The sequence below is a fragment of the Phaeobacter sp. 11ANDIMAR09 genome (assembly GCF_001294455.1).
GTDB lineage: Bacteria > Pseudomonadota > Alphaproteobacteria > Rhodobacterales > Rhodobacteraceae > Pseudophaeobacter.
Genome location: NZ_LIKT01000011.1, coordinates 57282 through 114417 on the forward strand (window position 1 = coordinate 57282; position 57136 = coordinate 114417).

A 57136-nucleotide genomic window follows, 5' to 3' on the forward strand; every position below is an offset into this window, starting at 1 on the left:
TACCAAGACACTCCCACCCTGCCTTTCACCCCCGGACTAGAGGTCTCTGGCGAGGTGATCGCATGTGGATCATCCGTCCAAGGGGTGGCCCCGGGAGACCGTGTTGCGGTGTTCAGCGGCCAGGGTGGTTTGGCCGAGGAGGGGGTCTTTGACGCCAGCCGTGTTGTGCCCATACCCGACAGTATGAGTTTTGAAGATGCCGCCGCCTTGCAGATCGCCTATGGCACCAGCCATGTCGCCCTGGATCACTGTGCGCGCCTGCAGCCGGGAGAGACGCTATTGGTCACCGGCGCGGCGGGGGGCGTCGGGTTGACGGCGGTGGAAATAGGCAAGCTGATGGGAGCTCGGGTGATTGCCCATGCACGCGGAGCGGGAAAGTTGGAGGTAGCGCGGGAAGCGGGTGCCGACCACCTGATTGATGCAGAGGCGGACCTGCGTCGCGAAGTGAAAGCCCTGGGCGGTGCCGATGTGGTTTATGATGCTGTGGGCGGCGACGTCTGGACGGCCGCGTTTCGCTCCACCAACCCCGGAGGGCGCCTGCTGCCCATCGGGTTTGCCAGCGGAGAGGTGCCTCAGATCCCGGCCAATCACCTGCTGGTCAAGAACCTGACAGTGATCGGCTTCTATATCGGTGGCTATATGAAGTCCCATCCCGAGGTCATCCAGCGCTCGCTGAAAACCCTGATGGAGTGGCATGGCAGCGGCCGCATCACGCCCCATATCAGCCATTGCTTACCCTTAAAGCAGGTGGCAGAGGGCATGGAGCTGCTGCGCAGTCGGGCCTCAACAGGCAAGGTGGTGATCACGCCCTGATCTCCCTCGCCCCCCCGGGTTACCTTTATCCAACCCAAACCAAACCTGCGCAGAACGTCAAAGGGGCAGCACCATGCTGCCCCTTTTGATTTCGCTCTACCACTAACCTTCACCGCCTGCTGCCATAGCAATGAGAGCCGCCGTCAGAACAGATTAGCCGGCGACGCGCAGTGGCGCGGGACGCAGAGCCGCATAACCCTGTCGAATGATCCGGGCCAGGTCTTCGACAAAACTGGCCCGCACGCTGTCCGCCCCATAGAGATTGATGTGCTGTTTCGGCAGATCGGGCAGCAGGCCGCCATGGTCGATGGCCTCCTGATGATCGGGAATTGTTCCCTCCAGCAGGACACCAACCGCCAGATCGGCGCTGATGGTGGCCTCAACTGTGCGATCAGATTCGCTGTCCACTGCCATATCCCACTCGCGCCCTGCCTGATCCAGCTTGGCGGTGGCGACAGGGCGAAAGATGCAGGCCCGGCAGAACCCCAGGCGCAGCGGGCTTTGCCGCCAAGCCGAGCCATTGGGCGCGCCGACCCAACGCAGAGGCATCTCGTGGATGGTCTCGCCGCCTTCGCCCGCGCCGCTTTCAGTGGTGAGGATCAGATCATAGGTGCCCTTGGCAAACCCTGCTTTGAGATCGCGGGTATTGGAGGTCACCAGATTGACATTCACCCGCGGGAAACTGGCATTGAAACGCTGCAACACCTGCGGGATGACCGGGTAGACCACATCATGGGGCACCCCCAGAACCACCTCGCCTTCAAAGGCCTGATCCGTCAGGCGCCCGATCACCTCGTCATTCAGGGCAACCATACGCCGAGCATAGCCCAGCAACTGCTCGCCCGAGGGCGTCAGTGCGATGGTGCGCCCCGAACGATCCAGCAAAGCCAGCCCTAATAGCTCCTCCAGCCGCTTGAGCTGCATCGAGACCGCAGACTGGGTCAGATGCAAAAAACCGGCAGCCCGCGTGACGCCGCCATAGTCCGCCACAGCCACAAAAGACCGCAGTGTGGTGATATCCAGATTACGTGCCATCACGACTCCTGATGTGTTTCATCAATAACATTCGTTTTCAAAATAGATCATAAGACTGCATATACATCAACAGAAATGATGAAGACCCGAAGAAGTATCAAAATTTAATGAAAGGAAAAGACCGTGTCCTATACCTCCAACACCTGCCACGCGCCTCGCGCCATCTCCTGCACCGCGCCTCGCACTCGTTTCAGCCTGTTGTCTTTTGTGACCCAGCGGCTGGAGCTACTGCGCCAACGTCGCCAGCTGAAGACCCTTGATACCCGCACGCTGGAAGACATCGGCATCAGCCGCCGCGATGCCCTGCACGAGGCACATCGCTCGATCTGGGATGCCCCCGAGAGCTGGAAAGACTAACAGATTGCAGCGTAAGTCCGCGCCGGAAAGCGCCCAAGGACTGGCCTGCTCTCAGGTCAATAAATACCGCTTTGCTCGGCTTCAATGTGAGCAACCCGCGAGACCTCCTGAAAGACCTGCCCCGAATTGAGGCAGGTCTTTTTACGTTTTTAACGGCTTTCTACGCATCAAGACTTGAACGACTGGCCAAGAAAACCGATATTTAGCGAGAATGCCGCCAAGATCGACATGATGATCCGGTGTGGCAAGGGAGTTTTTGGAACGGAGACCATGATATATGGCACAGTTTGATACAATGAGATCCGCTGCAGGCGCGCGCGCCGCAGAGATCGACGCAGGGCTGCGCGCCCATATGAACAAAGTCTACGGCACCATGTCCGTCGGCCTGCTAATCACAGCCCTGGCCGCCTGGGCCATCGCCAACCTGTCGATCACCTCTTCCCCCACCGAGTATCAGATCGGCACAGACCGTTTTCTGACCGACCTGGGCTATACGCTCTATGTGTCGCCGGTAAAATATGTGCTGATGTTCGCACCTCTGGCCTTTATCTTCTTTGGCTGGGGCGCTTTGATGAGCCGCGGCAGCGCCGCAGCAGTCCAGCTGGGCTTCCTGGTGTTTGCAGCCGTGATGGGCGTGTCCATGGGCACGGTCTTCATGATCTACACCCCCTATTCGATCACCCAGACCTTCCTGGTGACCGCGATTGCCTTTGCCGGCCTGTCGCTCTGGGGCTACACCACCAAGCGTGATCTGAGCGGCATGGGCACCTTCTTGATGATGGGCGTGATCGGTCTGCTGGTTGCCATGGTCGTCAACATGTTCCTGCAATCCGGCGTCATGATGATGGCGATCTCTGCCATTGGTGTGCTGATCTTTGCCGGCCTCACAGCCTTCTATACCCAGGACATCAAGGCCACCTATGTTGCCATGGCCACCCAGGGCAATCAGGAATGGCTCGACAAGGCCGCTTTTGACGGCGCTCTCAGCCTCTACATCAGCTTCCTGAATATGTTCCAGTTCCTCCTTATGTTCATGGGTCAGCAAGAATAAGCAACAGCTGACAAACCAAGACATTAAGCGAGGGGCGGATCACACAGATCCGCCCCTCTTTGTTTGTTCCGATCATTTCTTCACAGTATTGAGACACAGGACGTCACATGAAAATTCTGGACCTTCCGCCAAGCGAGGCCGCCCGCCTTATCCCGCTGCTGCAGGATCTGCAGGATCTGCATGCTCTGCATGTGGAACACCAGCCCGCCCGCTACCCTGCTGCCCCCACAGAGGCTGAACTGGAGCGCTGGCTGCAGGGCTGGCTTCAACAGGAGACTGTGACCGCTCTTGTTGCTGAAAGCCCGAAAGGGGCGCTTCTGGGCTATGTGATCTTTGAGATCGAACACCGGCCACCGCTCCCAGTCCGCTTTGAGGAAAGCCGGGTGATGGTGCACCATATTGCCACCGTTTCGGCTTTTCGCCGTATGGGCGTTGGCCTAGCCCTTCTGCATGCCGTCAAGCAGCGCGCCGAGGCAGCCGGCATCAAGGTCATTGCCACCACCTATGCGCCCTTCAACAGCGCCTCCAAGGCCCTGTTCCAGAGCATCGGGCTGGAACCAGTCACGATTTTTGCGGAATGGCGGGCATAGAGCACAAACAAACACTGGCCCAGCACCTGCTGGGCCCGAACCTCCGCCCCGCAGCATCTGGCTAGTTGCAGGACAATCCCGTCGCCAGCGCCAGGGTCGAACCATTCCTGCTGCCAACCACCTGGACCTGTCCAACAGGCCGACAGCCTGACTCCTCGGCGACCAGGCCGCGAAAGGCATTGGGCTCCAGTTCAGGCAGGCTGGCAACGACGCTCCGCTTTGGCACGCTCAGCACCGCCAACCCCATGCGATCCGCCCGCATCAGGGACAGAGACAAGGACCGCCCCAGAACCTGCACCACCCGTGTCTGGCTTCCGGGCGCAACCACATCAAAACCCTGCGGCGCGGGCGCGGCAATCGTCAGGACCCCAGGCTGGGACATCCCCCCCTCAAGCGCCGACGCCAGAACGGGTTGGGGCAGTTGCACAATAGGCTCCGCTATCGGCGCCGGTCCCGGGCCTGCCGCGACAACAAGGGCGGCACCAAAAATCAAACTCTTCACCATCACAACACCTGCTTCTCACCAATCCACATTGGAAAGATAAAGGCAGATTGGGGCAGAATGAGGTCTTATGAATTTGATAATATTGCGCTTTTTTTGATCATTCCTATCAAATTGTTCCGATCATCGCAAAATCGAGGTTTGCACTCACCGAGTGCTGCGCCAGAATGGCACAGCCCAGTGGCGGCCCTGCTGCCGGGTCGCGCTGACAGATCTCAGCCAAGCCGCAGAAACGCAAAAGGGCCACGCAATGCGTGACCCTTGAAACCTTGTCAGAACAAGGAAGGCTTACTTGATTTTGCCTTCTTTGTACTCGACGTGCTTACGCACAACCGGGTCATACTTACGGATAACCATTTTTTCGGTCATGGTGCGTGCGTTCTTTTTGGTCACGTAGAAGTGGCCGGTGCCCGCGGTCGAGTTCAGGCGGATCTTGATTGTGGTAGGCTTCGCCATGGTGCTTCTCCTGCGTCCGAAAAGGCAGGGGCCTCTCGGTAAATTCCTATACGAGCGTGGCTTGTACCCTGCCCAGCTCCCGAGTCAATAGGATTCCCACCGCTTTACCCCGGAATTCGTCCACCAAATCGGCTTTCACTCGCCGCATGGGGTGATTCCTATGATTCAGGTCCCAACAGGCTGCAAGAGCAACCGGTCAGGAAAATGCGCAGAAGGCCTGTAAGCCGGATTTTGTCCCAGAGCTTGCGCTCCTTGGACGACCATTCCTCTGCGGCACATATTGCTATGTGCCTCTAGCTGCCAACCCGGTCCCTCTCGGCTAAAGCAAGCCTAGCAGCGGTTTCGGCTGTCGCCGACCTGCCTGCGCGGGGACCCTATTTGGCATTGCTCCCGGTGGGGCTTGCCTTGCCACCCCTGTTGCCAGCGGCGCGGTGGGCTCTTACCCCACCGTTTCACCCTTACCATGTCACACTAGGTGCCCTGGGGCGCCCGCGACATGGCGGTTTGTTTCTGTGGCGCTATCCGTCGGGTCACCCCGCCCGGGCGTTACCCGGCACCGTTGCTTTAGGGAGTCCGGACTTTCCTCGCAAAGAGCCTGAGCCCCCGCGCGGCCGTCCAGCCTTCTGCGCCCTGCCCGACTATGCCTCCTTGCAACGCGCGTCAAGGCGCTAGCCGCCTAGGGGTTCTGCCCCTCTTGGCCCCTGGCCAATTCACCCTGGGATATTTGGGGCCAAATGAAATAGGGAGCGGCTTTCATTTGGCCAAAAATATCCCGGAGCGCGAGGCAGAGCCTCGCTTAAAGCCAGATATCAGACTGCGCCAAGGGCGCCAGATCCTCAGCCGTCAGAGGTCCTTTTGCCCAGGGTCGATACCTGAGACGCAGAACTGACAAGAGCGTCGCATCATCTACAGAAGCAGTATAGCCTAGATCGCGCGCATACCGGCGAAACAGTTCCTCAAGCGCACTCCCCGGATCAACAAGGTTTGCAGCAGGTCCTGTCGGTCCGGCGCGCGCCAAGCCAAGACATGCAAGCCTTGCCCAGTCAAAACGGGCGCCAGGATCACTCTTGCGCCCTGGCGCCATATCTGAATGCGCGATAACACCCTCGGGTGGAATGGACCAACGTTTCAAAATCTGGCCCAGCAATACTTCCAGCACTGCCATTTGCGCCTCGGAAAACGGGTGCCCCCCGGTATTGTCCAGCTCGATCCCAATTGAGCGCGAGTTGATATCCTCCAACCCAGCCCATTCTCCGGCCCCCGCGTGCCAGGCCCGCTGGCTTTCGGCCACCATCTGCCAAAGCCGCCCATCGCGGCCAATCAAATAATGCGCGGAGACCTCCGCCTCGGCGTCGCAAAGGCGGGTGAGTGCCGCTTCAGCGTTTGCCATAGCAGTATAATGCAGAACAACCAGACTAGGGCGCAGGCCGTCGCGCCGCGCGCCCTGATTGGGGCTCGGATGCCAGATAGGCTCGAAAGCCGCCAGTGGCTCAGCTGCAGGCCCTCGCTGGGTCATTAGGAGTTGCCGCGCAGCGCCAATCGATAGGGACTGGGATCCCAGCCGCAGGCATAGCCATCCCCATCAGGATCAAGCGCCTGCCGGTCCCGCTTGGGCCCACCGGCCTGGAGAAAGGCAATCTGCGCCTGGTCCGAGGAGTGAAAACCGGCACAGTTGCGGGCCGAACGGGACCGCAGATTGATACCCGCCCGGCTGTAGAGCTTGGTGCCCACCGGATGCGAGGTGCTGAGCGCATATTTGACGATATTGGGATCCCGGCTGCCTGTCTGACTTGGCAAGGCGGTGGGAGCAACCTGCTGATACTGCGAGCGCTGCCTCGCCAGACGCTCTGCATCGCTCTCAATGGTTTGGCGCGCACTCACCGCATCAAAACTGTTTTCATCCGAGATGCCGGGGTTGCCAATCAGATTGGGGGCCGGGTTTGATGGGCTGGCCTCAAGTGGGGCCTGTCCGGAATTGCTGCTTGCGGCCCTTAGGGCTGCCTGGGTTTCAGCCGCAATATCAGCAGCAGAACTGCCCGTTCCATAGCTTGAGGCTGAACTGCTGCTGCCCGGGCTGCGCGGAGCCCGCGGCAAGGGCTCATCGCTCACGGGCAGGCTTTCGCTGGAGATCCGTACCGGCGGCACCAGAGGATCGCCATTGATCGTCGTGCCGACGGCGGGTGGCGGGGCAAAGGGGTCGCCATCCAGGCCAACCCCTGCCGCGCTATCCGGCACCGGAGGGCTGCATGCTGCGAGAGAAAAGACACTGCCCAGGGCAGCAAGTGTAGCAACGACACGCATGAGATCTACCTGTTTATCTGCTCTTCTTTGAGGAGATCCTTACCACCATTTCCCTGGCTTTGCCACAAATCCCGTGGATTGCTCCAGGGCATAGGCGGTGTTCAGCAGATCACCCTCTTCCCAGGGACGACCAATCAGCTGCAAGCCAAGCGGCAGGCCTTGGCTATCAAGTCCAGCAGGCAGGGCGATCCCGGGCAGTCCAGCCAAGTTTACGGTGACAGTAAAGACATCCAGCAGATACATTGCAACAGGATCTGCATCCGACATCTCGCCCAGGCCAAAGGCTGCCGAAGGCGTTGCCGGTGTCAGGATGGCATCAACGCCTGCGGCAAAGACGTTTTCAAAGTCTTTCTTGATCAGGCTGCGCACCCGGCGGGCACGGTTGTAGTAGGCGTCGTAGAAGCCCGCGGAGAGCACATAGGTGCCGACCATCACCCGACGCTTGACCTCGTCACCAAAGCCCTGGGCCCGGGTTTTTTCATACATTTCGGTGATGCCATCGCCCGCTTCCAGCGTGGCGCGGTTGCCGTAGCGCACACCGTCATAGCGCGCCAGGTTCGACGAGGCCTCAGCCGGAGCAATCACGTAGTAGGCCGGCAAAGCATATTTTGTATGGGGCAGCGAGATATCGACGATCTCGGCACCCGCAGCTTTCAGCATCGCGGTCCCTTCGGCCCAGAGCTTTTCGATCTCGGCGGGCATGCCCTCCATGTGGTATTCCTTGGGGATACCGATCTTCTTGCCGCGAATATCGCCCGTCAGCATGGCCTCAAAATTTGGCACCGCCAGATCGGCGCTGGTGCTGTCCTTGGGATCATGGCCCGACATGGCCTCCAGCATGATGGCGGCATCGCGCACCGATTTGGTCATCGGACCGGCCTGATCCAGCGAGGAGGCAAAGGCAACAACGCCCCAGCGCGAGCAGCGCCCATAGGTGGGCTTGATGCCAACCGTGCCGGTAAAGGCGGCAGGCTGGCGGATCGAGCCACCAGTATCGGTGCCGGTGGCCGCCAGACAGAGATCTGCCGCCACAGCCGCAGCCGAACCACCGGAGGAGCCGCCCGGGGTCAGCGGGGTGGCTTCGGTGCTGCGCCGCCAGGGGCTGACGGCATTGCCATAGGTCGAGGTCTCGTTCGAGGAGCCCATGGCAAATTCATCCATGTTCAGCTTGCCCAGCATCACCGCGCCATTGTCGGCCAGCTGCTGTGAAACGGTGGATTCATACTCCGGCACAAAACCGTCCAGGATCTTGGAGGCGGCCTGGCTGGCCACGCCTTTGGTACAGAAAAGATCCTTGATCCCCACGGGAAGACCGCACATCGCGGGCGCCTCCCCATGCTTCAGGCGCGCATCCGCAGCTGCGGCGCGCTCCAGCGCAATTTCGGGTGTCTTGTGGACAAAGGCGTTCAGGGCATCGGCCTTGTCGATGGCTGTCAGGCAGGCCTGGGTCAGTTCCACCGAGGTGGTTTCGCCTTTGCGCAGCGCGTCGCGGGCCTCAGACAGGCCAAGTTTGTTCAGATCGCTCATGTCTTATTCCACCACTTTGGGGACAGCAAAGAAGCCCTCGCGGGCGTCCGGTGCATTGGCCAGGACCTTGTCCTGCTGGCCGCCATCATTGACCTCATCGACCCGGCGCTTGAGCCGCTGCGGTGTCACGGAAGTCATTGGCTCAACCCCTTCGACATCCACTTCATTCAGCTGCTCGATGAAGTCCAGGATCGTGTTGAATTCGGCGGCCAGGGCTGGCAGCGCATCGTCTTCAACCTTGATCCGGGCCAGTTTGGCCACTTTGGCGGCGGTGTTTTGGTCAATCGACATGGAAACCCTCATCTCGTGTTCAATCTGGCATTTACCGGGGTGGCGGCTCAGCTGCAAGCCTGTGCTGGCGGACTGCGGCAGGTTTCTCTGGTTCAGTCGGCAATTTCTGCTGGATTTTGGGCGGTTTCCTCGGCGTCATCGTTTCCCTGCCTGCCACCGCGCTGAACACTGGCAAAATGAACAGACGCTGATAGTCTGCGTTCAGGACCGTGACATTTCGACAGGGAGATTATGTGATGAAGATCATTTGGCTGGGCCATGGCAGCTTTCGTATAGAAACTGCAGGACAGGTGCTGCTGATCGATCCCTGGCTCAGCGGCAACCCCGCGCTGGCCGAAAGCCAGTACGAAGCGGCGCTGGCCGGGGCGACGCATATTATTCTCACCCATACCCATTTTGACCATGTGGTGGATGTCCTGCCCCTGGCCAAAACGCGCAAGCTGCCCGTTGTGGGGCAATATGATCTGATGGGCTATTGGGGCGAGAGCGAAGGCATCACCACCATCGGGTTCAACAAGGGCGGCACGGTGGATCTGGGCGGGCCAAAACTGGCCATGGTTCCGGCCTCGCATAGCTCAACCTTCACCACCGAAGAGGGGCTGCGCGCCAGCGGATCCGAGGTCGGCTATATGCTGATGAGCGAAGGCAAGACGCTCTATATTTCAGGCGATACCGGGGTGATGGCGGATATGGAGTGGATGGGCGACTATTATCAGCCTGAGATCGGCATCCTGAGCGCTGGCGGCCATTTCACCATGGACATGAAGCAGACCGCCTATGCCGCCAAACGCTACTTCAATTTCAAGACCCTGATCCCCTGCCATTACGCCACCTTCCCGATCCTGGAGCAAAGCGCCGCCCATCTGGTACAAGCCCTGCCAGATGTCGAAGTAATCGAGCCACAGGTCATGACCGCAATTGAGGTTTGAGGCCGGGAGAATTGAAGCCAGATCCTCCCGCCCATCTCGCTTGCTTTTTCAAAGCACCATCGCCGGTTGGGCCCAGCGCGCTTTGTGCCTGAAAGGCACAAAGCGCGCGAGTCGCTTCGGGCAAAGCCCGAAGCGAAACCGCTCTGGCCAGGGCCCTCGCTAGAGAATGAGTGGCGATGCCTTTAGGCAGATGTTGGCACCACAAAATGCCGCCGACGTTCAGCGGCCTTTCCCCGACAGCAACACCCAACCGCATGATCATTGATCAACCCCATGGCCTGCATGAAGGCAAAAGCCGTGGTGGGGCCGACAAATTTCCACCCCCGTTTCTTCAAGGCCTTAGACAGCGCAATGGATTCGGCGCTGGTGGTCTGCGTCTGAGGTTCAGGCTGCCCCTCGGGGTCCGGCTCAAAGCTCCAGAAAAACGCAGCCAGCGAGCCAAACTCCACCACCAATTCCTGAGCCCGACGAGCATTGTTTATGGTGGCTTCGATCTTGCCCCGATGGCGGATGATACCGGCGTCTTGCAACAATCGCTGCACGTCCCCTTCGTCAAAGGTCGCCAGCCTATTCCAGTCAAAGCCGCAAAAGGCGGCCCGAAAATTCTCGCGTTTGGCCAGAATGGTGCGCCAGCTCAACCCCGATTGGAAACTCTCCAGGCAAAGCTTTTCAAACAGGCGAATATCCTCGCCAACGGGATAGCCCCATTCCTCGTCATGATAGGCATCAAACTCCGGCGCCGAAGCACTCCAGGCACAGCGTGCCTTCCCATCCGCCCCGGCCAAGATCTTAGACATCGCGCCCTCCAAAACCACAATTCAACCGGATCCGCCTATTGCTAGCCCGGACCAGAATTCGGAACATTAAGTGAACAATTGCAATCGTGCAACCGAGCATCATTCTCCTCACCTCATCCCCTCTGCCACTGCAGCAATAGGTGCAGCAGCTCTTGATCCTGTTCCACATCCTTCCAGACCCGCGACAGGGCTGTCTTGATCGCCGCCCATTGGCACAGCTGCATCGGCGAACACCCCAAGGCGCCGGACCATTGTTCAAGCCTCCGGTTGATCACCTCCGCTGTCAAAATCTCAGCCCTGCAGCCACGGGGATGGCGAAACGCATTGGCCAACTCAAAACCCGGTGGACCCAATACCCCCTTTGCATCAATAACTTGCCAACCGTCCTTTGCCTGCAGCACATTGTCAAAATGCAGGTCCCCATGCAGCGCGACCTGGTGCGAGACCTGCCCAAGCAAGCTCCGAGCCAAAAGCTGCGCCTCTTGGAGATCAGGATCCTCAAACTTCGGCTGCACAAGTGCGGAGAACAGCGCAGTCAACGGTGCCAGCCCCTCACATTTCATCTCGCGGGCCAAGAGTTTTTGCGCGATATCGGCTAAGGCCTGATCTGCCAAGCAAAGATGCCCTGCGCGCGCAAAATTCCCCAATGAACTGCCATCGCACCAGGCCATGAGAATGGCATCCCTGCTGCGGTCGAGAATCGGAACCGCCAGATCACCGGCACGTTGCAAATAGGTGCCTCCTGAGGTTTCGTTCCCCATATGACCGCTGGAGTAGTGCTTTAAGGCGGCCTCCTGTCCGGAGCCCAATCTGACCCGCCAAACCGTGGCGATGACGCTTTGGGCCACACAGCCCCCCTCAACAACATCAAAGCGATGGCGCAATCGATGGGGTAACCCGAGAGGATCTAGCGACGCGATGCAAAGAACTCCTGCAGGATCTGGGCACAGGCGCTTTCGTTGATGCCCTCATAAACCTCGGGCGCATGATGGGCCTGGGGGTGTGAAAAAACACAGGCGCCATGGGCCACCCCGCCGGATTTGGGATCAGAGGCTCCATAATAAACCCGCCGGATACGGGCCGCCGCGATCGCAGCGGCACACATGGCGCAGGGTTCCAGCGTCACATAGAGATCAAAGCCTTGCAATCGCTCTGTCTTACCAGCCGCGCAGGCCTGGCGCAGCACCAACACCTCGGCATGGGCAGTGGGATCGGACAGCTCGCGGGTGCGGTTGCCCGCGCGGGCAACGATCCCCCCCTTGGGATCCACCAATACCGCCCCCACTGGCACCTCGCCCCGCGCCGCCGCGGCTTGCGCCTCCGCCAGAGCGGCATCCATATGCGATTTGAACATGGCGGCTTTGTCCTCCTCCCCCCTACCTGCCTCGGAATGGGAGCTTTCGCAAGCCACAGGAATGCTCTATGTCCCGAGACCATGAGCAAAGCACCCGGATCCCCCAAAGGCAAAGCCCCCGCACGGGCCAAAGCCTCCGCCAAATCAGCCGCCAAACCGGCTCCCGTCGCGCAAAACAAAGGTGACAGCGCCCCCACCGGGGACCGCATCGCCAAGGTGTTGTCGCGGGCTGGCGTTGCTTCGCGCCGCGAAGCCGAGCGCATGATCGCCGAAGGCCGCGTCAAGGTGAATGGCACCCTGATCGACAGCCCGGCGCTGAATGTAACCAGTGCAGATCGCATCATCGTTGATGGCAAGCCCCTGCCCCAGGCCGAGGCCCCCCGGCTGTGGCTTTACAACAAACCAACGGGCCTGGTGACATCCAACAGCGATGAAAAGGGACGTCGTACCATCTTTGACGAACTGCCCGAAGATCTGCCCCGGGTGATGACTGTTGGCCGGCTTGACCTGAACTCCGAAGGCCTGCTGCTGCTGACCAATGATGGCGGCATCAAAAGACGTCTCGAGCTGCCTTCGACCGGCTGGTTGCGCCGCTACCGTGTGCGCATCAATGGCCGCCCCAGGGACGAAGACTTTGAACCGCTGCGCAAAGGTATGGTGATTGACGGTGAACGCTTTCAACCCATGACCGTGGCGCTGGATCGTCAGCAGGGCGCCAATGCCTGGCTGACCATAGGGCTGCGCGAAGGCAAGAACCGCGAAATCCGCCGGGCTCTGGAAGACATTGGCTTTAACGTCAATCGCCTGCTGCGCCTCTCCTATGGGCCTTTCCAGCTGGGCTCGCTAAAGCTTGGTGAAGTGGAAGAGCTGCGCCCGAAAGTGGTACGGGATCAATTGGGACTTGAACCTGAAGATATGGAAGAGGCGCCAGCTGCCCGCCCCACACGCGGCCGCCCCGGCGCCAAGCCGGGTCAAAAGCCTGGTGCCAGGCCCGGATCCCAAACAGGTGGCAAGACCTTTGGCAAGCCTGCGGGAAAACCGACAGGCAGACCAACGGAGAATCCAACTGGCAGACCAACTGGCAAGCCCGGGGGCAGGCCAAGTGGCAAGCCCGGGGCTCGATCTGGCGGCTATGGTGACAAACCCAGCGGCCCAGGTAGCAACACCCGCAGGGACAAACCCGCATCCCGCGGCGATAGCTCAAAATCGCGCCCTGGCGGCAAAAATCCCCGCCGCTGAGGCGGTTCTGCCAGACTTCCCCCTAGCAAGTGCCCTTCGCATCCCTTAGTTTCTTGGTAACTTAAGAGAACTTTCCTTTGCGAGGGGACCCCGCGTGCAGAAAATTGCCTTTGTCGCTTTGTTACTCCTGATGTTCGGTCTCAGCACCGGCTTGATCCTGGGAGGCTAAAGACATGGCAAAACAGTTTGGTGGCAAATTCAGCCCGCGCAGCAAATCCGGCCCAACAGCATCAAACCTGGGCTCAGATGGCGCCGCCGATGCCTCGGCCTCCCGCCGCGCCCATCCGGCCAGCCGAAATGCCAAGGTCGACCCTGTCGGGGTGCGCTCAAACCTGATGTTTGTGCCCGGCGGGCTGTTGCTTTTGCTCTCCGTCACGGATGAACCAGGCAGCATGGCACTGGGAATGATCGCCGCCGGAATATGGACAGCAGGTGCCTATATGTTGCGCGAGGGCCTGCGGGCCACCGTTGCCTTTGAAGAACGCCGCGTGGCGCGCAAACCCGCACTGCCCCGCAAGATCCTTGCGGCTCTGTTGGTTGGCATTGGCGCCTCGCTTGCGGCCCTCAAGGGAGAGCCCAACATTCTGACGGCCCTGCTCTACGGGGCCGCGACCTGTGGTCTGCATCTAGCGGCCTTTGGGCTTGACCCTCTCAAGGACAAGGGCACCGAAGGCATTGACGACTTCCAGCAAAACCGGGTGGCCCGCGCTGTAGAGGAAGCTGAATTTAGCCTGGATGCTATGACCGATGCCGCGATGCGGGCCCGCGATCGTATCGTCGAAGAGCGGGTCGAACAGTTTCAGGCCGTGGCCCGCGAACTGTTTCGAACCGTCGAAGAAGACCCCCGCGACCTGACAGCCGCCCGCAAATACCTGACGGTCTATTTGCAGGGAGCCAAGGATGCGACAGTGAAATTTGCCGATATCTACAGCCGCAGCGGAGATGCCGCTGCAAAGGCAGATTATCTCTCCTTACTGACTGATCTGGAAGACAATTTTGCGGCCCGGACCCGCAAGCTTCTGCTTGAAGATCGCAGCGACCTCACGGTTGAAATTGATGTGCTGCGCGACCGGCTGCAGCGTGAAGGCGTCCATCTGGATCGCAGCTAACCCATTTGCCTCATTTGCAAGGAACTTTACATGTCTGAGACCATCCAAAAACAAGCCGCTGAAGCCGAGGCCCAGGTCATGGCAGTCGCTGCAAATACCCTGCCCGAACCCGTTGCAGAAGTGCAGCCGCTGGAGACCGCCACGCCGGAGGTCAGTGCCGCCATCACCAGCCGCATTGGTGAGATCGACATGGGTGACAGCAATTCGATCATCCGCTTTGGCTCTGGTGCGCAGGCCGAACTGCAGACCATCAGCCAAGCGATGCTGACAGATGTGCGCAACAAGGATGTCGGTCCAGCCGGTGACAGCCTGCGCGGCATCGTCACCACCATTCGCGGCTTTTCCGTCTCGGAACTTGACGTTCGGCGCAAACCCACCTTCTGGGAGCGCCTGCTGGGCCGGGCCGCGCCTTTTGCCAAATTCACCGCCCGGTTTGAAACCATCCAGAGCCAGATCGACAAGATCACTGATGATCTGCTGGGCCATGAGCACACCCTGCTGAAAGACATCAAATCGCTGGATTTGCTCTATGAAAAGACCCTGAACTTCTATGATGAGTTGGCGCTGTATATCGCCGCCGGCGAGGCCAAACTGGCCCATCTGGACGCCAATGACATCCCGGCGCTGGACGCCGCCGTTGCCGCCGCCCCTGAGGCGGATCAGGTGATCAAAGCACAGGAGCTGCGGGACCTGCGCGCTGCGCGCGACGATCTGGAGCGCCGGGTGCATGATCTCAAGCTTACCCGCCAGGTGACCATGCAGTCCCTGCCCTCGATCCGTTTGGTGCAGGAAAACGACAAGAGCCTGGTGACCAAGATTAACTCGACCCTGGTCAATACCGTGCCGCTCTGGGAGACGCAGCTGGCCCAGGCCGTAACCATCCAGCGCTCGGCCGAGGCCGCAAAGGCGGTGAGTGCTGCCAATGATCTCACCAATGAGCTGTTGACTTCGAATGCCGCCAATCTGCGTCAGAGCAACAAGATGATCCGGGAAGAAATGGAGCGCGGCGTCTTTGATATCGAGGCGGTAAAACAGGCCAATGCCGATTTGATCGGCACCATTCAGGAAAGCCTGCAGATCGCCGATGAAGGCAAGGCCCGCCGCGCCGCTGCCGAGGAAGAGCTGAAAAAGATGGAAGGCGAGCTGCGCGACACCCTGGCCTCGGCCAAGGCCCGCAAAGACGGGGTTGGCGACAATGCCGGCACCGCCGTTCCCGGCTGAATGATGCGCCGGGGTGTAGGGGCAGTATTGCGAGCCGCAAGGCTCCTGGTGGTGGCCTCCCTTGCCGGGAGCGCCCTGACCGCTTGCCTGCCCAGCAGCCCCGGCACCTCTTTGATGCCCGAACAGCGGCCGCAGATCCTGCCGGCCGCCTATCATCCGCCATCGGCTGAGAGCGCCGAGCTGCGCAATTATTACCGGGTATTGCAACAGGATTTGCTCACCCGCGGCCTGCTGCGCACCGATGGTGGCGGGCCGGAAACCCCCTATGATGCCAAAGATCTGGCCGAAAACTTTGAAGCCATCGCCTTTTACAATGAATATGCCGGGCGCAGTGGATCTGGGGCAACGGGCGGTTTGAGTCGCTGGTCTGGTCCGGTAAAACTGGTCGCGGATTTTGGCCCCTCGGTGCCGGAAAGCCAGCGGCTGCGTGACCAGGGTGTGCTGAACGCCTATGCGGCACGCCTGTCACGCCTCACTGGCCACACAATTGCCACGGCGCCCAAGCGGGGCAATTTTCACGTCATTTTTGCAAGCGCAGATGACCGCGCCTATGTGGCCGAAAAAGTGCGTGATCTTTTGCCCAACCTCAGCGCCAATGATCTACAGCTTTTTGTTAACCCGCCCCGTACGCATTATTGTTTTGTGCTGGCGGGCGGCCCACAGAATGCGCCCTTTGATTATATTCGCGGCGTAGCCCTGATCCGGGCCGAGCATCCGGACCTGGTGCGCGACAGCTGCGTCCATGAAGAGGTGGCTCAGGGGTTGGGTCTGTTGAACGACACCCCGCGCGCGCGGCCATCAATCTTTAACGACGATGACGAATTTGCCTATCTGACCAGCCATGACGAATTGCTGCTCAAGATGCTCTACGATCCGAGGTTGCGCACCGGTATGAGCGCTGAAGAAGCCCGCCCCCTCATCCATATCCTCGCCCGCGAGGCAATGGGGCAGCCGCTGTAGCCGCGCCAGCCCTCAATCAACTGATTCAGACGAGAAGAAAAAGGACCAGAAACATGGGAATATTTGACTTTCTCAAAGGCGAATTCATCGATGTCATTCACTGGACCGATGACACCCGCGACACCATGGTCTGGCGGTTCGAACGCGAAGCCCATGAGATCAAATACGGTGCCAAACTGACTGTGCGCGAAGGTCAGGCGGCGGTCTTTGTGCACGAAGGGCAGCTGGCGGATGTCTTTACGCCCGGGCTGTACATGCTCGAAACCAACAACATGCCGGTAATGACAACGCTGCAACATTGGGACCACGGCTTTCAATCGCCCTTTAAAAGCGAGATCTATTTTGTAAACACCACCCGGTTCAACAATCTGAAATGGGGCACCAAGAACCCCATCATCTGCCGGGATCCGGAATTCGGGCCAGTGCGTTTGCGCGCCTTTGGCAGCTATACAATCCGGGTCGTGGATGCAGCGCGCTTTCTGACCGAAATCGTCGGCACTGATGGTGAATTCACCATGGATGAGATTTCCTTCCAGATCCGCAATATCATTGTGCAGGAGTTTTCCCGCGCGGTGGCGGGATCCGGCATCCCGGTGCTGGATATGGCGGCCAATACCTCCGATCTGGGCAAGTTGATTGCCACTGAAATCGCCCCGACCCTGGCCGAATACGGGCTGGCTATCCCCGAGCTCTACATCGAGAATATCTCGCTGCCCCCGGCCGTTGAGCAGGCTATGGACAAGCGCACCCAGATGGGCATCGTGGGGGATCTGGGACGTTACACCCAGTTTGCCGCTGCCGAGGCCATGGGCGCTGCGGCGCAGACCCCCAACAGTGGTATGGGGGCCGGTATCGGAATGGGCATGGGCATGGCCATGGCCCAGCAGATGGGACAGCACCTGCAGCCCCAGGCAGCGGGGCAGGCCTCTGGTCCATGGGGTGCCCGCCCCGCTGCAGGCGCAGCCGCACCGCAGGCGGCACCGGCGCAGGCCGCCCCCGTCGCCCCCCCACCGCCACCGGTGGAACATGTCTGGCACACTGCCGAAAACGGCACCACCTCTGGCCCCTATTCCAAAGCCCGCATGGGGCGAATGGCACAGGAGGGCAGCCTGACCCGCGACACCCATGTCTGGACCCCCGGTCAGGACGGCTGGATGCGCGCAGGCGATGTCGCCGAGCTGGCGCAGCTGTTCACTATTTTGCCGCCACCACCGCCGCCACCAGCCCCCTAGAAACACATATTAGCCAAGGGCGGGCACAGATTTCCTGCTCCCCCTTGGCTTTATGCGCTTATTGAAAAACGAAGGGAAATCAGACCTGTGCTTGCCAATCTGCAAGGGCTGCTTCTAGTTCCCGGCTCGAGGTCGTGTAGGCGCTGCCCTCCAGAGCAGCGATCGCCATCGTCGGATTGCCATCGGCAATCTGCTGGGCCACTAGCCCCGCCGCTGTGTGAAAATCGCTGTGCAGCGTTTTGACTGAATTGAGAAAACTGCGGTTTCGCTCGTTCGGAATGACTCCCGCCAGCCACTTGCCAAAACGACATCGATCGTCGCGACATATGTCCTGCACTGGCAAGTCGGTTTCATTGTTCAACGCAGCAGTCTGCAGCCGGTGCTTCCAAGCCGCATGGGCGCGGATTGCTTCTGAGATTTCGTCGCGGAAAGCATCGTCGGACATTGGGGTCACTCCAGGTGTCGTGGCGTCAAGCAGAATGCACTGAGAAACATAACAGATCGTTCTCTCCCTGTCGAAACACCGACACGCATGCTCAAAACACCGCAAAAACTGGCGCAGCTATCCGCTTGCGGGGTTTCTCGTTTAAAGCCGACGAAACACTGAGGACATCCGCAAAAGCGGCTGTTATAAGCCTTTTAAACGTCTCAGCTAGATTTTGGAGCTCCTGTGACTGACACGCCTCCTCCTCTCGGACCCCTGTCTCAAACACCGCCTGATGCCCCGCAGGAGACCAAGCGGTTTCCCTGCGAGCAATGTGGCGCAGATTATCGCTTTGATCCCAAAGCAGGGACATTGACCTGCAGCCACTGCGGCCACATCCAGGTGTTGCAGGAGGAGGTGGATCTGGGCAGCCCTCTGCGCGAGCTGGACTTCAAGGCCGCACTCGCACAGCAGTTGCCTGAGGCCGAGATGGAAATCACCCGGGTCACAAGCTGCCCCAATTGTGCCGCTCAGGTCGAATTCTCTCCTGAAGTCCACGCCTTGGAATGCCCCTTTTGCGCGACACCGGTGGTGGCGGACACCGGAGAGAGCCGCCATATCAAACCCAAGGGTGTGATCCCCTTTCAACTGGAAGAACGGGCCGCACATGAGGCAATGAGTGACTGGCTTGGCGCATTGTGGTTTGCCCCAAATGGCCTGCAGGCCTATGCTCGCAAAGGCCGTGCGATGGAGGGGATCTATGTTCCCTTCTGGACCTATGACGCCGATAGCAAAAGCCGCTACTCCGGGCAGCGCGGCACCACCTATTATGTCACGGAAACGGTGATGGTGGACGGCAAGACCGAACAGCGACAGGTTGCCAAAATCCGCTGGACTCCTGTGTCCGGGCGGGTGCGCCGCTTCTTTGATGATGTTTTGGTTTTGGCCTCCAAAAGCCTGCCCAAGCGCTATACTGATGCGCTGGAACCCTGGGACCTGTCAGCACTGGCGCCCTATCAGCCGCAGTTTCTTGCCGGGTTTCGGGCCGAAGCCTATGCCGTCGATCTGGAAGAGGGCTTTCGCGAGGCACAGGTGCATATGGACCGAGTGATTGAACGGGATGTACGGTTTGACATCGGCGGTGACCGCCAGCGTATTGCTCAGATCGACACGCAGCTGTCTGACATCACCTTTAAACATGTGCTGCTGCCGGTCTGGCTTGCCGCCTATAAGTATCGTGGCAAGACTTATCGTTTCGTGGTCAATGGCCAGAGCGGCCGCGTGCAGGGTGAGCGTCCCTATTCCGCATGGAAGATCGCCGCTGCGGTGGCGCTGGGGCTCGCGGCCGTCGGGCTGGCAGCTTATTTCGGAAGCCAAGGCTAGGGGCCAATCAAAGGCCCGTGGCATCTGCGCCGACTTGTGGGGCCTGGCCGCTGACCAGCTCTTGACCTTTTCCTCTGCCACTCTGCGCAGACCTACATTGTAAAAACTGGGCGCTATTCATCCAAGCCCAGGACCGTACAGGATCCTTTAGACATGACTGTTCCACATCCCCCCTCTCTGGCTGATCTGCAGGCCCTGTTCACCTCCCGCCACAGCTGCCGCGCCTTTCTACCTGAGCAGCTGCCCCGGAAGGTCATCGAGGACATTCTGACCTGTGCGCAACGTGTCCCGTCCTGGTGCAATGCCCAGCCCTGGAAGCTGACCATCACCAGCGGCGCCGAGACAGAGCGCCTGCGCCAGGCGCTAAGGCAGGCCGCCCAAGCCGGGGGCCATAGCCCCGACCTCGCTTTTCCAAGCCGCTATGAAAACGAATACCAAACACGGCGCCGCAAATGCGGCTGGGCGCTGTATCAGGCCGTTGGGGTGCAAAAGGGCGACCGCGCTGCCTCTCAGGCTCAGATGATGGAGAACTTTTCGCTGTTTGGAGCCCCCCATTGTGCGATCCTATCCACACCGGCAACACTTGGGGGATATGGGGCAATGGATTGCGGCGGCTTTGTTGCAGGCTTTACATTGGCCGCCCAGGCCGCCGGGGTAGCAACAATTCCGCAGGCTGCGGTGGCCTCCTATGCGCCTTTGCTGCACGAGCTGCTGGAGATCCCCGAGGATCGGACCATCCTCTGCGCCCTCTCCTTTGGGTATGGCGACCCTGATCATGCCGCCAATCAGTTTCGAACCAGCCGGGCTACCTTGCCCGAATTCACCGAGTGGCGCGACTAGGCCCACGACCATCCCGCGCAGCCCAAACTGCGTCGACACAATAAAAAGTCATCCCCATGCGCGCCGTCATTCAACGTGTATCCGAAGCCTCCGTGACCGTGGACCAACAGATCATCGGCCAGATCCAGGCCGGGCTGCTGGTGTTGGTCTGCGCCATGCGCGGCGACGACAAGGATCAGGCGGATTACCTGGTCAAAAAGATCGCCAAGCTGCGCATCTTTCAAGATGAGACGGGCAAGATGAACCGGTCTGTCCACGATATTGCAGGATCGGTTCTGGTGATCAGCCAATTCACCCTGGCTGCCGAAACCCATCGTGGCAACCGGCCTGGATTTTCAACTGCTGCGCCACCGGCCGAGGGGGAGGCCCTCTACACCTATTTCGCCGATCAGCTTGCGGCTCAGGGGGTTCCGGTTGCACGCGGCAGCTTTGGCGCCGACATGAAGGTCAGATTGCTCAACGATGGTCCTGTCACCATATGGATGGACAGCACCGAGCGCTGACTCTCTGCTTTTCCCGGGTCGTTTGCCCGCAACACTGGCCCATTTTCCCTCTGTTTTGCGCGCGGCGTTTCCCCCGGTTTTTCGCCGGGCAAATCGCTATGTCGCAAACGGACCATAGCGCGCTGCTCGATCGAATAACGACCAGAGATTCTTTTCATTTTTGTGACAAATCCCGCTCACCGTGGGCTTTCAGAAGCAAAAAACACCTGCGTAACGTCACAAGTCACAAAAACTTATCCGATAGGAAAAATAGGGGCAAAATGGCGGTTTACCTCACAAATGCGGCATGACACCTTGAGAAGGCGACACCAATTAGATTTCGAGGCTTTGCAGAAGTTTCGTCAAACGAGGCGTGTCGTTATTAAAGCTTGCGAGGTCGCAACAAATGCGCAAATCTTGGTGCATCATACAAGAATAAGCCGCAGAAATCGCAGGTCGCGATTGCAAGCTGCAGGAACTAAAACTGGGAGACATCGATGAACGATCACCTTCATTATCTGGCGCGCCATGCCGTTGCCGGCAAATTGAGCCGCCGCGATTTCATGGCGAAAGCCGCTGCACTGGGCTTTTCTGCCGCAGCCGCCGGCACCCTGCTGACCACTGAAGCCCGCGCGGCTGGCCCGCAAAAAGGCGGCACCATGCGCATTGGCCTGCAAGGCGGTAGCACCACCGATAGCCTCGATCCGGCGCTGTCCACCAATCAGGTCACTCTGATGCTGGTTCGCCTGTGGGGCGAACCTCTGGTTGAGCTGAACGACGAAGGCGGCCTGGACGGCAAAGTTGCTGAAAGCTACGAAGCCTCGGCAGACGCCAAAATCTGGACCTTCAAGGTTCGCAAGGGCATCACCTTCTCCAACGGTCAATCCGTGACCGCAGAAGACGTGGCCAAGACGCTTGAGCGTCACTCGGGTGAAGACACCAAATCCGGTGCTCTGGGCATCATGCGTGGCATCAAGAACATTTCCACCGAGGGTGACAATGTCATCGTCGAGCTGGACACGCCAAACGCTGACCTTCCCTATCTGATGGCGGACTACCACCTGGTGATCCAGCCAGGCGGTGGCATGGATGACCCCTCTGCTGCAATTGGTACCGGCCCCTATATCCTGAAGGATGTGGACATGGGTGTGCGCATTGTCGCTGAAAAGAACCCCAACTACTGGGGCGACATCGGCCATGCCGAAACCATCGAAATGATCGTGATCAACGATAACACTGCCCGCGTTGCCGCGCTGCAGTCGGGCCAGGTAGACATGATCGACCGGGTGCCCCCACGCACCGCCAAATTGGTTGCCCGTGCGCCCAACATCAACGTGCATTCCACATCCGGACCTGGTCACTATGTGTTCATCATGCACTGCGACACCGCCCCCTTTAACAACAAGGACCTGCGTCTGGCGCTGAAATACGGCATCAATCGTCAGGAAATGGTCGACAAGGTTCTGAACGGCTTTGGGTCGGTCGGCAACGACAGCCCGATCAACTCGTCCTATCCGATGTTCACCGCGGTCGAGCAGCGTGAGTTTGATCCAGAGAAGGCAATGCATCATCTGAAGGCCTCTGGCCATGAAGGTGAAGTCCTGCTGCGCACCTCGGATAACTCCTTCCCAGGCGCACCAGATGCTGCAGCTTTGTTCCAGCAGTCCTGTGCCACTGCCGGTATCAACCTGAACGTTAAGCGTGAGCCAAATGATGGCTACTGGTCCGAAGTCTGGAACACCCAGCCCTTCTGCACCAGCTACTGGGGTGGTCGTCCAACCCAGGACCAGATGTTCACCACGGCCTATCTCTCCTCGGCTGACTGGAACGACACCCGGTTCAAAAACGAGCAGTTCGACCAGTTGCTGCTGGCAGCCCGTGCCGAGCTGGACACAGCCAAGCGGACCCAGATGTATGCAGACATGGGTGAGATCCAGCGCGACGAAGGCGGCTTGATCTGCCCAATGTTCAACGACTTTGTTGATGCAACATCTGACCGTCTGGATGGCTGGGTCGAGAATGCAAAAGGCTTTGCACTCATGAACAGCTACTCACCTCTCAAGATGTGGGTGAAGGCATAAGATGCCTCTCATTATCAAACTGTTGGCCCAGCGCATTGCGCTGGGCCTCATCCTGCTTCTCCTCGTCTCCGGGCTGATCTTTGCCGGAACGATGATCCTGCCGGGTGATGTCGCGCAGTCGATTCTGGGCCAATCGGCCACTCCTGAAGCGTTGGAAAACCTACGCGCCGAACTGGGGCTGAACGATCCTCCGCTGCAGCGCTATATTCAATGGCTCGGCGGTGCGATGACCGGCGATCTGGGTACCGCTTTGACAAGTGGCGCCGATATCACAGCAAGCATAGCCAAACGTCTGTCCAACACCCTTTTCCTGGCCTTCTGGGCTGCGATCATTGCGGTGCCACTGGCGATCTTCCTCGGCCTTTTGGCCGTGCGGTTCAAAGACCGCTGGCCGGATAAGGCGATCTCGGCTGTGACTCTGGCTTCTATCTCTATTCCCGAATTCCTCATTGGCTATGTGCTGATGTATCTCATCGCAGTCAAACTGCGCTGGTTCCCCTCGGTGGCGATGATCAATGACAGCATGTCCTTGGGCGACAAGTTGAGCGCCATTGCTCTGCCCGTCACTGTGCTGACCCTGGTGGTTCTGGCGCATATGATGCGCATGACCCGTGCGGCGATCTTGAACGTGATGCAATCGGCCTATATCGAGACGGCCGAACTGAAAGGCCTCAATGGCTTTCAGGTGATCTTTCGTCACGCCTTCCCCAATGCCATTGCCCCCATCGTCAACGTGGTGATGCTGAACCTCGCCTATCTGGTGGTTGGCGTTGTCGTGATCGAAGTGGTCTTTGTTTACCCTGGCATGGGGCAGTATCTGGTCGACCACGTGTCCAAACGTGATGTGCCGGTGGTGCAGGCCTGTGGTCTGATCTTTGCCGCAGTCTATATCGGTCTCAACATGGTGGCTGATGTTGTCGCCATCCTGTCGAACCCCCGTCTGAGGCATCCAAAATGAAGAATATCCCTATCTCCGCTATGATCGGGTTGTTCTTCACGGCCCTCTATTTTATCGCAGCCATCTTTGCGCCGCTGCTTGCCCCCTATGGCATGGCCGAAGTGGTTGGTGATGTCTGGGAACCCTCCTCTGCAGAATTCCTGCTGGGCACCGACAATATCGGTCGTGATCTGCTCAGCCGGATGATCTACGGCGGACGGACCACGATTTTCATCGCCACGGCGGCGACCATCCTGTCTTTCACCCTCGGCTCGGTGCTCGGCTTTTTTGCCGCCGTGGCCGGTGGCTGGGTGGATCAGATGCTGTCGCGTTTTGTCGATCTGGTGATGTCGATCCCAACCCTGATCTTTGCCCTGGTTGTGTTGTCGGTCATGCCTGTCACCGTGCCGGTGCTGATCCTGGTCATGGGTTTGCTGGATTCAACCCGTGTCTACCGCCTGGCCCGTGCCGTCGCGGTGGATATCGAAGTCATGGACTATGTCGAAGCGGCACGTCTGCGCGGCGAAAAAACCGCCTGGATCATCTTTCGTGAGATCCTGCCAAACGCCCTGTCGCCTTTGGTGGCAGAAATGGGCCTGCGGTTCATCTTTATGGTTCTCTTTGTCTCCACCCTGTCCTTCCTCGGCCTTGGCATCCAGCCACCGGAAGCGGACTGGGGCGGTATCGTGAAAGAAAACAAAGACGGTATCGTCTACGGCATTCCCGCCGCACTGGCCCCTGCCTTTGCAATTGCCACGCTGGCCATCTCGGTCAACCTGGTGGCGGACTGGGTGTTGAACCGGACCACATCGCTGAAAGGAGGCCGCGGATGAGCGAACCTTTGCTAAAAGTACGCGGCCTAAAAATCGGTGCAACCGTCTATCCCCCGGGTGAAAAGCCCCATGACATTGACATCGTGCACGGGGTGGATTTCGACGTCCAAAAGGGCAAGGTGCTGGGCCTCATCGGGGAATCCGGTGCTGGCAAATCGACCATTGGCCTCGCCTCCATGGCCTATGGCCGGGGCGGCGTCAAAATCACTGGCGGTGAAGTTTGGGTCAATGGCCGAGACATCATGCAGTCCGGTATCGGCGATATCCGCAAGCTGCGCGGCGGTGAGGTGACCTATGTGTCGCAATCGGCTGCCGCCTCTTTCAACCCTGCCAAAAAGATCATTGATCAGGTGGTAGAGGCCGCGGTTGAACAGAAAAAGTTCAGCCGCAAAGAGGCCGAAGAGCGCGCGCGCGTCTTGTTTGACAAGCTGGGCCTGCCTGATCCGCAGAACATCGGCGATCGCTTTCCGCACCAGGTTTCAGGCGGTCAGCTGCAGCGTTGCATGACAGCGCTGGCGCTCTGCCCTGAGCCCGATCTTGTGGTCTTTGACGAGCCCACAACGGCGCTGGATGTGACCACCCAGATTGACGTTCTGATGGCAATAAAGGAAGCCATCCGGGAAACCGGCGTTGCTGCGCTTTATATCACCCATGATCTGGCCGTTGTGGCCCAGGTCAGCGACGATATCATGGTGCTGCGTCACGGTAACATGGTGGAATATGGCTCGGTTGATCAGATCATCAACAGCCCGCAGGAAGAGTACACCCAGGCGCTTGTCTCCGTGCGCTCGATTGAGCACGAAGAAAAGCAACCCAATGGCGATCCGGTGCTGAGTGTGCGCAATATCACTGCGCGCTACAAAGGCACCCAGTTCGACGTCTTGCACAATGTGAATGTCGATCTCTACCCCGGTCAAACCCTGGCCGTGGTGGGGGAATCTGGCTCGGGGAAATCCACCCTTGCTCGTGTCATCACCGGCCTTTTGCCACCGCGCGAAGGTGAGATCGAATTTGCCGGACGCACCCTCTCGTCCGATTTGGCGGGGCGCTCACGTGAAGATCTGCGTGAGCTGCAGATGATCTACCAGATGGCGGATGTGGCGATGAACCCACGTCAGACCGTGGGCACCATCATTGGTCGCCCGTTGGAGTTCTATTTCGACATGAAGGGCGAAGAGAAGCGCAAGCGGATCATCGAGCTGCTGGACGAGATCGAACTGGGCGAAGAGTTCATCGATCGCTACCCGGCGGAACTGTCGGGGGGGCAAAAACAGCGTGTCTGTATCGCCCGTGCCCTGGCCGCCAAGCCCAAGATGATCATCTGCGACGAGGTCACCTCGGCGCTGGATCCACTGGTGGCTGACGGCATCCTCAAACTGCTGCTGGAGCTGCAAAAGATCGAGGATGTGGCCTATCTCTTCATCACCCATGATCTGGCGACCGTAAAAGCCATCTCTGACAACATCGCCGTGATGTATCAGGGCAAGGTTCAGCGTTATGGCGGCAAGTCACAGGTACTGTCACCGCCCTTTGATGATTACACCGACCTTTTGCTCAGCTCGGTGCCCGAGATGCGCCTAGGCTGGCTGGAAGACGTGATTGCCAACCGAAAAATGGAGAGTGCCGGGAACTGATTTCCCGCCTTTCGACAGAAACGACCCTCCAGGCCCGTGCATTTCGCGCGGGCCTGCGTCGTTTTGGGGCTATACATTCCGTTTTTGGCATGTTTTAATATTCCGCAATTGGAATGTTACATCATCTAGGGAATCCGCCGATGTCGAAATCCACCGTTTCCGCTGCAGACCAGAGCTATTCTCCGCTCTACTTCTTGGCCTCCCTCGGGGCCGGAGGTCTGGCTGTCACTTTCTTTATGTATCTGATGTTCTGGGTCCCCCACCCCGGTCGTCCTGTGCCCGTTTTTGAGGACCTGATGGCAGTGCTGGCCAGTGGCAGCACCCCATTGAAAGCGGCCGTGGTGATCGCCATGGTTGGGATCGCGATCTTTGTCTTTCTGAACGTAAAGATGCTGATCTGGAATTTTGCCGCCCTGTCGCGCTTCAAGACCACTCCAGCCTATGAGAAGCTGCGCCAGACCAATGGAGAAACCACCCTGCTCGCCGCACCTCTGGCCACGGCCATGACCATCAATGGTGGTTTTATCGTCGGCCTGGTCTTTGTGCCCCAGCTCTGGAGCGTGGTTGAATATCTCTTCCCCGCCGCCATGGTCGCCTTTGTGCTGGTGGGCATCTGGGCCTTCCGCCTGATTGGTCACTTCCTGGGGCGAGTGCTGGCCGAGGGGGGCGCCTTTGATATGACCGCGCATAACTCCTTTGCCCAGCTTCTGCCCGCCTTTGCCCTGTCAATGGTCGCCGTAGGCCTGTCGGCCCCGGCCGCAATGAGCGGCAATACCATTGTCGTTGGCATTGGGCTGGTTTTGTCGACCTTCTTTGGTGTGACCGCCATGCTCTATGCGGCCTATGCCTCTGTCACAGCCTTCTCTTCCATGTTGATGCATGGCACAGCGCGTGAGGCAGGCCCGACCCTGTTGGTCATGGTGCCGCTGCTGACCGTGCTGGGCATCATGATGTTGCGACAGGATCACGGGCTTCACACCGCCTTTGAGGTACATGGCGCCCCCGCCGAAACCCTGATCCTGCTGGCGCGGATCCTAACAATCCAGATTGTCTTTTTGCTGCTGGGTCTTTTGGTCATGGCACGTCAGAAGTACTTCTCTGACTTCGTTTTTGGCAGCCAGCTGTCCCCCGGTTCCTATGCGCTGGTCTGCCCCGGTGTGGCCCTGTCGGTGATGCTGCATTTCTTCATCAACAAAGGCCTGGTTGGTGCGCAGATCGTTGACAAGTTCAGCCTCGCCTTCTGGGTGCTCACCGCCCTGGCATTGATGTTCCAAGCAGCCATGATCGCGCTCGTGCTACGCCTCAACCGCCAGCATTTCAAAGCATCGGTCCCAAGAACCACTGCTGTTCCTGCCGAATGATCCCGGCGCTGACCTAAAGGAAACTGCAAAAAATGACGGATGGCGACATCGCCATCCGTTTTTTGAATGGCAATTCAAGTTTTTGTCGCAATGATGGTCCAAACAGCCCCGTAGAATAAAGGATTCGGGTCATGGACAAGAAACTGCTTCTCATCATTCTGGATGGGGTTCCCTATCGGAATTTTCGCCGGTTGTTCGGCAATCTTGAAGGCTGGGTCGACAGCGGCGATGCCCGCGTCTGGAAGCTGCGCGCAGTGCTGCCCTCGATTTCGGCCAGCTGCTATGCCTCTATCCACACCGGCGTCGCGCCTGCGGAGCATGGCTGCACCGGCAATGGCAATGTCTTTAAGCTGAGCCACAAGGATGTGTTTTCCCAGGTGCGCGAAGGCGGGGGTACAACCGGGGCTGTGGCCCATAGCTTCTGGTCGCAGTTCTTCAATCGCCACCCTTTCGACTATGTGCGCGACGTTGAATATGACGAGCCCGAGAGCAAAACCATCAACCACGGCCGGTTCCATTCGATGACCGGCTATGGCCAGGCCAATCAGATGACCCCCTCGGATGTGGATCTCTTTGGCACCTTGACCAACCTTTGCCTGCGCTTTGGGCTGGACTACGGGATGCTGCATACCTGCACGCTCGACAGCATGGGGCATCGTTTCTTCCATGACTGCCAGGAGATGGATCACGCCTGTTTTGTTATGGACGAGATGCTGGCCCCCTTCATCCCGCGCTGGCGGCAGCTGGGCTATGAGGTGATCGTCACCGCCGACCATGGTCAGGATGAGCGTGGCCATCACGGTGGGCGTGGCGCTTTGCAGCAAGAGACCGCTCTCTACTATTTTGGCGATGCCGAGGGGCCAGCCCAGGACGACGTGATTGACCAGTTGCAGCTGGCACCCACCATTCTGACCCGTTTGGGGGCTCCCATCGCTGAAACCATGAAAGCGAAATCTTTCCTAAAGTAAGGTGCAAAAACTCCCGGCATCTGAGCGTCCTCGCATGATAGAATGCCGGGGACGCTATTCATTTGATACGGGAGTTTTTATGCGCTTCAGCCCAATTGCCCTCGCCCTTGTTGCCCTGCCGCTCATGTCCGTAGCAGTCCAGGCCGACGAACGCTGCAATGACCTTTGGTTCACCCGCAACGCCATCATTGACCAGGCCGGCTATTGCTTTGGCTCCAACCTGGGAAAGGCGCTGTTTGACAATAGCGATTGTCAGGGCAAATCGGTGACGCTCAACCCCGAAGCCCAGCAACAGGTGGCGCAGATCCAGGAGATGGAAAAGCAAGCCCAGTGTCGCGTAAATAGCGCGGCGACCACGCTTGATCTGCAAGATCTGGCCCAGCGCAGGCAGCTGTGGCATTTTCCGATCTGGGATGACTATGAGAGCGCCTGCATTGGCTGGCTCAGCGCTCCGGCAGCGCTGCGCGCCGGGCATAGCCCGGAGGCACCCGTGATCGGTCAGATCCAAGTCGGCGACACCGTGCGCTACGGCCATATGGTCTGGGGAGACTGGAGCTATGCCATGATCTTTGATGGCAGCTGGACTTTCAAAACTGCAGGCTGGCTCAATTTCAACGAAGCCGATGAGGCCTGCGAGAAATTTGCCGGTTAAGCCCGCCACCGGTCGCAGAGATCCAAACGGGGCTGCCAGACATATCTGCCCCTAGTCGTAGGGCCAGACCCCCTGCCCCAGCGCTTCGACCGCAGCTGAAATACGTTCAAAACTGTCAGCGGCACGCCTGACCGAGTGTCGGGCGCGCAGATACCCATGCACCAAACCCGGCTCGTTGATCCAATGGGCCTTACCGCCTGCCTGCAGGATTTGATCCCGGTAGTCCCGGCTGTCATCGCGCACCGGGTCGCAGTCCGCCGAGACCAGAACCGTGGGGGGCAATCCGGTGAAATCCCCGTCCTGCAGGGGGGCATAGGTCGCATCCGGTCCGACATCTCCTGCAGGCCGGCGCACGTCCATATAGAACAGGATTTCATCGCGGGTCAGCATCGGGGCCTGAGCATGTTCCAGATACGAGCCCGCATTCACATCGCCCCCAAAGGCCCCATAGATCAGCACCTGGCCCAAAAGGCAGGCGGAGAGGTCTGTATCGCCGCGCGCAGCATGAGACAGCGCTGCACAGAGATTGGCTCCGGCGCTGTCGCCCATCAGAACAATACCTTCGCCATAGGTCGCCTGCACCCAGTGCAGCGCCGTCCAGGCATCTTCGAACATGGCTGGATGTTGATGTTCGGGGGCCAGGCGGTAGTCAACGGCAACCACCCGGTAACCGGTTTGGGCACAGATCTCGGCGCAGACATCGTCATGACTGTCGAGACCGCCGACGACAAAGCCGCCACCATGACAAAACAGGACCGTACGGCTGGGATCTCCGGCCGTATAGATGCGTATCGGAATCTGCTCCAGCAGGCGGTCTTCGCTCATTACAATGTCAGGACGCGGGGCCAGGAACTCCCGCGCCATTTCATTATAGACCGCGCGCTGCTCTTCGATGCTCAGCTCAACCGCGTCTTCCGGGTAGCATTCCCCTGTTTTGCGAATGAAGGCCCAGGTTTCCTCGTCGATCAGGCGCTCATAATCCATAGCTGGTCTTTCATTGTTTTTGTTCTGTGCGACAGGTTAGGCCAGAGACCCCGGGCAAGGGAATGGCCAAAGTACAAAAAAGGGCACGCCCTGCTGGGCGCGCCCCTGTTCTCAGGCAATCCAGGTCATGAGCTCCCTGTCGCGCTTTGTCAGGCGGCGGCTTCCGCGTCTGCATGATGTTCCCAAGGGCGGATAAAGCCCCCCAGAACTGCAGAGATATCACTGTCGCTGGCGCCATTGGCCTCCAGCTGAGCAATCAATCCACGCTTCTTGTCGTCCAGTACGGCAACCACCCGTGCCGGTGAGCCAGCCTTGAGCAGGGCTTCGTTATACACCCGGGTGATGGCGTTTTTGCGCAGATCAGGTTTGAAGACCTTGCCCACTGCGGTTTTGGGAAGCTCATCCAATACCGTCAGATGTTTGGGAATGGCGGCGCGCTCATGCACGTGGATCTTACAGTATTCCAGCAGCTCATCCGCTGTGGCTGTGGCTCCTTCAACCAGTTCGACAAAGGCACAGGGCAGCTCGCCCGAATGGGCATCGGGCTGGCCAATCGCCCCGGCAAAAGCCACGGCCTCGTGGCCCAGAAGGGCTTCTTCGATTTCGGCCGGGTCAATGTTGTGACCACCGCGAATGATCAGATCTTTGGCCCGCCCCGTGATCCAGAGATAGCTGTCGCTGTCAAAGCGCCCCAGATCGCCGGTCCGCAGATATTTATCCTTGTAGTAGAGATCGACGTTCTTGTCGGTCTCGGTATAGGTATTGCCCGCATAGACGCCTGGATTGGAGATGCAGATTTCGCCAATTTCATCAGTGCCGCATTCCACCAGCCCCTCGGGGGTGCCCTTGACGATCTTTACGTCCGTATAGGGGAAGGTGAGCCCGATCGAGCCGATTTTCTTTTCCCCGTCCACCGGATTGCAGGAGACCAGGCAGGTCGCCTCGGTCAGGCCGTAGCCTTCGATGATCTTGATGCCTGTCGCCTTTTCAAAGCGGTGGAACAGTTCTACCGGCAGCGGAGCCGACCCGGAAAAGGCCGTTTTCACAGATGAGATATCGGCATCCACTGGGCGCTGCATCTTGGCCGAGATCGCCGTAGGAACGGTGATGATAAAAGAGATCTTCCAGCGCTCGATCAGCTTCCAGAAATTGTCAAAGACGCCGTCACCACGATACCCCTGTGGCGTTGGGAAGACCACATGCGCCCCCGAAGACAGCGAGGCCATCATGATCACATGACAGGCAAAGACGTGGAACAGGGGCAACGGGCACATGATGTTGTCGTCTTCGGTGAACAGCAGGGTGTTGCCAATCCAGCCATTGTAGATCAGCCCCGAATATTTGTGCTGCGCCACCTTGGGCATGCCGGTGGTGCCACCGGTATGGAAGTAGCAGGCCACCCGGTCTTCGGTGCTGTCAGCAAACTGCAACGTGGTTGGTTGTTTGCGCATCTCCTTGCGGAAGGATTTGTAATCCGCATGGGTGACCTTTTCCTTGTTCTCGATCTTGGGTCGGATCAGCGGCACAATCCAGGACTTTGGCGGTGTCAGGTAGCGGTTCAGATCCACTTCCAGAACCGTGTTCACGCCGGGTGCATGGCGCACGGCCTCAGCCACCTTTTGCGCCACATCCGTCTTTGGGAAGGGCTTGAGCGTTACCACAACTTTGGCTTTGGTTTCACGCAGGATGGAGGCGATCTGTTCCGGTTCCAACAGCGGGTTGATCGGGTTGACGATCCCCGCAACCGCACCAGCCAACATGGTCACCAGCGTCTCATTACAATTGGGCAGCACATAGGCCACCACATCCTTTTCACCGATGCCCATCTCACGAAACATATTGGCGGCCTGAGAGACCTGATCCTTGAGCTGGCTCCAGGTCAGTGTTTCCGCCTTATCCGTCGGCCCGGAAAAGATCTGATAGCTGACCGCATTATTGTTGGGAAACTTGCCGGTTGTGCGCGACAATAACTGGTACAGGGTCACCGGGTTGTCCCGTTCCTCCCAGCTGGCTTCTTGCTCCATTGCGTTACGGTCATCAATCGTGGCAAATGCCATTGTAATCCTCCCCTGACCCCAGCTTTTGCCAGGATTTTCCTCTTCCGCCTTAATCTGAGGCCAAAAACCGGATCGTGCAAGCGCATGGGGCGGATCACGTCAAGGCAACGCCGCATTTTGACGTTGCGAAACAAGCAGCCCGACAGACGGGCCACTTGAAATTCCCTTATTCTGCAGCCAGCCCGTCGGTGAACTGAAGACGCGCCAGACGGGCATAAAGCCCGCCTTCGGCCACCAGACCATCATGGGTGCCGGTGGCAACCATCTGCCCGCCCTCCATGACCACGATCCGGTCGGCCTTCTTCACCGTTGCAAGGCGATGCGCCACGATCAGTGTGGTGCGGCTTTGGCTCAGCTCATCCACAGCAGCCTGAACCAGCCGTTCGCTTTCGGCATCCAGCGCTGAGGTCGCCTCGTCCAGCAACAGCACTGGTGCGTCGCGCAGGATGGCGCGGGCAATGGCGATCCGTTGTTTCTGCCCGCCCGACAGCATCACGCCCCGTTCCCCTACAAAACTGTCATAGCCTTCGGGCAGCGCCGAGATAAACTCATGCGCGGCAGCAGCGGCGGCTGCGGCTTCGACCTCGGCATCTGTTGCCTCAGGCCGGCCAAAGCGAATGTTTTCGCGCGCTGATGCGGCAAAGATGACTGGATCCTGTGGCACCATGGCCAGGTGCTGGCGAAAATCATCCCGCTGCAGGTCCGGCAAAGCGACCCCATCCAACAAAATGGCGCCCTGATCCGGGTCGTAAAACCGTTGGATCATCTGGATGATGGTTGTCTTACCCGCGCCTGAAGGCCCGACAAAGGCAACCGTTTCCCCAGGCTTCACCGTCAGGTTCACCTCATTCAGAGCCTGAACGCCAGGCCGGGCGGGATAGGCAAAAGAGACATCTTCAAAGGTGATCTCGCCCCGGACAGGCTGCGCCAGAGTCTGGGCCGCCTTGGGATCCTTGACGGTATCGGTGGCGTTCAACAGCTCGATCAATCGCTCGGTGGCGCCTGCTGCACGTTGCAGCTCGCTCCAGATTTCCGACAGCGCCGCCACCGATCCCGCAACCAACACCGCGTAGATCACAAACTGGATCAATGTGCCTTCGCTCATCAGTCCGGCGCGCACATCATTGGCCCCCATCCAGAGCACACCGACAATGCCGGAGAACACCAGAAAAATCACAATGACGGTCAAATAGGCGCGGGTTCTGATCCGGTTTACCGAGACATCAAAGGCTGTTTCGGTCATTTTGGAGAACTGCGCACGGCTGGCGTTTTCATGGGTAAAGGCCTGCACCGTCTGCACGGCGCCAAGCGCTTCGCCCGCATTGCCCGAAGAGGCTGCAATCCAATCCTGGTTTTCACGGCTGATGCCCCGCAGCCGCCGCCCCAGCACCATGATTGGCACGATTACGGCAGGGACAATTAGCAGCACGAGCCCGGTGAGCTTGGCCGAGGTCAACAGCATCAGCACCATGCCACCGATAAAGATCAGCAGATTACGCAGCGCAATCGAGACCGAAGAGCCCAGCACCGATTGAATCAGCGTGGTGTCCGTGGTGATCCGGCTCAGGACTTCACCCGTCATGATCTTTTCAAAAAAGGCCGGGCTCATGCCGATTACGCGGTCAAAAACCGCTTTGCGGATATCCGAAACCACGCGTTCCCCCAGCCGGGTCACCAAGGCATAGCGCAGGCCCGTGCCCAGGGCCAGCATGGCAGCAATACCAAGTGCGGCCACAAAATACTGGTTCAACAGCGCGCTTTCGGAGACGCGAAAATTATCCACCACGCGCCGCACCGCCAGCGGCAGCGTCAAAGACAGGCCTGCGGTCAAAACCAGGGCGCAGGTGGCCGCAAACATCAACAGTCGATAGGGACGCATAAAGGGCCACAGGGCCCCGATTACCCCTATGTCACGCGAGGTTTCACGTTCATCTTCTGTTGTGGGAGCAGGCTGATTGCGCGCCATATCGGGTCCTTTTAACAGTTTGTCCTGCGCGGGCCTGGTGCCCTCGTGGTCCAGAAAGGTTCATGGCGTCCTGAGCCCATCAGGTCAAGCAACTCTGGCGCCATTCCCCGGAACAAACCGGGGCCATGCCCTGCCAAACCCCTGTTTTGGTCAAAAGGACGCAACAGGATTGCCCCAGGCCTGGATCTAGTCACACAGGGATTGGGCCGCGCAAACCCTCGCAGACCTTTGCCGTTTCAGGACTCTCTTCATGAGGCTCTGCCTGCATCAGGCCGCTACCCTTTAACCGGTCCTATAACCATGCCGGACCCGGTAACGCGCCCGCCCCTATGGTTAGCAATCACGTCGGGTTGACCTGCCAGGCTCAGATTCCGTTGCGTCGTCCGCAGTTTTCCGAAAACAAGGCCGCGAATCGAATCCTATCTCTCAAAAAGGGAAGCCCCTGCACCTCAAGATATGCACTCTTAAAGAACACGAGACAGTCAAACTCTCCCTATGCGAATGCCTAAAGCCTCATTTTGAGGCTTAATGCCACCGAGGGTGCAAGTCACTGCTCTTGCAAAACTACCGGGGATTGTTCTTTGCGCTTCCTTAACGATTGGACTGCCATCCGTAAGTCGTGCCTGGTAAATCTGTGGAGCGATAAATGTTAAATCTCATTTCGGTGAAACTCTCGAAGAAGCTCCCGCTCTTCATTGTTGGCTTTAGCGCCCTAATAGGCGCGATCCTTATTGCGTTCAGCCTGGTAAACTTTCAACGCCAGGCCTTTCAGAATGTGCAACAGCAGATGTCTTCGATGGTCGCGGACCGCAAGGCGGCTGTGCGACAGCTGATGAATAGCGTTCATTCCGATCTATTGACCCTCGGAGCATCCCCCGCAACCAGCGGAGCGTTGGCTGCCTTTGACCAGGCCTGGAACGAGTTGGGCGATCCCGCAAGAACTCTCAACCATGCCTACATCAAAGACAACCCAAACAAGACGGGCGAAAAGCATCTGCTTGATCGCGCCCCTGGGGATCAGACCTATCATGAGACCCATGGCATCTATCACCCCGGCCTGAGGACGATCATTGATACCAAAGGCTATTATGATGCCTTTCTGATCAACCCCGCCGGCGAGATTGTCTATTCAGTGTTCAAGGAAATGGACTACGCCACCAGCCTGACCACAGGCGCCTATAAGGACTCCGGTCTGGGTGTGGTGTTCCGCGAAGCGGCAAAGGGCCGCGCTGGCAAGGTCTATTTTGCCGATATGGAACCCTATGCGCCCAGTTTTGGAGCCGCCGCCGCCTTTGTTGCCACCCCAGTTTTTGATGCCAATGGCACGCTGCAAGGCGTTGCAGCCCTGCAGATCCCGGTCGCCCTGCTGGGAGAGATCGTCAACAATTCAGATGGCTTAGGCGCTACTACCGAGATCTATATTATCGGTCAGGACGGTCTTGCGCGGACGACCTCGCGGTTTGAAGACGGCTACCAAGTGCTGCAGCCCCTGCCCGCAAGCGACCATGTGGTTGCGGCTCAGCAAGGGGAAGACACCTATAGCTCCGACGCAGTAGGCCTCGGCGAGAAACAGGTTGTTGCCTATGCCAGACCTCTGGAGCTGAGCTTTGCTGATTGGGTGATTGTCGCCGAACAGGATGTCGCCGAAATCATGGGACCCGTTGCTAAAAAGCGCAATGTTCTTATGATGATTGGACTTGGCGTCACCCTGATCATGTCGCTCTTGGGCTGGTTGTTTGCACGCTCCATCACCAAGCCGATCAACCGGATCTGTCACAGCATGGAAGCCGTTTCTTCCGGAGATCTGGATACCGAAGTCACCGAGGCGATCCGAGGCGACGAGATTGGTCAGATCGGCAAGACCTTGGTGTCCATGCAGGGCGACCTGAAACAGGCACGGAGCGCCGAAGAGGAGCGCGCCGAGCAGCAACGCCAGCAGCAGCATGTGGTGGAAACCCTCAGCGCTGGCCTGTTGCGCCTGTCAGAGGGAGACTTCTCCAAAAACATCGAAGAGCCTTTCACGGGAGAGCATGAAAAGCTGCGGGCCGATTTCAACACAACGGTTCAGACGCTGAATGATACCCTTTCTAAGGTGGTTGATTCCGCTGCAAGTATCAGAAACGGAGCAAATGAAATCAGCCAATCCTCGGATGATCTGTCGACCCGGACCGAAAGCCAGGCAGCAACCCTGGAAGAAACAGCCGCAGCACTGGAAGAAATGACTGCGAGTGTAAAATCAGCCGCCGAAGGGGCGCGCAGCGTTGAAAAGATCGTTGGCGAGGCCAAAGCCGAAGCCGAAGTCAGCGGCACCGTGGTGAAAAATGCGGTTTCTGCCATGACCGAAATTGAGCAGTCTTCGACCCATATTTCCCAGATTATCAGCGTGATTGATGATATCGCGTTCCAGACCAACCTTCTGGCGCTCAATGCAGGCGTAGAAGCCGCCCGGGCAGGGGAAGCCGGGCGCGGGTTTGCGGTGGTTGCCTCCGAGGTGCGCGCTTTGGCACAGCGGTCCTCCGACGCGGCCATGGAGATCAAAACCTTGATCGGCGACAGCTCCAAACAGGTTGAACAGGGGGTAGATCTGGTCGGACAGGCCGGCACCGCTTTGCAAAGCATCGTAGATCGTGTCGGCCATATCTCGACGCTGGTGACCGATATTGCCAGAGGCGCGGTTGAACAATCCACTGGGTTGGGGGAAATCAACACCGGCGTTGTCCAGCTGGACCAGGTCACCCAGCAAAATGCTGCCATGGTCGAAGAAGCAACAGCCGCAGGTCATCTGCTCAAGAGCGATGCAACCGAATTGACCACCCTGGTGGGGAGATTTCAAATCTCAGGGCAACCCGCCCACAAGTCCCCCGCTGTTGAGACGGCCCTCCCTGCCCCATCAGCCCATGGTGCGGAGGACTGGGATATGGACATCCCAGACACCGCGCCCTCCGCAACTGGGACAGATGGCGCGAACACCTGGCAGGATTTCTAGTTCCTGACATATATGGCCTGCGGCACAGACCAAATTGGCGCTGTGCTGCAGTCTGCAACGAGCCCAGCCCCGTTTCCCTAGGGTAGCCACATTGGCCGGGGATCAAGGCTGGGCTTCTGCGGTCGGTGCTAGCGCATACCAACAGATGTGACGAGCCAGGCACTTAATCGTCGATGCCTCTCCCGAGCAAGGTTCTAAGCTGGAAGATCGGAGTATAGCTAAACCCAAGCCGAAACTCACCACGCAGACCATCTTTCGATGCAATCACATTTACGGCCTCTTTGGGGCCATCAAGAGTACCCCCCAGCAACCTCACCACCTACACGGGGCCCCGCTATACCGAATGTGGAGGCCGGGAGTGAGCTCTACAAATGCATGTGATTGGTCCACGAAAAAGCCCGCCGGGCCTTCGTCGAAGTGGAATTCGCAGACCTATTTCCGGAAATGTTCAATCACAGCCTTGAACAATCGACAATGTGCAGGCTGCGCAAGCCACTGACAAAGCGAGCGCATGAGTAGCATAGGGCCACAGTCAATTGCAATTTCAAGAGATCCATGGAGCGGGCGGCGGGAATCGAACCCGCGTCATTAGCTTGGAAGGCTAAGGTCTTACCACTACACAACGCCCGCTCATTGAGGCACTACCTATTTCATTGATTTTTGGGCGTCAAGCCAAGATGCGTAGACTTTTGCAAAGCTTGCGAAATTGATTTCTGAAACCAAACTCTGCCCGTCAAACTCTGGGCCAAGCCCTTCAGAATGATGGCATGCCTGTGGCCCAATCCATCCCTATGTGCCTCCGGTCAGCCCTTTGCTGCGGAACTGGTTAGGGATCAACTGATTGGCGATTGCTGCTGGAGGGTTGCGCGATGGATTCACAGGCAAAAAACCTTTCACGCGGAAATTCCGCACGGTTTCGAACATGAAGCAATATTGTCCGCATTTTTTACGCCAACGCTCCATTTTTTGCGCAATCCGCGCACGGGTTTTCACGTATCACCTAGGGAATCGCGACAGGAGTAAGCCCCGATGACCAAAAACATGCATGTCTATCAAGCTATTGCCCAAGCAACTGCCGACCATGGGGTCGATACGATGTTTGGATTGATGGGCGACGCCAATCTTTTCATGGTGGATAGTTTTGTACGCGATTGCGACGGACGGTTTGTCCCGGCCGCCCATGAGGGCAGCTCTGTACTGATGGCTCTGGCCTATGCCCATGTCGCAGGGAAGGTTGCTGTTGCGACCGTGACCCATGGCCCGGCATTGACCAATTGTGTCACTGCCCTGACCGAGGGCGCGCGCGGGCATATCCCGATGGTGCTGCTTGCCGGGGACACCCCGGTGGCTAATCCGCGTCACCTGCAGGGAATTGACCAGCGCGAAGTGGTCAAGGCCACCGGCGCCGGCTTTGTACAGCTGCGCGCGCCGGAAACCGTGGCCATGGATGTGGCGCAGGCCTTTTACCGGGCGCAGGTCGAACGCCGCCCAATCGTCCTGAACATGCCGGCTGATTTCATGTGGCAAGAGGCCGAGCACAAAGCCCAGGTCCTGGAAGTCTTCACCGCACCCGGCGGTGTCGCCCCTGGTGATATTCTGGACGAGGCCATTGGCATGATCGCCTCGGCGCGGCGCCCGCTGATCCTGGCCGGAGGTGGTGCCGTGGCAGCCCGCGACCAGCTGATCAAACTGGCCGACCGTCTAGAGGCGCCTTTGGCCACCACGCTCAAGGCCAAAGGCCTGTTCAACGGCCACCCCTATAACATCGACATCTTTGGCACCCTATCTACGCCCGCCGCCTATGATCTCATTGCCCAGTCCGATTGCATCATTTGCTTTGGCACCGCCCTGCATGATTTCACCACCGACCGCGGCAAGCTGATGACAGACAAACGCATCATTCAGGTCGATATCGAGCCGACCGCCATTGGCGGCGGGCTGCACCCTGATGCCGCGCTGGTGGCCGATTCCGGGCTGACGGCAGACACAATCCTCTATTGGCTGGACGAGGCAGAGATCGCCGCCAGCGGCTTCACTCGCGAATTGGACATTGAAACGCTCACCGCACATCCCCTGGGATCAAACAAAACCGCAGAGGGCTATGTGAACTACGTTCAGGCCTTGGAACGTCTGGAAGAGGCGCTGCCAAAGGATCGGGCCCTGGTCACCGATGGCGGCCGTTTTATGACCGAGGTCTGGTGCCGCATCTCTGCCCCCAACCCGCAAAGCTTTGTTGTAACGGCCAATTTCGGCTCCATCGGTCTGGGCCTGCAAGAGGCCATCGGCGCAGGCCTGGCGGCCCCTGATCAGCCTGTCGTGATGTTCAGCGGCGATGGTGGTTTCATGATGGGGGGGATCAACGAATTCAACACAGCCGTGCGCCTCGGCCTGGATCTCATCGTCATTGTTGCCAACGACTCCGCCTATGGCGCCGAGCACATCCAGTTTCTGGATCGCAAGATGGACCCCAGCCTGACAGAGTTCCACTGGCCCTCCTTTGCCGGGATTGCCAAATCTCTGGGAGGCGAGGGCATCGAGGTGCGTAACAGCACAGATCTGGAAGAGGCCATTGCGGGGTTGAAAACCCGCAAAGGACCAACCCTGATCGAGCTTCACCTTGATCCACATGACGTGCCGCGCATGCGGATCTGACGCCCGCTCAGCTTTCGGCCCTCAGATGTCGGCTGCAAGGATAGCGAAGCAACGCCCCCCTCTTCCGATATCGGGACTGGGGGGACATCGCAAAAAGAGGAGCAGTCCGAATTGAAACTGCCCCCCTAGAGTTCGGCTTTCCAATTGGCGGGGGTGACATAGACAACGCTGTCATCCGCGCTGAGCATCACCTCTCCATCCTGGATATTCACCTGCAGCCGCATTGAGCGATTGGCCAGCTGTGCCAAGGCCTGGGTTTCCGTCTCCGGGAAGTTGACAACCCTGAGATTGTCAAACCGGGTGGTGCTGTTTCGGGTCTTGTCCCACCAGATCTCCGCCGGTTTGCCGCCATAGCTATAGACGATCACCTCTTTGGCCTTACCACAGGATTGGCGCAGGATCTTTTCACTCGGAAGCCCCAGGGCAACCCAGAGTTCAAGCTCGCCGCTCAAGCTCTTTTGCCAGATGTCCGGCTCGTCATCGCTCGACAGCCCCTTGGTCATTTCCAGGTGCTCGTGAGCGTTCAGAGCAAAAGCCAACAGACGCACCATCAATCGCTCGTCCGTTTCTGAAGGGTGTTTAGCGACTGTCAGCCTGTGGGTCTCGTAGTAGTGGCGATCCATATCGGAAACGGACAGCTCAACTTTATAGATGGTCGCTTTTTGCGCCATGGTTTTTCCAAATCTCCAAGATCGCTTGTCTTCAGCTGCCCCAGCCCTGCCAGTAAAACTCTTTCATATGCAACCCCGTCGTCACGTTTAACCGCTCAAAGTTTCAGTCGCATCAAAGTCAACCCGTACTCAGGCGAGTGATCAGAAGCCAACTAGACCCAGGCAACACACTAGAAAATTGAAATTGAGGTTAAGAACTGTCCGTCGGCAGAGTTTTTGGTTTTAAAGGTCACCTGAACTAAGAGAGTGTCTCGCTCATCTGGTTGGTTTGATTGTGCGGCGCGTCGCCTGTGATGCAAGCGGCGCGCTACGAGCGTCTTTCGTTTGGTCCTTTCTCGGTGTTGTAGAATGGCTTTCTCCCGTCCGAAATAGAGGTCGGCCGGTGTGACGTTGTTCCGGCTTTCGTGGTGGCGATGATGATTGTAGTTATCGACGAAGGCTTCGTTTTGGGCTTCGAGATCACCTCGCAAGAAGTAGTTTTCCAACAAGATGCGGTTCTTCAAGGTTTGATGCCAACGTTCGGTTTTACCTTGTGCCTGAGGGTGATAGGGCGCGCCGCGAGACTGGACGCAGTGCGGTGAGCATCCACGTACCGTGATCTGGTGAACAGTATCACGTCTAAAATCGTCACTGAAATCTGGCTTCCCCAAAAAGGACTCCTTGCCTCAAAACTAGGGTCAGGACTCATAACCAGAATATGACTGTTGCGGCGAGAGCGATTGCTGACAGGAAGACCTTTGGGCAGCGGTCATAACGGGTTGAGACACGTCGCCAGTCTTTGAGCCTGCCGAACATCCTTTCGATGCGGTTGCGACGTTTGTATCGGCGCTTGTCGTACTTGATGGTCGTCTTGCGCGATTTGCGTCCGGGGATGCAGGGCTTTGTGCCCTTATCTATAAGGGTTTCGCGGAACCAATCGGCGTCATACCCTCGATCAGCGAGAAGCCATTCGGCTTTTGGCAGCCCGTTCATCAAGGCCGCAGCGCCAGTATAATCGCTCACTTGGCCTGCGGTAATGAACAGGCGGACTGGACGGCCGATGGTATCTGTAATGGCGTGCAATTTGGTGTTCATCCCCCCTTTGGTCAAGCCGATCAGGCGTCCGCGCCCCCCTTTTTCAATCGCAGGCTGGAGGCCGTGCGATGCGCTTTGAGGTATGTTGCATCAATTGAGATGGTTGTGTTGTCAGGGTCCTGTTCAGACAATCCCATCATGATCCGGGCAAACACGCCCATATCACTCCAACGCTTCCAGCGATTATACAATGTCTTTGGTGGGCCATACTCGGCAGGTGCATCGCGCCACCTTAAACCATTGCGATTGATGAATATAATGCCACTTAGAACGCGGCGATCGTCAACGCGAGCACGACCTCGACTCTTTGGAAAGAATGGCCGGAGACGCGCCATCTGCGCCTCCGTAAGCCAGTACAAGTTGCTCATAACATCCCCCCGAAACTCGGGATCGTGAACCATAACAACGCGACAAGCTCAATCGGATAATGCGTCCTGACCCTAGGGAACAAAATGTCTAAAATAGTAGCGGCTATTCAGATCAATGGCTACGAAGAGGTAAAACTTGCCCTCAAACAGGGTTTGGCAGATGCAACCAGCCTCAACTATCACCTATTATTTTTGCGTCCAGCTGCGCTGAGTAATAGTAGGCGATTGCTTGGGCCCGGTTTCTGACAGAGAGCTTCTCGTAGATATTGGACAGGTGAAACTTGACCGTGTTTGTCGAAATCAGCAACTCCTTTGAAAGCTCACGATTTGACAACCCCTTTGACAGCGCCTCAAGGATGACCCGCTCTTTGCGGGACAGGCTATTAATTGGATCCTGCTGCATCTTACGCACGTCGATGAAGGGAAACACCATCTTGCCCGCGGCCACGTCTGCGCAGGTTTCCAGCAACCCCTCGACCTCACCCGACCGGGAGGCAAACCCCGCAGCTCCTGCCTGCATTGCAAGACGTGGGATATCGCCAACCTCGTCACCGTAAACGACAAACCGAGGCTTGTTTTCCTGTTCCCGCAGAACTTCAATCAGCTTGGCGGCTCCAAGAACAGGCAGGTTCCAAGAGATCACGCAAACCTGCACCGGAACGCGCATCACCGCCCCCAGGAAGCCTTCGGCCGTTGAAGAGGTGGCCACCAGAGAGAATCGTGGATCCCGTTCAAAAATTTCTGACATCGCCGACAAGACCAAGGGGTTGTTATCGGCAAGCATGACATCAATCGATTGCGGCGAAGGTCCTGACATTGATTTTACACCCGAATTTCAAAAATACTACCCATTTGGGTGGCGATATACTCGGTATACTGCGGTATTCTAGCCCAAACAGGTAGGTATTTTGCTACCATATTAGAAGCCCCAAAGCAGTATTAAGTTACGTTGTGCAATGCTGCAAGCGGCGCTTTTGTGATCCTCAACACGATAAATGGGCGTGGTGAACCACCCCGACGACCAAGGAGGATCAAATGACGTTCCAAATTTACCCCACCCTCGAAATTCCCGAGACGCTGGCGGCCGGGCCGGGGCCGGGCAATACTGATGCCCGTGTTCTGCAGGCGTTTTCCAGCGCAGGTGTGGCGGATCACATGCAGGGTGACGTTCTACGCGGCATGGTCGAATGTAAGCTCATGCTGCGCGAAATCTGGGGCACCTCGAACACATATACCTTTGCGGTTGCCGGCACCGGCTGGAGCGCGCTGGACACCATGTTCTCTGCTGTCATGCCGGGTGACAAGGTCGTTGCTTTCAACAATGGCACCTTTTCCGGCATCGACACGCTCACCCTCAGGATCAAGGCCGCAACTCCAGAAGAGCACGCCACCGCCCCCCTGAACCCGCAGGCCGCCAGCGTCATCGTGATTGATGTCCCACATGGACAATCCGTAACCGGCGACATGGTCGAGGCCGCTCTGGCGGAACATAAGCCCAAATGGGCCTTCATGGCGCATTGGGAAACGGGATCAGGACGCATCAACGATCTGCGGGGCTTCTCCGATGCCTGTGAACGTCATGGCGCAATGGGGCTGACCGATGCAGTCTCCTCGCTGGGTGTCGAAGATTTCCGCATCGACGACTACCCCGGTATCGCTGGCTGGGCATCCTGTCCGCAAAAAGGCCTGTGTTGTCTGCCTCTGACCTATGCGCCCGTCAGTTTTACCGACGCTTACATGAACAGCCTGAAGGCAACAGGCGCCTACAGCTATGTCCACAACCCAATCTTCGAGGCTCGCCACTGGGGCATTGTGGATGGTGCGGATGTTGAACGCGGCACCTATCACCGGACCCATTCCGGCTATGCCGTTGCCGCTTTCCACGAGTCTCTTCGTCTCACGCTGGCAGAAGGGCTGGCAAAGCGGTCCGCCGCCTATCGCACCCACGAAAAGATCCTGCGTGACGCCGTAACTGCGATGGGCTGCGAGGTGACCTCGGACATGCCTAGTCTGCTGGTGCTCAATCTGCCAGCAGATCTGGCAGGCCGCGAGATGGAGCTGGTGCAGAACTGCCGCGCCCGTGAGTTTGGCATCTGGCCGACACTTAGCGCCCCGGTTCAGGTCCGCATTGGCATCCTCAACCAGCTGAACCGCCATGCCATCAGCCAGATCATCCGACTGTTTTCCGAAGCCATCAGCGAACTGGGGGGCACGGTCGATATGGAAGAGATCGAGGCCCTGCTCGAAAGCCGCTACGGCACATCGATCGCGGCTTGAACGCACTGCAAAAACGAAAGGATTGCAGATGGATATTCATGAGTATCAGGCAAAAGAGGTTCTTTCGAATTTCGGCGTTGCCATACCATCTGGGGCGCTTGCCTACAGCCCGGAACAGGCCGCCTATCGTGCGCGAGAGCTGGGCGGTGATCGGTGGATTGTCAAAGCTCAGGTTCATGCAGGCGGCCGCGGCAAAGCCGGTGGCGTAAAGCTGTGCAACAGTGAGAATGAGATTCATGAGGCCTGCGACAACCTGTTCGGACGCAAGCTGGTGACCCATCAGACCGGCCCGGAAGGCAAAGGCATCTATCGCGTCTATGTCGAATCCGCCGTGCCGATTGACCGCGAGATTTATCTGGGCTTCGTGCTGGATCGCTCCAGCCAGCGTGTGATGATTGTAGCCTCCTCTGAGGGGGGTATGGAGATCGAAGAGATTTCCGCAGAACGCCCCGACAGTATCGTACGTTCCATCGTGGAACCTGCGGTTGGCCTGCAGGAGTTTCAGGCCCGTGAAATCGCCTTTGATCTGGGGCTGGAACCCCGGCTGGTGCAGCAGATGGTGCGGACGCTGCAGGGCTGTTACGCAGCCTTCAGCGAACTGGATGCAACCATGGTTGAAATCAACCCGCTGGTCATCACCGGGGACGACCGAGTTCTGGCGCTGGATGCCAAGATGAGCTTTGACGACAACGCTCTGTTCCGTCACCCGCAGATCGCAGAGTTGCGTGACAAAAGCCAGGAAGACCCACGCGAAAGCCGTGCTGCCGACCGGGGGTTGTCCTATGTGGGGCTAGATGGAAACATCGGCTGTATCGTCAACGGTGCCGGTCTGGCAATGGCCACAATGGACACCATCAAACTGGCTGGTGGCGAACCTGCGAATTTCCTTGATATTGGCGGCGGAGCCTCACCGGAACGCGTGGCAAAGGCCTTTCGTCTGGTGTTGTCGGACAAGAATGTGCAGGCCGTACTGGTCAACATCTTCGCTGGCATCAACCGCTGTGACTGGGTTGCCGAAGGCGTTGTCCAGGCCCTGCGCGAACTGGAAATCGACATTCCGGTCATTGTGCGTCTGGCCGGGACCAATGTTGAGGAAGGCCAGAAAATTCTGGCCAAATCAGGTCTGCCGATCATTCGCGCCACAACTCTAATGGAAGCCGCAGAACGCGCTGTGGGCGCCTGGCAGCGCGACCTGACCCAAAATACCAAAGTGAGGGCTGTACAGTGAGCATTCTTCTTGACCGCGACTCCCGCGTTATCGTTCAGGGCATCACCGGACGCATGGCCCGGTTCCACACCAAGGACATGCTGGCATATGGCACCAATGTCGTCGGCGGCGTAGTCCCTGGAAAGGGTGGCGAAACCGTAGAGGGCGTGCCTGTTTTTGATACCGTCAAGCAGGCTGTCGAAGCCACCGGGGCCGATGCCAGCCTTGTTTTTGTGCCGCCGCCCTTTGCCGCAGATTCAATCATGGAGGCCGCAGATGCCGGTATCAGGTATTGTGTCTGCATCACGGATGGTATCCCCGCGCAGGACATGATCCGCGTCAAACGCTACATGTACCGCTACCCCAAGGACAAGCGTATGGTGCTGACCGGGCCGAACTGTGCCGGAACTATCAGCCCCGGCAAGGCCTTGCTGGGGATCATGCCCGGCCATATCTACCTGCCTGGCAATGTCGGCATCATTGGTCGGTCAGGCACGCTGGGCTATGAGGCCGCAGCACAGCTGAAAGAGCGCGGCATTGGTGTTTCCACCAGTGTCGGCATCGGAGGGGATCCGATCAACGGCTCATCCTTCCGTGATGTTCTCGAACGTTTCGAGAATGATGACGACACCGAAGTGATCGCCATGATTGGCGAAATTGGGGGTCCTCAGGAAGCTGAGGCGGCAGAGTTCATCCGCGATCACATCACCAAACCGGTGATTGCCTATGTGGCTGGTCTGACCGCCCCCAAGGGCCGGACCATGGGCCATGCCGGCGCAATCATTTCAGCATTTGGTGAAAGCGCCTCCGAAAAAGTTGAAATCCTGTCAGCCGCCGGTGTGACCGTGGCCGAAAATCCCGCAGTCATCGGTGAAACGATTGCACGGGTTATGGGAAAGGCTGCGTGATGGTCAAACCTTCCGTTTTTGTCACCCGTCGCTGGCCTGCTGCAGTCGAAGCTCAGCTGGCTGAAACCTACAATACCGTGCTCAATACCGGGGACAAACCGATGTCCCCGGCCGAGATACGCGAAGCGCTGAAACGCTATGACGCGGTGCTGCCCACGGTCACGGACAGCCTCAGCTCCGAGGCGCTGGATGTACCCGCAGCTCAGACCAAGATCCTTGCCAATTATGGTGTGGGATATAGCCATATTTGCGAGCCATCCGCTCGCAATCTTGGCATGACCGTGACCAACACACCCGACGTCCTGTCCGAATGCACAGCGGATCTGGCCATGACACTGCTCTTGATGGCAGCCCGCCGTGCTGGCGAAGGGGAGCGTGAGCTGCGCGCGGGAGACTGGTCTGGCTGGCGTCCGACCCATCTAGTGGGCACAAAGGTCAGCTGTAAAACGCTAGGTATCATCGGCTTTGGCCGCATCGGTCAGGAAATGGCACGGCGCGCGCATCACGGCTTTGGCATGAAGATTCTGGTCCAAAACCGCAGCCGGATTTCGCCGGATGTTCTGCATCAATACAATGCAACGCAGGTGGAAACGGTTGATGACCTGTTGCCGCACTGTGATTTTGTTTCGCTGCACTGTCCAGGCGGTGCCGCCAACCGGCATCTGATCAATTCTCGCCGCTTCGATCTGATGAAACCGGACGCCTTTCTGATCAATACCGCACGTGGTGAGATTGTGGATGAGCACGCCCTAATTCAGGCGCTAATGTTTGATGTCATCGGTGGAGCCGCTCTGGACGTCTTTGATGGCGAACCCCGGATCAGCCCGGATCTGATGCACAGCGACAACCTTGTGATGTTGCCACATCTAGGCAGCGCCACCCGTGAATCCCGTGAGGCGATGGGGTTTCGTGTTCTGGATAACCTGAGTGACTTTTTTGCAGGCCGCGCCCCGCGGGATCAGGTGATCTGATGCAAGCGCTGGCCCGGTCCCTTCAGTCCCCTTCCGACCCATCAGGCTATGCCGAAGGGTTGCGTGCAGAACTGCGCGCCCTATGGCGGAATATCCTGCTGAAGCGGGCGCCTCATGTGGAGACATGGGCTGAGGCCAGGCCATTGCCGCCGATCCCGACGGGGCCCGAGGCAACCCCCTATCTGCAGGCCCTGTCGATCTGGTTCCAGCTGCTGCGCATCGTTGACGAAAACGCCGAGGTGCGGAACCGCCGCCTGAGTGAAACCCAAAACGGTGCCGAAGCCGTCGAAGGTGGGTTTGCCAAGGTTCTGTCTGATCTGTCCCTATCGGTCACTCAGACAGAAGACCTGACCGCACCGCTATGCGTTGGCCCGACTCTGACCGCACATCCGACCGAGGCCAAGCGGGTGACCGTGCTAGAAATTCACCGCCGGATTTATCGCAATCTGGTTGGTCTTGAATCCCAGCGCTGGACTCCGACCGAACGCGTAGAACTGTTAAATGCTCTGGAAGGTGAAATCGATCTGTTGTGGCTGACGGGGGAGCTGCGCCTGTCACGCCCCAGCCTGAAGGACGAGATCGAATGGGGACTGCAGTTCTTTCGCGATGCGATCTTTGACGCTGTTCCTCAGGTCATGGAACGTTTTGATCAGGCTTGTCTGCATGTGCTTGGGCAGGTTTTGACCAAAACTCCCGACATTCGTTTTCACAGCTGGATCGGGGGCGACCGGGACGGCAATCCGAATGTTACCACCGAAATGACTGCGCAGGCCTTGAAGCGCGGGCGCGAAACAGTGTTGGATCTGTATCAACAGGCGCTTGTTCAGGCTGCCGGCAGGTTGAGCATCAGTGCCCTCATACTGCCGCTGCCTGAAACAGACCGGGCGCGCCTGCATGGCATCATTGACGCGGCACCTGATGCGTGTCGGAACCAGAATGAACCCTTCCGGCAGGCTTTGAATGCCATAGGTCATAGGCTGAGCAATGACGGTTATGATCACATTGCGCAATTCCTGGGTGATCTGGACAGCCTTGATGCCGCTTTATGTGCGGTCAACGCAGATCTTCTGGCCCGTCGACATATCCGCCCCCTCCGCCGAGCCGCTGCGGTCTTTGGCTTTCGCTGCACGACACTGGACATTCGCCAGAACTCGACCGTCACAACCGTGGTCTTGGCCGAGATCTGGTCGCAATCCGGCCAGGCGCCGGAATATGGCACCCCGGAATGGTCCGGGCGTTTGCGTCGGGAATTGGTGGATCAGAACCTGCCCTATCAAGAGCGTGAGACGCTCAGCGATCAGGCCCAGGAATTGCTTGACCTTTTGACCCTGGTTCATAGCGTTCGATCTGGGCCAGATCCACGCGCTGTCGGGCCATTTATCCTGTCGATGACGCGCTCAGCCGATGATATTCTTGGTGTCTACCTCTTGGCCCGCTACGCCGGGCTTGGGGCTGAGACACTTGATTTCTCTGTGGTTCCCCTCTTTGAGACAATTGCCGATCTGCGCAATGCCCCCGCGATCCTGCTGGCTGTACTAGATGTTCCCCTGGCCCGTCGCAGCCTGAAGACCGAGGGCAATGTGATCGAGGTGATGCTGGGTTATTCAGACAGCGGCAAGGATGGGGGCTATTTCTGCTCGACTTGGGAGTTGGAGCGCGCGCAACGGCGGATCATGACCGCGCTGGCTTCGCAGGGTTTCAAGCCCCGGTTTTTCCATGGCAGCGGGGGCTCGGTCAGCCGGGGCGGTGCCCCCACCGGGCGCGCCATCGCCGCCCAACCCAGTGGCACAATTGCCGGGCAGCTGCGGGTTACGGAACAGGGCGAGGTTGTGTCGGCCAAATATGCCAATCGTGGCACCGCCGCCGCGCATCTGGAACTGCTCCTCTCTAGCACTCTGCGCCATACTGCCAGCCCGTGCAAAACCCCTGCCTGTCCCGAGTTTGATGATGCGCTGGATGCCCTGTCAGAGCTGTCGCAGACGGCCTATGTCTCCCTTTTGCAGAGGCCTGAATTTCTCGAATACTTCCAGCAGGCCAGCCCAGTGGAAGAGCTGGCTCGGCTGAAAATCGGCTCTCGCCCGACCCGCCGTTTTGGCGCCGCCAGTCTGGAGGATCTGCGGGCTATCCCTTGGGTCTTTGCCTGGTCACAGAACCGCCACCTGATCACCGGCTGGTATGGGTTTGGCGCTGCGATGGCCAGCTTTCGCAAGTTCCGAGGCACGCATGGTGATGATGTCTTGCAGGGGATGTTTCAGCATTCGCACCTGTTCCGCCTGGCTGTCGATGAGATGGAAAAGTCGCTGTATCAGGCCGATATGGGCATCGCAGCGCAATACAGTGAACTGGTGGATGACAGTGAAATCTGCCGCAGCGTGTCGCTGAATATTCAGGCGGAATACGACAGCGCATGCAAGGCGGTGCAGTTTCTGACCGGCGGTCAACCCATAGGGCATCGCTTCCCCCGCCTGTGCGAGCGTTTTGATCGCAAACGCGATGAACTGGCCCGCATTCATGCCCTGCAGATCGACCTGCTACGACAGGCAAGACAGGATCCGCAGGTCGCAACTGTGCCCGTTCCCCTGCTGCAATCCATGAACGCCATTTCCGCTGGCCTTGGCTGGACCGGTTAACCCTTTTTCAGCCTTGTGAACTTTTCCCTCTTTTCCCGAACCTGTAAGACGAAGGAGCCAACCCCATGAGTTTTCACCCCATTGACCAAGCCCCAGCCCGGCTGAACCGCAGCGAATTGGCGGTGCCCGGCAGCCAGCCCGGAATGTTTGAAAAGGCCGCGCAATCGGATGTGGATGTCATTTTCCTTGATCTCGAAGATGCGGTCGCGCCTGATGAAAAGGAACAGGCGCGCAAGAACATCATCGAAGCCCTGAATGACATCGACTGGGGCAGCAAAACCATGTCGGTGCGGATCAACGGGCTGGACACTCATTACATGTATCGTGACGTGGTGGATGTGGTCGAACAGGCTGGCAAACGGCTGGACTTGATCATGATCCCCAAGGTTGGCACGGCTGCGGATGTCTATGCCGTCGACATGATGGTGACCCAGATCGAAGATGCCAAAGGCTATGACAAACGTATCGGCTTTGAGCATATCGTTGAAACCGCACTTGGCATGCAGAATGTCAGTGAAATCGCAGCGGCCTCAAAGCGCAATGAAAGCCTGCATTTTGGTGTGGCCGACTATGCCGCCTCTACGCGTGCGCGCACGACCATCATTGGCGGGGTAAATCCGGACTATTCGGTGCTGACGGACGCTGACGCAGAGGGTGGGCGGATGACCCATTGGGGCGATATGTGGCACTATGCCCTTGCCCGGATGGTGGTCGCAGCACGCGCCAACGGGCTACGTCCCATTGATGGGCCCTTTGGTGATTTTCAGGATCCCGAAGGTTACAAAGCTGCCACAAAACGGGCTGCGGTTCTGGGGTGCGAAGGAAAATGGGCGATCCATCCCAGCCAGATTGCACTGGCAAACGAAGTCATGTCGCCGGGGGATGCAGAAGTCACCAAGGCTCAACGCATTCTTGAGGCAATGGCCGAGGCCGAAGCGGCAGGAAAAGGCGCGGTTTCGCTGGACGGACGCCTGATCGATTATGCTTCGATCCGACAAGCCGAAGTCATGGTCGAAAAAGCGCGTCAGATCGCAGCGGCCTGAATCCGGTGACGGAGCAAGCGCTGGACATAAAACGCACCGATGCAAAGGCCATCTTTGCGGAAGCCGTTGCAGCTGCAGATCCTGCGCTTGCTCTGCGTAATAAACTGATCACTTGCCCCTTCTCCCCCCCCGCAAAAAAGCAGGGCGCAGTATTGTGATTGCGGTTGGGAAAGCTGCCCCCGCGATGTTGCGAGAAGCCTTGCGGCACATCCGTGGGGGCCACACAGCCATAGCCGTTACCCAATCCGACATCCGATCCCGAACGAAGACGGGCTGCAGGCGGGGCGCCAGATTATAGAGCTGTTGTCTGAAGCAAGAGAACAGGATCAGGTCATTGCTCTGTTCGCTCCGGGGATCGGGACAGTCGTTTCGTTGCCAAGCCATCAATCAAGATGGCTGGCAATCCTCAAATTCTACACGGAAACTGTCTTGCGCTTTTCGTTCGTCTCTTGGTGTCGCGCCAAAGGCTTCACGGTAATGTCGGCGGAATGTGCCAGACGAAGAATACCCGACCATGATTGCCACTTGTGCAATAGAATCATTGGTAAAAAGAACAAGTTGGCGAGCCTGTTTCATGCGCATCTTGCGATAATACTGCAAAGGGCTTTGGCCAGTTGCCTCTTTGAAGCTGCGTTCAAGATTTCTGGTGGAAATGCCAATCGCTCGGGCGACTTTGGTCATTGATACCGGGTTTTCGATGTTCTCGGCAAAGTAGCGGATCGCGTGATCAACCTGTTTTGGCAAAAGGTCCTGGCTTTTGGCCGTGGCCAATGCGGGCTGTTTTTGTGGAAAGGTGGGGCTACGCACAAATGGATGTTGAAACCAACAAGCAGCTTCCGCCATAACTTCTGGGCCCAGATGCTCTCCAACTAAGGAAAGCATATGATCGAAGGCTGCCAACGCGCCAGAAATGCTTGTAAAATCATCAGATTGACAGATGACGCTGCTTTCTACTGGCACATATGGAAATTCTGCCTGAAAGGCCGCTGTGTAACACCAGTGAACGGACATAGGCTGCGCCTTTTGCAGGCCAGTCCGCACCAAAGGAAATACACCTCCACTGATCGCACCTAGGCGCGTTCCCTGTCGCAGAATCCGCTGAAGGGCCGCATGAGACCGAGCCGGTTTTAGAAACCGAGCCTTGGGGCCAGAAGCGAAAAAAAGGTGATCCAAAGCGCCCACGTCTGACAGAGATGCGTCCGGCATGATCGGAACACCAGCAGAAGAAGTCACCGGCTCGTCCTTTTCAGAGACAATAAGCCACCGAAATGCCTCTCTTCCGGTGATTTCATTTGCCGCGCGTAAGGGTTCTACAAAGGAGGACAGTGCAGCCATGGGAAAGCCAGGAAAGATCAAGAGGCCCAATGACATAGGGGGTTTTTCTTCTCTCATCTCTGTCTCCTTCTCGCTATCCTCTGCTCGGTCTTCTCAAGGGTTTCTTGGGATTTGCTACTCGTAATTGCCTTTCACCCGCTCTTTTCGTGGATCAAAATGCGGAAAGGGCACGATCTTTGCACGCAGCCGCTTTTGCTGCCCGTCGAGCTGGCCGATTTCAAGTTCCGTTCCGATCTCCGCATGCGTAGTAGCGACCCGGCCCAGAGCGATGACCTTCCCCAGGATGGGGGATTTCATCGCACTGGTGATTTCGCCCACCTGCGCGCGCCCAATGCGGATGCAATCGCCAGGCGCCGGAATTGTGCCGCCTTCGACCTCAAAGCCCACGAGTTTGCGGTGCGGATGCGCCTTGCGCTCTTCAATGGCAGCACGGCCGATAAAGTCATCTTCCTTGGACTTCAGCGGCACCGTGAAGCCGATGCCCGCTTCAAAGGGGTCGGTCTGGTCGTCAAACTCTGAGCCGGAAAAGATCAGCCCGCCTTCGATACGCAGCATATCCAGCGCTTCCAGCCCCAGCGGGGTGATGCCGAACTCCTGACCCTCTTCCCAGACCCTGTCAAAGATCTCCACCGCGTCCTTGGGATGGCAAAAGATCTCATAGCCTAGCTCACCAGAGTAGCCGGTGCGCGAGATCACCACCGAGGTGCCGGAAACGCCCCCCACTCGCGCCACGGCCAGCCGGAACCAGGGCAGTTCACCAATGGTGGGCTGCTGAGGTGGGGTCCATAAGATACGGCTGAGGATCTCGCGGCTATGGCGACCCTGCACCGCGATATTATGCAGCTGATCCGTCGAGTTGCGCACCCAGACATTGAGGCCGAGTTTGCGCGCCTGCTCCTGCAGCCAAAGACCACTGGTGTCATTGCCGCCGATCCAGCGGAAATTGGTCTCACCCAGCCGGTAGACGGTACCATCGTCAATCATGCCGCCGTGTTCATAGCACATGGCGGTATAGACCACCTGTCCCACACTCAGCTTTTTCATGTTGCGGGTCACACAGAGCTGCATCAGCTCTTCGGCATCGGGGCCTGTCACCTCATATTTGCGCAGCGGGCTCAGATCCATCACCGCCACCTTGTCGCGGCAGGCCCAGTATTCGGCGATGGCACCGTGGTTGGTCATTGTATTGGGCAGCCAATAGCCATTGTATTCGATGAAATCGCGGGTATGGCGCGCAAAACACTCATGAAACGCGGTTTTCTTAGTTTCTTCCACATCCGCCTCCGCAGATTTTCTGTAGCCAATGGAGCGGGAGAAATCTTCCCCCGCCTTGTAGGTGCGGACTTGTATGTCCGTTGGGTTCCAGCCATTGGCCGGGTCGATGTCGCAGGGACAGGCGGTGCTGACGCAGACCAGATCAGTGAGCGCGCGCAACAGCACATAGTCGCCGGGACGGGACCAGGGATCGTCCATGCCGATCGAATTGGTCTCGTCCAGCAGGGTGTTGAAAAAGAAGTTGATGGCCGGCCAGCCGCCGCGCGGCTTGATGTCGTATTGTGCCAGATCTTGGTTGATATTGTCCGAGCAGTTGATGTGGCCGGGATAGCCGAGGTCCTCATAGTAGCGGGCGGTACAGGCAAGCCCGAAGGTATCGTGCCGCCCGCAGGTATCCTGCACGATCTCGACCAGGGGCTCCTGATCCACCGACCAGTATTTGGAAAATACCCCCGGCGTCGGATAGAGGTTGCCCATCAGACTGCGGGTCGTGGTCGGATCGATTTCCCGCTCCACCCCTTTGTCCAGGGCGCGCAGGCTGAAGGCCTGAAAATCCGAGCATTCGCGGCCCTTAACGTCTAGAATCTGGATGTACTCGCCCGCCTTAACCTCATAGCTTTGGGCATTGCCCGGCAAAATATTGTAGTCCTGCAAGGGGTCCGACAGCGGCTCCGGGGCAATGATATCCGGCTTCTCCCGCCCGCGTGCGGCGCGTTTCACATAGAGAATGATGTCTGTTGGCGGGTTCTGCTCTTCGGGACGCATCGGCGCGCCCGGGGCCGCCACAATCAAAAGGCCATCGACCTCAGCGGAGAAGGTCACCATGTCGCCGGCCTGTGAGCCTTCTTCAAAGGCACGGATGGCATCCCCTTGACCGATGTCGAACCCAGCCTGTTCCAGCGCCCGCAATACCTTGCGGCCAGAGCGGGAGCCATTGGCCAGGGTGGCGATGATCCCATCAGGCCGCCCCTGCCCTGCAGCGCCCAGATATCCGGCGCGCGAGCTGCGGTCCGGGGCAAAACAGACCACCTCTGCCTTCTGCATGCCGTCGCGGTCCAAAAGGGTGATCTGATCCCCCTTTGCAATGGCGATAGCGCGGGAGCCTGCGCCCGGAACCGGGTGGCGCTCTACCCCGTGGGGCAGGATGGGCAGGCCAGGGGCCAGCACGCCGCGCCGCTCAAAGGGAGCTTCAAAGATCGGTTGCACGTTCATTTTCTGATCTTCCCTGCTCTGTCAGTCCAGGCCCAGGGCCTGTTTGCGGCGCTCCGCCCAAGCGGTGATTGCCATGTCAAAGGTGAGCGCCATCAAAGAGACGTTGAGCCCCAGCACAAAGTTCTTGCCCAGCTCGGTTCCCGCCAGTGTTCGTTGCAACTCTTGGCCCAGATCCTGGGTGCCGATGAAGGCGGCGATGATGACCATGAAAAAGGCAAACATGATGGCCTGGTTGAAGCCGACAGCCATGGTGGGAAGCGCCAGAGGCAGCTGCACCGACAGAAGCTTCTGCCGCCGGGTCGAGCCGGACATATCCGCCGCTTCGGTCAGTTCGGCAGGCACAGTGCGCAGCCCCTCGACCGTGTAGCGGGTCAGCGGCACCGTGGCGAAGATCAGGATCGAGAAAATCACCGCCACATCGTTGACGCCAAAGAGCATGATCGCCGGGATCAGATAGATGAAGCTGGGGAAGGTCTGCGCCGTATCGCAGGCCAGGAGCACCCTTCTCGACCAGGCCTCGGAACGCGAGGCCAGAATGCCCAGCGGAATGCCTATCATCAGTGCCAGCACCACCGCCGAGATCACCGCATAAAGCGTGATGATTGAGCGGTCCCACCAGCCGGAAAAGGCCACGATGGTGAAAAAGATCGCCGCAAACACCGCCGGACGGCGTCCCCCCAGCCAGTAAGAGAAGCTGACCACCATGAGGATGAAGGCGGGTGTCGGAATCGACAGCAGGGTATCGCGGAAGGGGATCAGCACTTTGACATTGAGGAACCAACGCAGCCACTCGGTCACCGCACGGATACCGTCCATGGCCAGAAAGCCTTTGATCAGAAAGTCGATTTCCTTGCCTTGGCTAAAGTGCTGCTTGCGCCCGATGCTGCCCAGGATCGGGAAAAGCTGCGCCAGAAGGAGAAAACCGACAAAGACTCCCAGCGCCAGAAGGGGCATCCGGTGACGGATCCACCAGGGCGTGCCCTTGTCAAAATGCGCCGGCTGCTTGACTACCCAGGCCTTGGACATCCGGTCCAGAGTCACCGCAAGCAGCACGATCGTAATCCCGATTTCAAACGAGCGGCCCAGCTTGAAGCTGCCCATCATCGCCAGGAGTTTTGCCCCCAGCCCCGGCATGCCAATAAAGGCGGTGAGAACCACCATGGCAAGGCAAAGCATGATCACCTGGTTCACGCCCACCAGGATCTCGGTCCGGGCGGCGGGCACATAGACATGGCGCAGCATCTGCCAGCGCGAACAGCCCGACATCTTGCCGGCCTCGATCACTTCGGGGCTGACCTTTTTCAAACCCAGGGTTGTCATCAGGATCATCGGCGGGATGGCAAAGATCACCGTTGCCACAGCGCCTGCAGTTGGACCGACCTTGAAAAAGATCACTGCCGGCAGAAGATAGGTGAAGAAGGGCAGGGTCTGTAGCACGCTGAGCATGGGTTTCAGTAGCCGCTCAACCCAGGCGTATTTCCAGGCGGCGATGCCCAGACCCAGACCGATGGCAAAGGCCAGCGGAGCCGCAACGGTCAACACTGACATGGTCTGCATTGCCATTTTCCATTGGCCGATCAAGGCAGTCCAAATAAAGGTCCCGGCGCCAAGTGCCGCCAGCCGCCAACCACCAAGCGCATAGCCAACCACCGCAGCCACCCCAGCCACTGCTGTCCAGGGCACCGGCCCCAGATAGGGCCAACGGCGCTTGCCCTCCAGCAAGTTGGCTGAGGTATCCAAGAGGAACTCCAGTGGTCCTTCGGCAATGAAGCGCGTCACATGGATGAGACCCAGGTCATTCTGAACAAAGGCAAAAGCAGCGTCCAAGACCTGCGCAGTGGGGGGGATCATCTCTTTGGGTAACCGGTGCAGCCATGCGGGCAGCAGGCTCAAGTATTGCGCTAGGGTCAAAAGGAGTGCCGTGCCAAGCAACAGACACAAAACCTGGCTCCTGGTACTGGCTCCCTGCGCCTTTTGTGGCAAATCGGTTGAAAGCGTCGCCATCAGGCGTCTCCCAGCAGAAGATCAAGCGCCTTTTGCCGCTGCAGCACGCCGGTCACGGCGCCTTTGGCATCAGCGACGGGAAGATGGGCTCGGGTGTCATTGATCAAGAGACGTGCCAGATTATGGATCGTGGCGCCGCCATCGATTGCCGTGCCCT

At 58.4% G+C, this 57136-nt stretch carries 51 protein-coding genes, 1 tRNA gene, 1 other RNA gene and 2 pseudogenes (2 of these 55 only partly in view); 29 read left to right on the forward strand and 26 right to left on the reverse strand.

Annotated features, from left to right (window positions below; translation table 11 throughout):
* Positions 1-813: the 3' portion of an NADPH:quinone oxidoreductase family protein gene (locus AN476_RS11325; protein ID WP_054461696.1), read on the forward strand. Its footprint begins 144 nt before the window's first position; the window shows 813 of its 957 coding nt (coding positions 145-957); its start codon lies beyond the left edge, outside the window; the stop codon is at positions 811-813.
* Positions 814-966: 153 nt separating this feature from the next.
* On the opposite strand, the gene AN476_RS11330 is transcribed toward AN476_RS11325, so the two are convergent.
* Positions 967-1848 (reverse strand): LysR family transcriptional regulator, encoded by an 882-nt coding sequence (locus AN476_RS11330; protein WP_054461697.1) that lies wholly within the window; start codon positions 1846-1848, stop codon positions 967-969.
* Positions 1849-1971: 123 nt separating this feature from the next.
* Between AN476_RS11330 and AN476_RS11335 the strand changes: the two genes are divergently transcribed.
* The 3 genes from AN476_RS11335 (at position 1972) to AN476_RS11345 (ending at position 3846) form a co-directional block, all read left to right on the forward strand.
* A complete protein-coding gene (locus AN476_RS11335) occupies positions 1972-2205 on the forward strand; it encodes a DUF1127 domain-containing protein (RefSeq protein ID WP_083464322.1) in 234 nt (77 codons plus the stop codon).
* Between the two features lie 277 nt (positions 2206-2482).
* Positions 2483-3256 (forward strand): Bax inhibitor-1/YccA family protein, encoded by a 774-nt coding sequence (locus AN476_RS11340; protein WP_054461698.1) that lies wholly within the window; start codon positions 2483-2485, stop codon positions 3254-3256.
* A 107-nt stretch (positions 3257-3363) separates the two neighbouring features.
* Complete coding sequence (locus AN476_RS11345; RefSeq protein ID WP_054461699.1) at positions 3364-3846, forward strand: GNAT family N-acetyltransferase; 483 nt, start codon at positions 3364-3366, stop codon at positions 3844-3846.
* 61 nt (positions 3847-3907) lie between these two features.
* On the opposite strand, the gene AN476_RS11350 is transcribed toward AN476_RS11345, so the two are convergent.
* The 8 genes from AN476_RS11350 to gatC form a co-directional block, all read right to left on the reverse strand.
* Complete coding sequence (locus AN476_RS11350; RefSeq protein WP_157063740.1) at positions 3908-4228, reverse strand: hypothetical protein; 321 nt, start codon at positions 4226-4228, stop codon at positions 3908-3910.
* A 229-nt stretch (positions 4229-4457) separates the two neighbouring features.
* Positions 4458-4595 (reverse strand): hypothetical protein, encoded by a 138-nt coding sequence (locus AN476_RS22870; protein ID WP_157063741.1) that lies wholly within the window; start codon positions 4593-4595, stop codon positions 4458-4460.
* A 41-nt stretch (positions 4596-4636) separates the two neighbouring features.
* Positions 4637-4804, reverse strand: coding sequence for a 50S ribosomal protein L33 (gene rpmG / locus AN476_RS11355; protein WP_008206879.1), 168 nt, complete (start codon positions 4802-4804; stop codon positions 4637-4639).
* Positions 4805-5008: 204 nt separating this feature from the next.
* Positions 5009-5431: RNase P RNA component class A (rnpB, locus tag AN476_RS11655), an RNA gene on the reverse strand.
* A 169-nt stretch (positions 5432-5600) separates the two neighbouring features.
* Positions 5601-6320 (reverse strand): N-acetylmuramoyl-L-alanine amidase, encoded by a 720-nt coding sequence (locus tag AN476_RS11360; protein WP_054461701.1) that lies wholly within the window; start codon positions 6318-6320, stop codon positions 5601-5603.
* Positions 6320-7105 (reverse strand): hypothetical protein, encoded by a 786-nt coding sequence (locus AN476_RS11365; RefSeq protein WP_054461702.1) that lies wholly within the window; start codon positions 7103-7105, stop codon positions 6320-6322. Before AN476_RS11365 ends, AN476_RS11360 begins: the two co-directional genes overlap by 1 nt.
* Before the next feature lie 39 nt (positions 7106-7144).
* Positions 7145-8632: an Asp-tRNA(Asn)/Glu-tRNA(Gln) amidotransferase subunit GatA gene (gene gatA, locus AN476_RS11370; RefSeq protein WP_054461703.1), complete on the reverse strand. Its 1488-nt coding sequence runs from the start codon at positions 8630-8632 to the stop codon at positions 7145-7147.
* Positions 8633-8635: 3 nt separating this feature from the next.
* Entirely contained in the window at positions 8636-8923 is a 288-nt protein-coding gene (gene gatC, locus AN476_RS11375; RefSeq protein ID WP_054461704.1) for an Asp-tRNA(Asn)/Glu-tRNA(Gln) amidotransferase subunit GatC, read from the reverse strand.
* A 236-nt stretch (positions 8924-9159) separates the two neighbouring features.
* Here gatC and AN476_RS11380 point away from each other — a divergent pair, with 236 nt between their 5' ends.
* Positions 9160-9852 (forward strand): metal-dependent hydrolase, encoded by a 693-nt coding sequence (locus tag AN476_RS11380; RefSeq protein WP_054461705.1) that lies wholly within the window; start codon positions 9160-9162, stop codon positions 9850-9852.
* A 182-nt stretch (positions 9853-10034) separates the two neighbouring features.
* Here AN476_RS11380 and AN476_RS11385 read toward each other — a convergent pair whose 3' ends face one another.
* The 3 genes from AN476_RS11385 to AN476_RS11395 form a co-directional block, all read right to left on the reverse strand.
* Positions 10035-10649, reverse strand: coding sequence for a DNA-3-methyladenine glycosylase I (locus AN476_RS11385; protein WP_054461706.1), 615 nt, complete (start codon positions 10647-10649; stop codon positions 10035-10037).
* A 113-nt stretch (positions 10650-10762) separates the two neighbouring features.
* A complete protein-coding gene (locus AN476_RS11390) occupies positions 10763-11533 on the reverse strand; it encodes an aminoglycoside phosphotransferase family protein (protein ID WP_256363946.1) in 771 nt (256 codons plus the stop codon).
* Positions 11534-11556: 23 nt separating this feature from the next.
* Positions 11557-12003, reverse strand: a complete 447-nt coding sequence (locus AN476_RS11395) for a nucleoside deaminase (RefSeq protein ID WP_054461708.1) — start codon at positions 12001-12003, stop codon at positions 11557-11559.
* An 81-nt stretch (positions 12004-12084) separates the two neighbouring features.
* Between AN476_RS11395 and AN476_RS11400 the strand changes: the two genes are divergently transcribed.
* The 5 genes from AN476_RS11400 to AN476_RS11420 all read left to right on the forward strand — a co-directional run bounded on the left by AN476_RS11400 (position 12085) and on the right by AN476_RS11420 (position 17764).
* Positions 12085-13242, forward strand: a complete 1158-nt coding sequence (locus tag AN476_RS11400; RefSeq protein WP_054461709.1) for a pseudouridine synthase — start codon at positions 12085-12087, stop codon at positions 13240-13242.
* A 173-nt stretch (positions 13243-13415) separates the two neighbouring features.
* Positions 13416-14351 carry a 5-bromo-4-chloroindolyl phosphate hydrolysis family protein gene (locus AN476_RS11405; protein ID WP_054461710.1) on the forward strand — a complete coding sequence of 312 codons (936 nt, stop codon included), beginning with the start codon at positions 13416-13418 and terminating at the stop codon, positions 14349-14351.
* A 30-nt stretch (positions 14352-14381) separates the two neighbouring features.
* Entirely contained in the window at positions 14382-15572 is a 1191-nt protein-coding gene (locus AN476_RS11410; RefSeq protein WP_054461711.1) for a toxic anion resistance protein, read from the forward strand.
* 3 nt (positions 15573-15575) lie between these two features.
* Positions 15576-16532, forward strand: coding sequence for a DUF2927 domain-containing protein (locus tag AN476_RS11415; RefSeq protein ID WP_157063743.1), 957 nt, complete (start codon positions 15576-15578; stop codon positions 16530-16532).
* Positions 16533-16585: 53 nt separating this feature from the next.
* Positions 16586-17764 (forward strand): SPFH domain-containing protein, encoded by a 1179-nt coding sequence (locus tag AN476_RS11420; protein WP_054461712.1) that lies wholly within the window; start codon positions 16586-16588, stop codon positions 17762-17764.
* A 79-nt stretch (positions 17765-17843) separates the two neighbouring features.
* Here AN476_RS11420 and AN476_RS11425 read toward each other — a convergent pair whose 3' ends face one another.
* Positions 17844-18209, reverse strand: coding sequence for a CZB domain-containing protein (locus AN476_RS11425; protein WP_054461713.1), 366 nt, complete (start codon positions 18207-18209; stop codon positions 17844-17846).
* A gap of 225 nt (positions 18210-18434) precedes the next feature.
* Between AN476_RS11425 and AN476_RS11430 the strand changes: the two genes are divergently transcribed.
* From AN476_RS11430 to AN476_RS11475, 10 genes are all read left to right on the forward strand, one after another.
* A complete protein-coding gene (locus tag AN476_RS11430) occupies positions 18435-19571 on the forward strand; it encodes a TFIIB-type zinc finger domain-containing protein (protein ID WP_083464325.1) in 1137 nt (378 codons plus the stop codon).
* A 153-nt stretch (positions 19572-19724) separates the two neighbouring features.
* A complete protein-coding gene (locus tag AN476_RS11435; protein ID WP_054461714.1) occupies positions 19725-20411 on the forward strand; it encodes a nitroreductase in 687 nt (228 codons plus the stop codon).
* 56 nt (positions 20412-20467) lie between these two features.
* Positions 20468-20914, forward strand: a complete 447-nt coding sequence (gene dtd / locus AN476_RS11440; RefSeq protein WP_054461715.1) for a D-aminoacyl-tRNA deacylase — start codon at positions 20468-20470, stop codon at positions 20912-20914.
* A gap of 476 nt (positions 20915-21390) precedes the next feature.
* Positions 21391-22974 carry an ABC transporter substrate-binding protein gene (locus AN476_RS11445; protein WP_054461716.1) on the forward strand — a complete coding sequence of 528 codons (1584 nt, stop codon included), beginning with the start codon at positions 21391-21393 and terminating at the stop codon, positions 22972-22974.
* Between the two features lies 1 nt (position 22975).
* Positions 22976-23932, forward strand: coding sequence for an ABC transporter permease (locus tag AN476_RS11450; protein ID WP_054461717.1), 957 nt, complete (start codon positions 22976-22978; stop codon positions 23930-23932).
* Positions 23929-24744: an ABC transporter permease gene (locus AN476_RS11455; protein ID WP_054461718.1), complete on the forward strand. Its 816-nt coding sequence runs from the start codon at positions 23929-23931 to the stop codon at positions 24742-24744. Before AN476_RS11450 ends, AN476_RS11455 begins: the two co-directional genes overlap by 4 nt.
* Positions 24741-26378, forward strand: a complete 1638-nt coding sequence (locus tag AN476_RS11460; RefSeq protein WP_054461719.1) for an ABC transporter ATP-binding protein — start codon at positions 24741-24743, stop codon at positions 26376-26378. The genes AN476_RS11455 and AN476_RS11460 overlap by 4 nt, the downstream gene beginning before the upstream one ends.
* Before the next feature lie 140 nt (positions 26379-26518).
* On the forward strand, positions 26519-27739 hold the full coding sequence (locus tag AN476_RS11465; protein ID WP_054461720.1) for a hypothetical protein: 1221 nt from the start codon (positions 26519-26521) through the stop codon (positions 27737-27739).
* A gap of 131 nt (positions 27740-27870) precedes the next feature.
* Positions 27871-28707 (forward strand): alkaline phosphatase family protein, encoded by an 837-nt coding sequence (locus AN476_RS11470; RefSeq protein ID WP_054461721.1) that lies wholly within the window; start codon positions 27871-27873, stop codon positions 28705-28707.
* Between the two features lie 79 nt (positions 28708-28786).
* Positions 28787-29359: a DUF4453 domain-containing protein gene (locus AN476_RS11475; protein WP_054461722.1), complete on the forward strand. Its 573-nt coding sequence runs from the start codon at positions 28787-28789 to the stop codon at positions 29357-29359.
* Positions 29360-29410: 51 nt separating this feature from the next.
* Here the strand turns inward: AN476_RS11475 and AN476_RS11480 are convergent, their stop codons facing one another.
* The 3 genes from AN476_RS11480 to AN476_RS11490 all read right to left on the reverse strand — a co-directional run bounded on the left by AN476_RS11480 (position 29411) and on the right by AN476_RS11490 (position 34366).
* The gene (locus AN476_RS11480; RefSeq protein ID WP_054461723.1) at positions 29411-30343 is read right to left on the reverse strand and encodes an alpha/beta hydrolase; all 933 of its coding nucleotides are present in this window, start codon (positions 30341-30343) and stop codon (positions 29411-29413) included.
* A gap of 149 nt (positions 30344-30492) precedes the next feature.
* A complete protein-coding gene (locus tag AN476_RS11485) occupies positions 30493-32400 on the reverse strand; it encodes an acyl-CoA synthetase (protein WP_054461724.1) in 1908 nt (635 codons plus the stop codon).
* 166 nt (positions 32401-32566) lie between these two features.
* The gene (locus AN476_RS11490) at positions 32567-34366 is read right to left on the reverse strand and encodes an ABC transporter transmembrane domain-containing protein (RefSeq protein WP_054461725.1); all 1800 of its coding nucleotides are present in this window, start codon (positions 34364-34366) and stop codon (positions 32567-32569) included.
* Positions 34367-35012: 646 nt separating this feature from the next.
* Between AN476_RS11490 and AN476_RS11495 the strand changes: the two genes are divergently transcribed.
* A complete protein-coding gene (locus AN476_RS11495; protein ID WP_054461726.1) occupies positions 35013-37352 on the forward strand; it encodes a methyl-accepting chemotaxis protein in 2340 nt (779 codons plus the stop codon).
* Positions 37353-37908: 556 nt separating this feature from the next.
* Here AN476_RS11495 and AN476_RS11500 read toward each other — a convergent pair.
* Positions 37909-37982 (reverse strand) — tRNA-Gly (locus AN476_RS11500).
* 159 nt (positions 37983-38141) lie between these two features.
* On the reverse strand, positions 38142-38345 hold the full coding sequence (locus AN476_RS22875) for a hypothetical protein (protein ID WP_157063744.1): 204 nt from the start codon (positions 38343-38345) through the stop codon (positions 38142-38144).
* 36 nt (positions 38346-38381) lie between these two features.
* On the opposite strand from AN476_RS22875, the gene AN476_RS11505 reads away from it, so the two are divergent.
* Entirely contained in the window at positions 38382-40004 is a 1623-nt protein-coding gene (locus AN476_RS11505) for a thiamine pyrophosphate-binding protein (protein ID WP_054461727.1), read from the forward strand.
* 125 nt (positions 40005-40129) lie between these two features.
* Here the strand turns inward: AN476_RS11505 and AN476_RS11510 are convergent, their stop codons facing one another.
* The 4 genes and pseudogenes from AN476_RS11510 to AN476_RS11525 form a co-directional block, all read right to left on the reverse strand.
* Positions 40130-40675 carry a YaeQ family protein gene (locus AN476_RS11510; RefSeq protein ID WP_054461728.1) on the reverse strand — a complete coding sequence of 182 codons (546 nt, stop codon included), beginning with the start codon at positions 40673-40675 and terminating at the stop codon, positions 40130-40132.
* A gap of 275 nt (positions 40676-40950) precedes the next feature.
* Positions 40951-41235, reverse strand: a pseudogene (locus AN476_RS22435) (integrase core domain-containing protein); the annotation flags it as partial.
* A 124-nt stretch (positions 41236-41359) separates the two neighbouring features.
* Positions 41360-42117, reverse strand: a protein-coding gene (locus AN476_RS22440; RefSeq protein ID WP_157063745.1) for an IS5 family transposase whose coding sequence is annotated in 2 segments (ribosomal slippage) — positions 41360-41781 and positions 41781-42117 — 759 coding nt in all. Because the reading frame shifts where the segments join, the coding sequence is not laid out codon by codon here.
* 172 nt (positions 42118-42289) lie between these two features.
* On the reverse strand, positions 42290-42934 hold the full coding sequence (locus AN476_RS11525) for a response regulator transcription factor (protein WP_253279888.1): 645 nt from the start codon (positions 42932-42934) through the stop codon (positions 42290-42292).
* A 218-nt stretch (positions 42935-43152) separates the two neighbouring features.
* Between AN476_RS11525 and AN476_RS11530 the strand changes: the two genes are divergently transcribed.
* From AN476_RS11530 to AN476_RS23560, 7 genes and pseudogenes are all read left to right on the forward strand, one after another.
* Entirely contained in the window at positions 43153-44394 is a 1242-nt protein-coding gene (locus AN476_RS11530) for an alanine--glyoxylate aminotransferase family protein (protein WP_054461729.1), read from the forward strand.
* A 28-nt stretch (positions 44395-44422) separates the two neighbouring features.
* On the forward strand, positions 44423-45622 hold the full coding sequence (locus AN476_RS11535; protein ID WP_054461730.1) for a malate--CoA ligase subunit beta: 1200 nt from the start codon (positions 44423-44425) through the stop codon (positions 45620-45622).
* Positions 45619-46509 carry a succinate--CoA ligase subunit alpha gene (sucD, locus tag AN476_RS11540; RefSeq protein WP_054461731.1) on the forward strand — a complete coding sequence of 297 codons (891 nt, stop codon included), beginning with the start codon at positions 45619-45621 and terminating at the stop codon, positions 46507-46509. Before AN476_RS11535 ends, sucD begins: the two co-directional genes overlap by 4 nt.
* Complete coding sequence (locus tag AN476_RS11545) at positions 46509-47480, forward strand: D-glycerate dehydrogenase (protein WP_054461732.1); 972 nt, start codon at positions 46509-46511, stop codon at positions 47478-47480. Before sucD ends, AN476_RS11545 begins: the two co-directional genes overlap by 1 nt.
* Positions 47480-50110: a phosphoenolpyruvate carboxylase gene (locus AN476_RS11550; protein ID WP_054461733.1), complete on the forward strand. Its 2631-nt coding sequence runs from the start codon at positions 47480-47482 to the stop codon at positions 50108-50110. Before AN476_RS11545 ends, AN476_RS11550 begins: the two co-directional genes overlap by 1 nt.
* A 65-nt stretch (positions 50111-50175) precedes the next feature.
* A complete protein-coding gene (locus AN476_RS11555; protein ID WP_054461734.1) occupies positions 50176-51153 on the forward strand; it encodes a CoA ester lyase in 978 nt (325 codons plus the stop codon).
* 255 nt (positions 51154-51408) lie between these two features.
* Positions 51409-51525, forward strand: a pseudogene (locus AN476_RS23560) (hypothetical protein); the annotation flags it as partial.
* A 15-nt stretch (positions 51526-51540) separates the two neighbouring features.
* Here AN476_RS23560 and AN476_RS11560 read toward each other — a convergent pair.
* The 4 genes in view from AN476_RS11560 to AN476_RS11575 are tightly spaced (at most 57 nt apart) and all read right to left on the reverse strand, a layout consistent with a single transcriptional unit that may run on beyond the window.
* Complete coding sequence (locus AN476_RS11560; RefSeq protein ID WP_054461735.1) at positions 51541-52545, reverse strand: GlxA family transcriptional regulator; 1005 nt, start codon at positions 52543-52545, stop codon at positions 51541-51543.
* Positions 52546-52602: 57 nt separating this feature from the next.
* The gene (locus AN476_RS11565; RefSeq protein WP_054461736.1) at positions 52603-54975 is read right to left on the reverse strand and encodes a DUF1989 domain-containing protein; all 2373 of its coding nucleotides are present in this window, start codon (positions 54973-54975) and stop codon (positions 52603-52605) included.
* 21 nt (positions 54976-54996) lie between these two features.
* Complete coding sequence (locus AN476_RS11570) at positions 54997-56979, reverse strand: proline/glycine betaine ABC transporter permease (protein WP_054461737.1); 1983 nt, start codon at positions 56977-56979, stop codon at positions 54997-54999.
* On the reverse strand, positions 56979-57136 hold the final stretch of the coding sequence (locus tag AN476_RS11575; protein ID WP_054461738.1) for a glycine betaine/L-proline ABC transporter ATP-binding protein. 871 nt of this gene lie beyond the right edge of the window; 158 of the gene's 1029 nt are visible here — the last part of the coding sequence; its start codon lies off the right edge, out of view — the gene reads right to left on this strand; it ends in the stop codon at positions 56979-56981. Before AN476_RS11575 ends, AN476_RS11570 begins: the two co-directional genes overlap by 1 nt.

What these genes read in the sequence shown, in the direction of transcription:
- AN476_RS11330 (WP_054461697.1), bottom strand. Translation starts at nt 1,848, where the DNA reads ATGGCACGTAATCTGGATATCACCACACTGCGGTCTTTTGTGGCTGTG.
- AN476_RS11340 (WP_054461698.1), top strand. Translation starts at nt 2,483, where the DNA reads ATGGCACAGTTTGATACAATGAGATCCGCTGCAGGCGCGCGCGCCGCA.
- AN476_RS11345 (WP_054461699.1), top strand. Translation starts at nt 3,364, where the DNA reads ATGAAAATTCTGGACCTTCCGCCAAGCGAGGCCGCCCGCCTTATCCCG.
- AN476_RS11350 (WP_157063740.1), bottom strand. Translation starts at nt 4,228, where the DNA reads ATGTCCCAGCCTGGGGTCCTGACGATTGCCGCGCCCGCGCCGCAGGGT.
- rpmG (WP_008206879.1), bottom strand. Translation starts at nt 4,804, where the DNA reads ATGGCGAAGCCTACCACAATCAAGATCCGCCTGAACTCGACCGCGGGC.
- AN476_RS11360 (WP_054461701.1), bottom strand. Translation starts at nt 6,320, where the DNA reads ATGACCCAGCGAGGGCCTGCAGCTGAGCCACTGGCGGCTTTCGAGCCT.
- AN476_RS11365 (WP_054461702.1), bottom strand. Translation starts at nt 7,105, where the DNA reads ATGCGTGTCGTTGCTACACTTGCTGCCCTGGGCAGTGTCTTTTCTCTC.
- gatA (WP_054461703.1), bottom strand. Translation starts at nt 8,632, where the DNA reads ATGAGCGATCTGAACAAACTTGGCCTGTCTGAGGCCCGCGACGCGCTG.
- gatC (WP_054461704.1), bottom strand. Translation starts at nt 8,923, where the DNA reads ATGTCGATTGACCAAAACACCGCCGCCAAAGTGGCCAAACTGGCCCGG.
- AN476_RS11380 (WP_054461705.1), top strand. Translation starts at nt 9,160, where the DNA reads ATGAAGATCATTTGGCTGGGCCATGGCAGCTTTCGTATAGAAACTGCA.
- AN476_RS11385 (WP_054461706.1), bottom strand. Translation starts at nt 10,649, where the DNA reads ATGTCTAAGATCTTGGCCGGGGCGGATGGGAAGGCACGCTGTGCCTGG.
- AN476_RS11395 (WP_054461708.1), bottom strand. Translation starts at nt 12,003, where the DNA reads ATGTTCAAATCGCATATGGATGCCGCTCTGGCGGAGGCGCAAGCCGCG.
- AN476_RS11400 (WP_054461709.1), top strand. Translation starts at nt 12,085, where the DNA reads ATGAGCAAAGCACCCGGATCCCCCAAAGGCAAAGCCCCCGCACGGGCC.
- AN476_RS11405 (WP_054461710.1), top strand. Translation starts at nt 13,416, where the DNA reads ATGGCAAAACAGTTTGGTGGCAAATTCAGCCCGCGCAGCAAATCCGGC.
- AN476_RS11410 (WP_054461711.1), top strand. Translation starts at nt 14,382, where the DNA reads ATGTCTGAGACCATCCAAAAACAAGCCGCTGAAGCCGAGGCCCAGGTC.
- AN476_RS11415 (WP_157063743.1), top strand. Translation starts at nt 15,576, where the DNA reads ATGCGCCGGGGTGTAGGGGCAGTATTGCGAGCCGCAAGGCTCCTGGTG.
- AN476_RS11420 (WP_054461712.1), top strand. Translation starts at nt 16,586, where the DNA reads ATGGGAATATTTGACTTTCTCAAAGGCGAATTCATCGATGTCATTCAC.
- AN476_RS11425 (WP_054461713.1), bottom strand. Translation starts at nt 18,209, where the DNA reads ATGTCCGACGATGCTTTCCGCGACGAAATCTCAGAAGCAATCCGCGCC.
- AN476_RS11435 (WP_054461714.1), top strand. Translation starts at nt 19,725, where the DNA reads ATGACTGTTCCACATCCCCCCTCTCTGGCTGATCTGCAGGCCCTGTTC.
- dtd (WP_054461715.1), top strand. Translation starts at nt 20,468, where the DNA reads ATGCGCGCCGTCATTCAACGTGTATCCGAAGCCTCCGTGACCGTGGAC.
- AN476_RS11445 (WP_054461716.1), top strand. Translation starts at nt 21,391, where the DNA reads ATGAACGATCACCTTCATTATCTGGCGCGCCATGCCGTTGCCGGCAAA.
- AN476_RS11450 (WP_054461717.1), top strand. Translation starts at nt 22,976, where the DNA reads ATGCCTCTCATTATCAAACTGTTGGCCCAGCGCATTGCGCTGGGCCTC.
- AN476_RS11455 (WP_054461718.1), top strand. Translation starts at nt 23,929, where the DNA reads ATGAAGAATATCCCTATCTCCGCTATGATCGGGTTGTTCTTCACGGCC.
- AN476_RS11460 (WP_054461719.1), top strand. Translation starts at nt 24,741, where the DNA reads ATGAGCGAACCTTTGCTAAAAGTACGCGGCCTAAAAATCGGTGCAACC.
- AN476_RS11465 (WP_054461720.1), top strand. Translation starts at nt 26,519, where the DNA reads ATGTCGAAATCCACCGTTTCCGCTGCAGACCAGAGCTATTCTCCGCTC.
- AN476_RS11470 (WP_054461721.1), top strand. Translation starts at nt 27,871, where the DNA reads ATGGACAAGAAACTGCTTCTCATCATTCTGGATGGGGTTCCCTATCGG.
- AN476_RS11475 (WP_054461722.1), top strand. Translation starts at nt 28,787, where the DNA reads ATGCGCTTCAGCCCAATTGCCCTCGCCCTTGTTGCCCTGCCGCTCATG.
- AN476_RS11480 (WP_054461723.1), bottom strand. Translation starts at nt 30,343, where the DNA reads ATGGATTATGAGCGCCTGATCGACGAGGAAACCTGGGCCTTCATTCGC.
- AN476_RS11485 (WP_054461724.1), bottom strand. Translation starts at nt 32,400, where the DNA reads ATGGCATTTGCCACGATTGATGACCGTAACGCAATGGAGCAAGAAGCC.
- AN476_RS11490 (WP_054461725.1), bottom strand. Translation starts at nt 34,366, where the DNA reads ATGGCGCGCAATCAGCCTGCTCCCACAACAGAAGATGAACGTGAAACC.
- AN476_RS11495 (WP_054461726.1), top strand. Translation starts at nt 35,013, where the DNA reads ATGTTAAATCTCATTTCGGTGAAACTCTCGAAGAAGCTCCCGCTCTTC.
- AN476_RS11505 (WP_054461727.1), top strand. Translation starts at nt 38,382, where the DNA reads ATGACCAAAAACATGCATGTCTATCAAGCTATTGCCCAAGCAACTGCC.
- AN476_RS11510 (WP_054461728.1), bottom strand. Translation starts at nt 40,675, where the DNA reads ATGGCGCAAAAAGCGACCATCTATAAAGTTGAGCTGTCCGTTTCCGAT.
- AN476_RS11525 (WP_253279888.1), bottom strand. Translation starts at nt 42,934, where the DNA reads ATGTCAGGACCTTCGCCGCAATCGATTGATGTCATGCTTGCCGATAAC.
- AN476_RS11530 (WP_054461729.1), top strand. Translation starts at nt 43,153, where the DNA reads ATGACGTTCCAAATTTACCCCACCCTCGAAATTCCCGAGACGCTGGCG.
- AN476_RS11535 (WP_054461730.1), top strand. Translation starts at nt 44,423, where the DNA reads ATGGATATTCATGAGTATCAGGCAAAAGAGGTTCTTTCGAATTTCGGC.
- AN476_RS11545 (WP_054461732.1), top strand. Translation starts at nt 46,509, where the DNA reads ATGGTCAAACCTTCCGTTTTTGTCACCCGTCGCTGGCCTGCTGCAGTC.
- AN476_RS11550 (WP_054461733.1), top strand. Translation starts at nt 47,480, where the DNA reads ATGCAAGCGCTGGCCCGGTCCCTTCAGTCCCCTTCCGACCCATCAGGC.
- AN476_RS11555 (WP_054461734.1), top strand. Translation starts at nt 50,176, where the DNA reads ATGAGTTTTCACCCCATTGACCAAGCCCCAGCCCGGCTGAACCGCAGC.
- AN476_RS11560 (WP_054461735.1), bottom strand. Translation starts at nt 52,545, where the DNA reads ATGAGAGAAGAAAAACCCCCTATGTCATTGGGCCTCTTGATCTTTCCT.
- AN476_RS11565 (WP_054461736.1), bottom strand. Translation starts at nt 54,975, where the DNA reads ATGAACGTGCAACCGATCTTTGAAGCTCCCTTTGAGCGGCGCGGCGTG.
- AN476_RS11570 (WP_054461737.1), bottom strand. Translation starts at nt 56,979, where the DNA reads ATGGCGACGCTTTCAACCGATTTGCCACAAAAGGCGCAGGGAGCCAGT.